Consider the following 56,870-nt stretch of genomic DNA (forward strand, 5'->3'; position numbering starts at 1 on the left):
ATTTCCTGATCTTTCCCGAAATATTCATGCCACCGGGACACCCAAAGGCGAAACTGTTTGATGAGACCATGGTGTGCGTCGGCTGCCGCTCGAACCGGCAACTGTCGCGCAAGCTGACATTTGAGAAATACATGTCGATGGGGCACGTGATGGCGCAGTTCGGCAAGACGCGAAAACCCTCAATCGAGGAATGGTTGCTGCTCGAGCACGGCGTCAAGCGTCGAATCGAGGTAACGGTGCAAAGCTTTTCCATGATCCCCCACCTTCTGTTTGGAACAGAACGCATCGCAACAATGCACCGTCGCCTGGCAAAGCATTTCGCAAAGACAATGCCATTGCGCATCATTGAGCTGCCCGTGCCGATTCCTCGCTTTACCGAGGCGATCCAGTGGCCAGCTCTGCATAACAGCGACCCAGCCAGCATGTGGTTGCGCGGCATTGTCCTAGAAGAGGCCAAAGGTATGCAAATTTCGCGCATAGTCCAAGGCGGACCAACTTAAGCGAGTCAAGCGAGGCGATCCGCGAAACGACGGACACAGAGCGGTGGCCGATGGAGGCTACGCGATTTCGGCGGCGTTCGGCATCGCATCGGATGCGGGCGGGCTGATGCTGGGGGCGGATCTGGCGATCGGGATAGTTGCTCGGCTGTCATGATCCCTTCGAGCGGCGATGCCGGGCCAACGTCGAGCATTCAGTGATGACGCTGATGAGGTAACGGATACCCCGTTGTGACCCGCAGTTGGGTTCAAGTGATCCCGATCGAGGTCACAACACGCCCAGTCACCTTCAGCTCGATTGCCACCAACTCTTCCAGAGGACCAGCAGTGGCGTCCGAAAGCACCGACGTTCTCTTCAACGCCGGCTTACGGTGTCGCCAACGTGGTATATCGCCTGATCCGCTCGCGTCGGGAATCCGTTTCGCCAGGAACTGGCTCTCGCGCGCGAAGAGAGCGCTAGGAGCGCACGTGATCCTCGTCAAATCTCGTCCTTGCCGTGCAAACTGCTGCGTGGTTGCGCTCGGCCCACTGAATTAGCCCCAGCAAAGGCACGAACATGGAGTGGCCGAAATCAGTCAGGCTGTATTCGACGCTTGGTGGCGTCGTCGGTAAGACCTCGCGATGAACATAGCCGTCGCGTTGCAGATCTCGAAGCGTCTGCGTCAGCATACGTTGCGAGATGTCAGGCACAAGCCGGCGCAAATCCCCAAAGCGATGTGGCCGTTCGGCCAACACCAGTACAAGGAGCGAGGCCCATTTTCCGCTGAGATTGGCAATCACATCGCGTACGGGGCAATTGTCAATGTTGCCTCCCGCGGCGGCGCGACAGGCCTGAAACTTGGCACTCATGATAGTCGTCGGCTTGTCCATGATGGTTCCTTCGGAGTAACCAGGTCTCGAATTACTGCCTACTTTTATCGCTGCTCTCTTTTCTATACTACCTCGCCGTTGTCGAAGGCACAGAAAGAACGGGACATGAGCGAGACCATTCTGATCACCGGAGCAGCGGGCCAACTCGGCCGAGGCGTCGCCCATCATCTTCTGTCGACCAGAGCCGTTCGCCCGGACCATCTGCTTCTTACCAGCCGCGACCCGGCTAAGCTCGAAGACTTCGCAAACAAGGGCGTCATGGTGCGCCCGGCGAATTTCGACGACGAGGCTTCGCTCGTCACCGCCTTTCAAGGTGCAGACCGCGCGCTCCTCATCTCCACGAACGAGCTCATGGAAGCAGGCAAGCGGCTGCGCCAGCACAAGGCGGCTGTTGCCGGAGCCCTAAAAGCCGGCGTCTGCCATATCGCCTATACGTCAATGCCGAAGCCTGAGCCCGGCAATCCAGTCCTCTTCGCGCCGGACCACTATGGTACGGAGCAAGCGATTAAAGAGACCGGGCTTCCCTACACCATCTTCCGCAACGGCTGGTACCAGGAAAATCTCTTTATGGTCCTGCCGCAAGTGCTCAAGACAGGTAAGTGGTACAGCTCGGCTGGAGAGGGCCGTACCGCCTATATCTCGCGCGGCGATATCGCCTGCGCCATCGCGGCCTCCCTTGCATCCGCCGCCAAAGACAGCGCAACCTACACGTTGACGGGAGCCGAGGCTCTGACCAACAGTGAGATCGCCGTTATTGCCAGCCGCGCAACCGGCAGGCCAATTGAGGTCATCAACTTACCCGACGACGCATTGGCCGAAGGCATGAAGGCAGCGGGCATGCCGGCAGGCTTGGTGCCACTGCTCATCTCCTTCGAGAGGAACGCTCGCATCGGCGGCCTTTCAGACGTGACCTTGGACGCGGAGAAGCTCTCCGGCAAAACACTGCAGTCACTTACCGCCTTCATGGAGGCGAACAAGGCTACCCTGCTCGCATAAGGCGGTGGCTGTAGCCGATCTGACCGTTCGCCTGCTTTCTTGGCCGCCGATTCGAGCGTGCAAACAATCGATGAACCCAGATGGACCCTGGATGGACGTGTTCAGAAACGCCGTTCGCCACGAAAGGCGCAGACTACTGAAGCTTCCACTCCTTGGCGCTCTCGCCGCCGCATTGCCGGCCTCGGCCAAGGCGGAAGATATGGGCACGCCTCCGACGGTGCGGCCCATGCCGCTGGTTGACGCTCGTTTTCCCGCTGAGATGGCGCCGGGCATCTTCATCGTGCCGGACAGGCGGATCCCGCTCGTGCCCAACATCGGCATAATCGTCGGACGAGATGCGGTTCTCGTCATTGATTGCGGCTTGGGCCTTGAAAATACGGATGGCGTGTCGAAGCTCGCACGACAGCTAGCACCCGGACGGCAGGTGCTCCTGACGATCACCCATACTCACCCGGAGCATGGCTCTGGCGCACAGGTATTTAAGCCGGACGCGCGTATCTTGTACAATCGCGACCAGCGCGATTACCTGTTGCGAACAGGAGCGAACCAGATCGATGCCTTTCGTCACGGCTTTCTCCCATCCGATCAAGCTCACTTGCTGGACGGCATCGTTATCACGCCGCCGGACGAGACGTACGAGGGGAGTAAGACGATTGACTTGGGTGGACGCAAAGTCGAGTTCAGGACCCGGGGTACTGCCCACAGTCCTGGGGATCAGATCATCATCCTGCCCGAAGAGAAAATCGTATTTGCCGGCGATCTTATCGAAGAGCGAATGTTCCCAATCATCCCGTTCTTCCCACCCATGGTCACCCAAGCCGATATCGATGTTGAACGATGGGAGTCGATACTGATCGAGATGCGAGCCCTGAAGCCGCGGTTCATCGTGCCTGGCCACGGCAATCTGGGTGGACCGGAAATCATTGATGACGTGTTGAACTACTTCAAGGACCTGAAATTGCTAGCCCATAATCGTTCGGCAGACGAACTGAGGAACGCAATTCGCGCCAAATATCCGACTTGGGAGAACGATCAATTCATCTCGCCGGCGGTGCAATACTTTTTGAAGCGCTCCTAAGCCCAGCCCGCCTTTAAGAGCACGTACTCGTTGAAGGGTCGACCGGCGGATGTTTGGTCGTTGACCGAAAGCGGCGGAGGAGTGGAGGTTGTGCTGGGTAAGTGCCCTTAAGATACTTGGCGATCGAATCCCAAATTTCGATTCGTAGCATCTGGCTCGATAACGCATAGTTCGGCCCTACGATGTCCTCGAACTTTAGGCGGCTCCTTGGGCGGTCCTAGAATCCCCTGCATGCCTCCAACGATGAAAGTTTTTATGATGGGACCTAAACAATCGAGGTCGCCAGAAGCGTAAGTAGCCTCAGGGTGTTCCCCTATCTTGACCATGTCAGCAAGGAGCTGGTCCTTGAGACCGTGCGTCTCAACGATAGGATACTCCCCTATGGATCGTTGACCTCTGGAAGCAGGCCATGGCCGCTCGCGCCGAGCAGCTATTGGCCGGGAAGGGCTGGCCGCCATCCCTGCTCAGACCGGCCGCGACAGAAGCGATGTGGTTTGACGGATGGGAGAGCCGCCTTCGGCTCTCCATATTGCGTTTACCGGTCCCCGGCGCAGATACAGTGGAAAGACCCGCCAAGCCGCTGATGTCGCGTTACTCCGCTCGATGTTCTTCTGCGTACAACGAAATTTAGGCTCGAATGCAGTCAAAATTCAAATCCGCGCTTCCTTCTGCAGCGCCTTGTTCCCCAGCTATCGCGTTACCTTCGCCAGAACATTCCTCAGCGCGCGACGAGGAGCTACACCAAGTGCCGCATTGATGCACTCGATATTGGAGAGCCACGATTGTCCTAAACGTCATTGATGCGCGTACTCAGCGACCTAAACTCCTCACATCTTGTACAGGTTGTACAAATTGGCCTCGAAGCTTGCCTCCGCCACCCTGAACCACGTCACGATGTCCTCGCGGAATTTGCGCCATTCGCCATAGACCTTGCGGAAGTCGGGGTTCTTTTCCACTTCTTCGTCGTAGAGCGCAAATGCAGCGCGGTATCCGGCCTCCATGATCTCGCGGGAGAACGGCCTGAGCTCGACTCCATTTGCGATCAGCCGCCGCAGCGGCGCCATGTTGCTGGCATCGTAATGCGACAGCATGTCCCATGACGCCTCGGCGGCCGCCACTTCGAATGCGCGCTGGTAGCGCGGCGGCAACGCCGACCATGCCTTCGCCCCGGCATAGAAGGCCAGTTGGCCCGTGCAGTCCCACCAGCCCGGGTAGTAGTAATATTTGGCGACCTTGTTGAAGCCGAGCTTCTCGTCGTCATAGGGGCCGACCCATTCGACCGCGTCGATCGTTCCCCGTTCGAGCGCGGCATAGGTATCGCCGCCGGCAATGTTCTGGGGAACGACGCCGAGCCTCGCGACGACGTCGCCGGAGATGCCGGGGATGCGCATCTTGAGGCCCTTCAGGTCATTGAGCGTGTTTACCTCGCGGCGAAACCACCCGCCCATCTGCACGCCCGTGCTGCCGCCGGGGAAGTTCACGACGCCGTACGTCTTGAAGAACTCCCGGAACAGTTCGAGCCCGCCGCCCCGATACATCCAGGACAGGTGCTGACGTGGCGTCATTCCGAACGGCAGCCCGGTGTCGATCGCAAACGTTTTGTTCTTTCCACTGTAATAGACTGACGCGGTGTGACCTAGCTCAACGGTCTCGCTCTGCACGGCATCGAGCACCTGCAGGCCCGGTACGATTTCCCCGGGGCCGAACACCTGGATCTGGAAGCCGCCATCCGTCATCTCCGCGACGTTTCTGGCGAGGCGAACGGCGATGCCGTGGATCGTGTCGAGGGTCTTGGGATAGCTGGACGCGAGGCGCCAGCGGATCGTGGCTCGTTGCGCCCGGGCGACTGACGGAGCGGTCAGTGGCAACAGACCGGCCGCAGCGGCCCCAACGATGGCTCGACGAGTCTTCATGGTTTCCATCCCGGTTGTTTATGATTGTCGTCTGGCTGGATCGGCGGACGGCGCGGCCGGCTCTCCGGCGCGCCGCCCGCGAACCTAGAGCTTGCGTTCCATCACCGCGTCGAAATTCGTGACGGGTGGAAAGGCTTCCTTGTCGATCACGACGTCGATCACGAACGGATCGGAGGCCTTCATGGCGAGGGTCATGGCCGCTGCGAACTCCTCGCGATTGGTCGCGCGCGCCCCTCTTGAACCGAGGGCGATGCCTGCCGCTGCGAAGTCGACCCTGCCGAAATCGTTGGCTTCCGCGACGACATTGCCGTTCCAGCGGTATTTCTGCTCGTGGTATTCGAAGGCGAGCGCGCTATTGTTCATGACGATGATGACGACCGGCAGCCTGTAGCGAACCGCCGTCTCGATGTCGGCCAGATGATAGCCCGCCCCGCCGTCGCCGGTCACGCACACGGTCTTCTCTGCCCGCGCGATCTGGATACCAAGAGAGGCAGGAAGGGCCCAGCCGAGCGAGCCGACCGCCCGGAAGAACGCATCGTAGCGTAGCGTCGGAAACAGCACGCCGGTCCAGGCCGCCATGTAGCCGGTGTCCGCGACGAGGGTGATCTCGCTGCCATGGCGGGACAGCTCGTCGAGCACCGTCAGCGGGGAGAGGGCGGCGTTGCCGGAAGCGGCCGCGAGCTGCTCGCGATGACGTGCGGTCCATCTGATGGCGTCGCCGCGGCAACGCTCGAGCCAGTCGGACGATGTCCGTAGGCGCTGCTGCTTCACGAGTTCGAGCAGGTCCGTGAGAAAGACCCTGATGTCGGCGCGGACCGCGAGGCGGGGCGCATAGGTGTTGATGAGGGACGCCGGGTCGTGGTCGATCTGGATCACGGTCGCTCGGCGGCTCGGCAGCGTGTAGCCGTTGGTCGCAAGACCGCCCAGGCGGGTCCCGAGCGCCAGCACGCAGTCGGCGTCCGCCACCAGCTTGTTCGCGCTCACCGAGGAATAGCGGCCCACGACGCCGCAGAAGTTCGGATGCGACGTCAGAACGGCTGGCTTGCCGCCAGCCGTGGCCACGATCGGGATGCCCGTGAGCTCCGACAGCAGCGCAAGCTCGGTCCACGCGCCGGCCAGCCTGACGCCTTCGCCGATGAACAGCACAGGACGCTGCGCGCTCTTGAGCAAGTCCAGGGCCGAGGCGAGCTCGGCGTCGAGTGGCTTTGCCTTGCTGGCCGTCCGTGCAGACGAAGGTGCCGGCAAGTTCGTGCTTTGTGAGGCGCCGGGCAGGGCGAAGAAATTCTTCGGCACGTCGAGATGGGTGGGGCCGCAGGTCGGTGTCGCCGCGAGACGAAGCGCCTGGACGACGAGACTCCCGGTCACCTCGGGGGCGGCGGCCGCGCCATTCCACTTCGTGACCGGCTGGAAGATGACGTGCTGGTCGAGATCCTGGTACTCGTTCATGTGCACGGCATTCGTCGCGGTCGCGCCCGTCAGTGCGAAGACCGGCGATTGCGCCCAGACCGCATCCGCCAGCGCGGCCGCGACGTTGGCGGCGCCGGGCCCGGCCTGCCCATAGGCGGGCGCGACGCGGCCGCTCGCCCGTGCGTAGCCGTCGGCCATGTAGACCGCGCTGGGCTCGCTGCGCGCGACCACCATCCGGATTCCGGCGTCTCGAAGCGCGATCCACAGCGGCTGGTCGCCACCGGTGAGGAGGAAGAAGTTCTCGACGCCTTCGTTCTTGAGCGCCATGGCGATGTCGGCGGCCACGTTGTTCGTCATTCTGATCCTCCCGCGCGGCCTCGACGATCCGCTGTTAATAATTTATATAGTACCGTATTACGACGTAAGTTATTTTGTCAAACGCGCTTACTCGGGCCTCATTGCGGCTTGACGTCGTCCGAAAATCAATAATACGATAATACGATTAAGATAATTTGCTCCCGCGAGGAGGTGCTCCGTGAAGAAGTATCAGATGTATATCGGGGGGAAGTGGGAGGATCCGGCCTCGGGCGAGTGGTTCGAGACCATGAACCCCTATACTGCGGAGCCCTGGGCACTGATCCCGCGCGGCAACTCCGAGGATGCGGCGCGCGCCGTCCAAGCGGCGCATCGCGCGATGAACGTCGGGCCATGGCCCAAGCTGAACGCCACGCAGCGCGGCGCCTTGATGCGTAGGCTGGGTGACCTGATCGCAGCGAATGCCGAGCGGCTCGCCGAGATCGAGGTGCGGGACAACGGCAAGCTGATCAGCGAGATGCGCGGCCAGCTCAACTACATTCCGCAATGGTACTATTACTTCGGCGGCCTCGCCGACAAAATTCAGGGCTCGGTCATCCCGATCGACAAGCCCAATATGTTCACCTACACCAAGCACGAGCCGGTCGGCGTCGTCGTCGGCATCATTCCCTGGAACTCGCCGCTGATGCTGGTGGCCTGGAAGCTCGCTCCGGCGCTGGCTGCCGGAAATACCGTGGTGCTCAAGCCCTCGGAATTCACTTCCGCATCGCTGCTCGAGATGATGGCGCTGGTCGAGGAAGCGGGCTTCCCGCCGGGTGTCATCAACGTCGTCACCGGCTTCGGCAACGAGGTCGGGCCGGCGCTGGTCGAGCATCCCCAGGTCGCCAAGGTCGCCTTCACCGGCTCCGATGCCACCGGCCAGAAGATCTACGAGGGCGCGGCGCGCGGCCTGAAGCGCGTCAGCCTCGAACTCGGCGGCAAGTCGCCCAACATCGTGTTCGACGACGCCAATCTCGACAACGCCGTCAACGGCGCCATCGCCGGCATCTTCGCGGCGGTCGGGCAGGCCTGCATCGCCGGATCGCGGATGCTGGTGCAGGAATCGGTGCACGACGCCTTCGTCGAAAAGCTGCTGAAGGCGGCGGCCACGATCAAGATGGGCGATCCCATGCAGAACGAGACCCAGGTCGGGCCCGTCGCCAACCTGCCCCAGTTCGACAAGGTGCTCGCCTACATGGAGATCGGCAAGAAGGACGGCGCGCATCTGGCGCTCGGCGGCGACCGCGCCCGCCGGCCGGAATGCGGTAAGGGCCTCTTCGTCGAGCCCACCGTCTTCACCGGCGTCAAGAACAGCATGCGGATCGCACAGGAGGAGGTGTTCGGCCCGATCCTCTCCGTGATCCCGTTCCGCGACGAGGAGGAAGCCGTCGAGATCGGCAACGACATCCTCTTCGGTCTCGCCGCCGGCGTCTGGACGCAGAACATGAAGCGCGCTTACGTGATGGCCGACCGGCTGAAGGCCGGCATGGTCTGGGTCAACACCTACCGCATGGTGAGCTACATGGCGCCGTTCGGCGGCTATAAGCGCAGCGGCCTCGGCCGCGAGAACGGCATCGAGGCCATCAACGAGTACATGCAGACCAAGACGGTCTGGATGAGCAGCGGCGACGAGCCTTATCCTTTCGTGCTCCGATAGGCCGATCGACACGGGCGATCCCGGGGCGTGAGCCCCAGGATCAATTGCCAGTGGATCGTAATATAGTAGCATAATATTTAAAGAGCCGCAGGACCAACCTGCGGACATCGAGAACGAGGAAACAGGGAGGAGCTCCGCATGAGAGCAGCATCGGTCGTCGCCTTGGCTATCGCGGGCCTGTGTCTGTCGGGCCTGCCAGGACTGGCGCAAGTGAAGGACGCTTCGAAGGCGGTGGTCCTGAAGGGAGCCACGCTGATCGACGGGGCAGGGGGAAAGCCGGTTGCCGATTCCGTCCTCGTCATTCGCGACGGACGCATCGCGGCCGCCGGGCCCGCGGCAGCGGTGAAGGTGCCGTCCGGCGCCGAGGTGGTCGACCTCAAGGGCAAGACCATCATGCCCGGCATGATCTCGGATCATTCCCATGTCGGCATCGTCAGGGGCCTCAAGGCAAGCCCGGACAACTACAATCGCGACTACATCCTGTCCCAGCTACGGCAATGGGAGGCCTTCGGCGTCACCACGATCGCGTCGCTGGGTCTGAACGCGCCCGAGTTCTACGATCTGCGCGCGGAGCTGCATGCGGGCAAGGCGCCGGGGGCGGACATCTTCGGCGCGGACCGCGGCATCGGTGTCGCCATGGGCGCGCCGCCGGTGGCGATCGTACCGGTCGGGCCCAGCCAGATCTATCGCCCGGACACGCCGGACGCCGCGCGCGAAGCCGTCAGGGAAATGGCCCGACGCAAGACCGACCTGGTCAAAATCTGGCTCGACGATTTCGGCAAGCTGCTGCCGGTGAAGGTGAAGCCGGAGGTCTACGCCGCCGCGGTGGAGGAGGCCCACAAGAACAAGCTTCGCGTCGCCTTCCACATCAACGATCTCGAAGACGCCCAGGCTGCTCTGAAGGCGGGTGCGGACATCCTGGCGCACGGCATTCGCGACAAGGAGGTTGATCCGCCGACGATCGCGCTGATGAAGAGGAATGCGGCCTGGTACGTTCCGACGCTGGCGCTCGACGATTCCAACTTCATCTTCGCCGACAAGCCGCAGGTGTCGGCCGATCCGTTCGTGAACAGGGCGCTCGATCCCGCCGTGAAGACGCAATTGGAGGATCCGGCATGGCAGCAGAAGGTCCATGACGCTCCCGGCTCGGAACGCGCCCGCAAGGCGCTGGCGATGAACCAGAAGAATCTGATGACGCTCTACAAGGCCGGCATCGGCATCGGGTTCGGATCGGATTCCGGCGTCGGACTGCGGTTCCCCGGCGTTGCCGAACATCGCGAGCTCGACCTCATGGTCGAGGCCGGCCTGACGCCGATGCAGGCCTTGACGATCGCGACCAGTAGCGCGGCCAAGCTGCTCAAGCTAAACGATCGCGGGGTGCTGCAGGCCGGCAAGCTCGCCGACCTGATCGTGCTCGACGCCGATCCCTCGGCCGACATCGCCAACGTTCACAAGATCTCGGCGGTCTGGCATCGCGGCAAGCCCGTCGCGGGGCCGATCGCGACGTTCGCGCAGCGCTGACGAGGACGGGCGGCGACGGCGCGCCCTGCGCCGCCGCTGTTTCCGGCTCCGCGTCTCTATCGTCTCGGGAGAAAACCATGGGAAACCTCACTCGACGCGCCGTGATTGCCGGTGCACTCGCCATGCCGTTCGTTGCCAGGGCCGAGGAATGGCCCGCGGGCCAGATGAAGCTGATCGTCCCGTTCCCCGCCGGCGGAACGCTGGACGCCATCGCGCGTCTGGTCCAGCCGGGCCTGCAGCAGCGGCTTGGCGCGACGATCATCATCGAGAACCGTCCCGGTGCTGCGGGCAGCATCGGCGCGGCGGCGGTGGCAAAGTCGCCGCCGGACGGCCGGACCTGGCTGTTCGTCTTCGACACGCACGCCACCAATCCGGTGATGCAGCCAGGCCTTCCATTCAACTCCGAGACCGATCTCGATCCGGTGATGCTGGTGGGAACGGCTCCGAACATCATCGCGTGCCAGCCGTCACGACCGTATCAGACGCTGGCCGAGCTGATCGCTGCCTCGAAAGCGAAGACCGGCGGCTTTACATACGCCTCGGCCGGCACGGCCAGCCTGGGGCATCTGACCATGCTGGCCCTTGCCAAACGCTCCGGCGCGCAGTGGACGCACGTGGCCTACAAGGGGGGCGCTCCCGCCGTCAACGATGCGATCGCCGGGCATGTCGACATGATCATCGCCTCGAGCGCGGTGATCAACAGCCAGATCGAGGCCAGGATGCTGCGTCCCCTGGCCCAGACCGGAGCGACGCGGCACCCGACTCTGCCCGATGTGCCGACGCTCGTTGAAAGCGGCTATCCCGATCTGGCGGCGACACCCTGGTGGGCACTGTACGCGCCGGGAAAAACCCCAAAGCCGATGATCGAGCGTTTTCACGCCGAGATGAGCGCTATGCTGAGGGAGCAAAACGTCGCGGACAAGATCAAGGCCATGGGGCTGACGATTGTCGCCAGCGACCCGGACTACATGCGGAACTTCTACACCGAGCAAGCCCAGACCTGGGGGCAGGTCGTCCGCGACAACGGCCTTCGCGAAGGCGGATGAGCAGTCCGGCATTCCGGCCGGACGAGGCGGCCGCTACACCGTCACGCGTCCGACCGGATTATTGGGGGCCACGTCGCGGCGCGGCCGTCCCCGGGGGCGTTTCGCCCGAAGCGCGGCCTCGGCGTCCAGCGCGGCCTGGTGTGCCGCGGCCGCTTCGAGCTGCTCAAGCATCTTGAGCGTCGCCTTCGCACCCATGTTGACGTGGTTGACCGCCGCCTGCCACGCCGCCTGCGGCTTCCCGGCAATGATCGCATCGATGATCGCATGGACCTCGACGGCATTCTCTTTCAGCCGCTCCGGTTGCGACAGGACGATCGGACGCAGATAGCTCAATCGGGCGCGGATGACGCTCACGAAGCCCTTGACGACGCTGTTCGAGGACACGCTCATCAGGAATTCGTCGAGCACGTTCTTGCATTCCAGCACCTTGGCGATGCTGCCCGACTTGAAGGCACGGTCCAGGTCCCGCTTCACTTTTTGCAGTTCCCTGGTCTGAGCTTCCGTAATCTTCTCGGCGGCGCTCCTCGCGGTCAGGCCTTCCAGCATGGCCCTGACCTCGTAGTGCTGCCGCGCTTCGTCGGGCGACACGCGGGCTACGACGGGCCCCTGGTTGGGGATGTTGTCGACAATGCCCTCGGCCTCGAGCTGCCGCAGAGCTTCGCGCACCGCCGTCCTGCTGACCCCCGTCCATGCGCAGAGCTCGCCTTCTTTCAACCGCTCGCCCGGTTGGAAGCGGCCGTCGATGATCGCGGTCCGCAGATTGCTCGCAACCTGTTGCCTGAGCGGTGCAGCCGTGACCGGCACACGCTGAACTTTGGAGCTCGTCACCCAGTACCCCTTGTGGCTAGGCAAAATTCAATCGCACGATGGAAAATTGTTGTCCGACGAGCTCGCCAAAAGAGACGAGCGTTCGGCACCTGCACGCACGGCATAGTACCGTAATATGGTCGATACGTGCAATCTGTCGAGGGGAGCGTCAAGCAGCGGATGTGTACTACTCAGTGCTATTTACTTTCCGCGCCGTCTTCGCTACGTGCTTTGCAGGCACAACTCCTTCTCCCATGACGCCGGTCCGGCGAACGTAACCGAGGTGCACGAATGGAGAGGTGATGAGGGCGAAGGCTCTCCGGCGCGCCGTTCGCACCGGCCGTCCCCCTAAGGAGTTTGCCGCCGAAGTCGACGAGCGGATCTTCAATGCTGCGCGCGAACTGGTCCTGGCGCACGGCCTCGCCGGCGCTAGCGTCGCGGAGATCGCCAGTTTTGCTCATGCGAGCAAGGGAACGATCTACGCGCGGTTTCCCACAAAGGAAGCTCTGTTCGCTGCGATTGCGATCCGTAACTCGGAAAAAGTGCGCCTGGGATACGAGAACGCGCCATCGCTGGGCGCTACGATCGAGGAGCGGCTCACGGCCCCGGCAATGAGATCCTCAAGCACGTGCTGGCTGCGGACAGCATCAATTTCCTGCGTTGGCAGTTGCAGAAGCGCCATTTCCCTGGCCTCGCCAAGGTCGGACGCTTGATGCGCGAACGCGGCCCCCATCATGCCGCCACCATCTTGCGGGATGTGTCCCGGTCGAAGCGGGACGGTCTACATGCAGCCTTCGCTCCGGAACGTCTGACCAAGACCGCCCAGTTCTTCCTCGAGCTTGTGGTCGCGCCGCTGCTGCTGCGGGCGTGATGGGGAAGATCCGAAGTCGCTGAGAGCGTGGATCCGCACGCATGTGGCGGAGAGCGTTGCGTTTCCTGGCAGCCTGCCGCAGCGGCGAGGCCGGTTGAGAGCGAGCGACCGCTTGTCGTCATCCAACGCGGCAGGCCTCGATTGTCGGGCGGCGGAATCATTTTCCCGCGCCGATGCGGGCAGGCCGTGGTCAGCCGCGTCGTTGCAGGCCTCTCATGTTTCTGCCCAGCAACGAGCTGCGCGCGGAGGGAAAGAACCGCAGCAAGGCCATCATCGAGGCGGTGACGATTAGGCTTCGGCCGATTCTGATGACGACGGCGGCGATGGTTCTGGGGTCCTGCCGCTGGTCACTGCGAGCGGCGCGGGCGTGGTGTCCCGCTACAATATGGGGCTCCTGATCGCCACGGGCCTGTCGATCGGAACGCTGTTCCCGCTGTTCGGTCGTGCCCGTCCCCTACGTCCTCATCGCCCATCGGGGCGAGGCCGGTGCCGCCGGGGAGATGAGCTGAGCTTACAGCGCAGGCGCTGAGCGTCGTGCCGTAGTCTGATCCCACGTGATTGGTGAGCTTTCCAATGACGGGACGAACGGCGACCCAATAACAACTCAGAAGTCCTCATGGCAGAGGACGCCCCAAATCAGGCGATTGATCGCCCGTTTTCGCGAAGACATTTCTTTTCGATCGGTCTGGCGCCGGACTGCCGCGAGATGGATCGCTGTTAGGCGCAGAACCATATCGACCTAATCGTGCTCGACATCATGCTTCCGTGGAGAGGGCGGGGGGTAGTCGACCGAATCGCCGCCCGCGAGCATGAGGCGATGCGCAGATTCGTCGATTGCGGCGATGCCGTCCCAGAAGGGATGTTGCACGGGCTGCTGGCTTCTCCTCTAGGTGAGAAAGCCGACTGCATAAAGTGCGTATGTCAAGCGACAGTTTTCGAGCGAGTTCTATATGAGCAGCGCACTCCGTCCCAGCCCGGACAGTTCGGGCTGCCAACTCCAGGGGCGCTCAATGCCAGCCTTGTGGCTCGCATTCGACAGCTGCGACCGCCTCGAACTCCGACCCTCCACGTAAAGGTAGCTTCTTGACTATAGTTGTCATGTCAACTATAGCACTGATTAGTTGCCGACCAGTGACAATACGACTGAGAGGACGGCCAGCGCGCTCTGTTTCCGCCGCCGAGCCCTGTTTCGCTGCGCCAAAATTTATCCTGAGGGAGGACGCCGTGGACACCGCTTCGAGCAACTCGACAGTAAGGCTTCAGGCCATCTCAAGAATGGTCGAGGATCGTCCCGAGGAGAATGTCTTCCGTGTCAGTCGCAGCATTTTCGTCGATCCGGAGGTGTTCGATGCGGAACTGCGCTATATCTTCGAATCGACATGGAATTTCATCGGGCTTGAATCGCAGATTGCCCGCCCTAATGATTTCATCACGACGCATATCGGGCGGCATCCCATTCTCCTGATGCGTAGCGCTGAAGGCAAGATAGGCGCATTCCTCAACACTTGCAGGCATCGCGGCACTATCGTGTGCCCCTTCAAGCAGGGCCGGCAGAGATTCCACGTCTGCCGCTATCACGGCTGGGCTTTCGATTCCGGCGGCCGAAACGTATCGATCACGGAAGAGGCGAACGGACAGTACCCGCCCTTTTTCGCCCTCGAGAACCACGACTTGCTTCCTGTCGCACGGCTGGAATCGTATCGCGGCTTTCTTTTCGCCAGCCTGTCCCCCGACGTTCTCTCGATCGGCGAGTATCTTGGCGATGCACGCGCGTTCCTGGACCTGGTCATCGACCAGAGCGAGACGGGGGAGGTGGAGTTCATACCGGGGGGAAGCACGTATACTTTCGACGGCAACTGGAAACTCCAGTTCGAGAACGGTCTCGATTATTACCACTTTGCATCCACGCATAGCTCCTACGCCGACATCCTCAGGAAACGCTGTGAGATCGCCGGTCCGGAGGCGGGCTTCACGACCGAACCGGACGGCGAACAGGAAGGACAAGGCAGCTTCAGCTTCGATCATGGACACGCGGTCAACTGGTCCATCAAGCGCAGGCAGCTCTACGGACGGCCGCTCGGAATTGATGCCGATCGCCTCGATGCGTTGCGCCGGCGAGTGGGTGACGCGCGCGCGAAATGGATGCTGCGCCAACGGAACCTGACCATCTTTCCGAACCTGCAGGTGATCGATATCTCGTCCGCGCAAGTGCGCACTTGGCGCCCGCTAGCGCCCGACAGGACCGAGTTGGTGTCGCATTGCCTTGCCCCTGTCGGTGAGAGCGCCGCGGCGCGAACCCTGCGGATCCGCAACTACGAGGAATTCTTCAACGCTTCGGGGCTGGCCAGCTCCGACGACAACGTGATGTATGAGTTCTGCCAGACCGGCTACGAGGCGCGGAGCGGAGGTGCGACCCAAGGTTATCTGCGCGGTGCCGCAGCCATCGGCTCGACCAACAGCCCCCATGCGCGCGAACTCGGCATCAATCCGAGAGAGTGGTCGTTTGGCGCGCCGGCCTTCGGCGGCGAAACCAACTTCTATCCCGGTTATCGAGAATGGCGGCGGCTTCTGCAACGCGCCGCGCAGGAAGTCGCATGATGATCCAGCAGAGCACGGCCGACGCCGAAACCCACCAGATCGCTTCGGTAGTTCTGTTTCGCGAAGCCCGCCTTCTCGACAACGGCGAATGGAACGATTGGGTCGCGATGTACCAAGAAGACGCCCTGTACTGGCTACCGGCTTGGCTCAATGAATACGAGACCACGCGCGATCCGAGTACGGAAGCCTCTCTCGTCTATCATGATAAACGACGATGTCTTGAGGAGCGGATCGCGCGCATCGAGTCGCGCAAGTCGATCACCGCACTGCCCCTGCCTCGCACCGTGCATCAGATCTCGAACCTCGAAGCATCCAGGACGGCATCAGACGAGATAATGTGCCGATCGGTATTTTCGGTCTGCGTCTATGATCCGCGTGTCGGCAAGGAGCAGGTCCGCCACGGCCGGTACGAACATACGCTGAGGCTCACCGGCGACGAGTGGAAGATCGCGCGCAAGATCATCACGCTCGCAAACGATAAGATCGCTACCGTACTCGACTTCTACAGCATCTGAGACCTCCGATGAATGCGAAGTTCACCTGGCACGTTGCAGCCGCGCTTGCCGACATCAAGCAGGGGGAGGCGATAGGCCTCGAGATCGCCGGTCACCACGTCGCGCTTTATCGCGTCGGAGACCAGTTCTATGCCACCGGCAACATCTGTACCCATGCGGACGCGCTTCTTTCCGACGGCATGCTGGATGAATGCGAGATCGAGTGTCCCCTGCACATGGGACGGTTCGATATTCGGACGGGCGAGGCACTGACCAGCCCGGTCGAGATCGACATTCCGACCTATCAGGTTCGGATACGAGACGACCAACTCGAAGTGTGTTTGCCGAACTAAGCTACTGGTCGATCCGACACAAGAACGAATGGGGGAGAGGAAATGACGGAAATAGCCATGAACAAGGTGGACGGCGCGACCGCCGAGTCCCACCTTGGACGGACCACGGTCCGAAAGGTCGCAACACGGCTGATGTGGTTCGTCATGACCTTGTACTTCCTTGCGATCCTCGACCGCGGCAACATCTCCTTTGCTGCGCTTCAGATGAATAAGGACCTGGGCCTCAATGCCGAGATGTTCGGCATCGCCGTCGGGATCATGTACTTAACTTACTCAATGTTTGAGATTCCAAGCAATCTCATTCTTCACCGTTACGGCGCGCGCGTAACTCTGACCCGAATCGCCATGCTCTGGGGCCTCGCCACCGTTCTGATGGCATTCACTCAAGGGCCCCTGAGCCTGTACATGTTCCGCGGGTTTCTCGGCTTTGCCGAGTCCGGACTCTTTCCGGGTGTCATGCTACTGCTCAGCCTGTGGTTTCCCTTCAGTTACCGCGCGCGCTACAATGCCATGTTCAATTACGCAGTTCCGATCTCATACATCTTTGCGTCGCTAATCTCGGGGGCGATCCTCGAGCTCAACGGCACGTTCGGCCTCGCCGGTTGGAAGTGGCTGTTCATCCTAGAAGGCATCCCTCCCATCCTCCTGGGATTGATCGGCGCTTTCTATCTCACCGACCGACCGCACCAGGCGACCTGGCTCACCGTCGAAGAGCGTGACTGGCTGGTCGGGGCCCTGGAACGGGACGCGAGCGCAACCGGTGTCGTCCATGGCGAAGGCGTCTTGAAGACGATCCTGAACCCGATGGTCCTTCTATTCGGGTTATGCAATTTCGGCTTGTTTTGTGGATTGGCCTCGTTGTTCCCCTGGCTGCCGCAGATCATCAAGACCTTCGGTCTACCCGCCTCCCAGGTGGGCGTGGTGACCGCGATCCCCCCAATCGCCGGACTGATCGGCATGATCGCACTGTCGCGGCACTCCGATCATCTAGGCGAGCGCTTCTACTATGCTAGTATGACATTCATCATTGCTGCATCCGGCTTCGCGATCGCGGCGTTCGCAACCACCCCAACTTGGATTATCGCGGGATTCATGGTAGCCAACGTCGGCGTGTACGGCACTCAGGCGATATTTTGGACGATTCCGCAATCCTATCTGTCGCGACAAAGCGCGCCCGGCGCGATCGGGCTCGTAGGCACGCTTGGCAGCATCGGCGGGGCCACGATTCCCGTCATCATCGGGCGCGCCAAGGACAACTCGGACGGGTACACGATCGGCTTCCTCGTCGTTTCGGCCGCGCTTCTCTTCGCGGCAATTCTCGTCCAGGTCGCGCGAGTTCGGTTGGTAGAGAATGAGCGGTCGGGCGAAAGCACGAGGCATAAAGTCGTCTAAGGCCCGAAGCAACGTCGAGCTCGTCGCCCGCGACGAGCTCGTGATCGACTTCAGCCGCTACGTTCCGACCGTCTTGTCCAGCCTCGTCGCGAAATTTCGTGCCAACGCGAACACATTCTTTCCCAAGGCCTACGGCGTTTCACTCACGGAGTGGCGAATTCTATCCTTCCTGAGAGAGCATGAACCGACAAGCGCCTACGACATCTGGACTCGCTCGGACCTAGACAAAGCGGTGGTCAGCCGCGACACTAATTCCCTGAGGGACAAGGGCCTCATCAAGCTGACACCAGTCAAAAGCAGCTCGCGAAATCGAAGCGAGATCAGGCTCACCTCTGCTGGGAAGACACTCCTTGACCGCAGTATAGATGAAGTCCTGCGCCGGCACGACAACCTCACGGCCGGGCTCGATGGGGAGTCGATGCGCAGCTTCTTTCGCGTGATGGAACATCTCGAGCGCCGGATCGCCCATATGGCCGACGACTCTGCGGCCCATAGCCGGTCGCCTCACTCGCCCATCAAGCGTGTCACCAGCAAGCCCCGAGATTGATGGACGGGAGGCGGCCGCCGCGCGCCTGCTATCGGCTCAGAACCAGCTCTCGAAGGCATCGCTGCCCAAACGAGTCGCCAGATTTGTCTCGATGGTGCTGCATGCGTCGTGCCCTCGTGACCTGAGCAGACGACGAAGGCAGAGGTCGCGAATTGCCGTAGGAGAGATCGCCTACATCCCGCATCTTCGCTCATTTCGATCATCGTGCAGGGAGACGTCGGCGCGGTGAAAGCGGCGGTGGATGCCGGGGCGGCGGCGGCCAATCAAGTCGGCACTGTCGTTTCGTTACATATTATTCCGCGGCCGTTCGATGGAATGAAAGAGATTTTCAAAAGCCCGCCGGTAGAGCTTCGGAGTTGCGAACAGGAGGGTCGGTGGCCGCCTCTCAGATGCCGGCAATTCGGCATAGCTCGATCGACGGGACCGCCGGACCGAAGGCGGCTTGCACGAAAGCTCTCCTGACAAGTGGATGTGGATCGACACAATCGTCTGCAGGATGCAATCCGGCAGGGACGGCAAAGTAAGTAGGCCTCCATGCCAAGGCCTTGGTATCAACCCGGCCCTGTCAAGCGATGGCCTTAGGCGAGCTTTCCGAGCGCCTTATTCGCTGCGGACCACCGCCGCTCGATTTCCTTCACCGCCGCCCGCATGCTAGGCAGATACTTCTTGGCCGCCACCTCGGGTGTCATCGAGGACGAGAAGAAGATCAAATTGAGACTGCCGAGAACCGGGCCCCCGCCCGGAATGGCAAGGGCAATCGCACTGATGCCCACCTCAGATCCACCAACGGACGACGCGTAGCCGTCCTTCCGTGTTTGCGAGAGAATATCGTCGATGAAACGGCGGTCTTTCGCCAACGCTGCGTCTTCCTCCACCAGCGATGCCGTCAGATCCAGCATCTCTCGCCTCAACGCGGGCGCGGATGCAGTCAGGATAGCCTTCCCAAGCGCGCTGCGTACCAATGATCTTCTCCGTCCGACCATAGAACGATGAACGGAGAACGGACTAAAGGGATGTGTGCTCTCGCGGATGAGCACAGAGCCGAGCTCAAAGACCCCGAAGTCGCTTGGCCACGAAACATCATCCAGGAGGCCGAACATCGCCGGCAGCGCCGCCTGGCTTGATAGGTCGCGTGAAGAAACGCCTTCGCTGAGGGTGCGCACTTGGGGCGTCAAACCGAACGACGCGTTCGTTTCGTCGAACGTTACATAGCCGTCTTGGCGCAGCGTATCCAGTAAACGGTAGCAGGTTGTCCGGTTGAGGCCGGTCCTTTTCGCGAGCTGCACGACGTTCGATGGCCCGCTCGCGTTGAGCTCATTGATCAGGGCCAACCCTCGGGAAAGTGCCCTGACGTTGCGGTGCATGATCGCCTCCAGACGTGTTCGCAATGCGAACATTCCACAGACTCAGATGGAATCATAGTTCAATCGGCGGCATTCCATCCTCCGCACGCCCAAATAGGCGGCGACGGGAGGAAACGATGGTTCATTCAAGCTTTTATTTGTCCGCGGCTGTGTGTCTGGCCTTGGCGGCGCCAGCGGCAGCGCAAACTGCCGGTAGCATACTCAGCGATGGCAAGGTCAAGATCGGCGTTCTGACCGACATCGCCGGTCCGACATCCATGGCGAACGGCAAGGGCTCTGTCGTCGCGGCCCAAATGGCTGCTGAAGACTTCGGCGCAGGCCTCAACGTCGAAGTGATTTCGGCCGACCATTCCGGGAAGCCCGACATCGGATCCCAGATCGCTGGCCGCTGGTTTGACGTGGAAGGCGTCGATGCCGTTGCGGACATGCAGGGCTCGCCGATCGGCTTCGCCGTGCAGAACATGGCCGCTCAAAAGAGCAAGATCATGCTGCTCTCGGGATCGACCTCGTCGGACTTCAACGGCAAGGCCTGCTCGCCGCTCACGGTCCAGTGGACGGTCGATACCTACAATCTCGCAAAGGGCGCAGCCAAGTCCGTGATCGATGCAGGTGGAACCAAGTGGTACTTCCTGACTGTCGATCAGGCGTACGGCAATGCCTTGACGCGCGATACGTCAGAGCAGGTCAAGCTCAGCGGCGGCCAAGTGGTGGGCAACTCTGTGTTTCCGCCGAACACGTCCGACTTTGCATCCTTTCTCCTGACCGCCTCCAGCGCCGGCGCCAACGTCATCGCGATCGCGGCTTCCAGCGGCGATACCGTGACGGCGATGAAGCAGGCCGATGAATTTGGGCTGAGCGCGAAAGCCAAGATCGTGCCGCTCCAGTCCGTCCTGACGGACATGCAGGCGGTCGGCCTGAAGATCGCACACGACGCCTACGAAGTGTCCCCGTTCTATTGGGACCGGACCTCCGAAACGCGCGCCTGGGCCGAGAAATTCTTCGCGAAGGCCAAGCAAATGCCGACCAGCTTCCACGCCGGCGTCTATTCGTCCGTGGCGCACTACCTGAAGGCGGTCAAGGCGACCGGCACCGACGATGCACCGACGGTGATGAAGCAGATGGAAAAGGAGCGGGTGCATGATTTCTTCGCGGCTGACGGCTACATCCGTGAAGATCGCAAGATGATCCACGACATGTACCTGCTTCAGGTGAAGAAGCCCGGAGATAACAAGGGCGATTGGGATCTCTACAACGTCGTGCAGACGCTGCCCGGCGAGTCTGTCAACCGCCCGCTTTCTGAAAGCCCATGCCCGCTGGTGAAGAAGTAGGCCGCCGGGGCTATCGTTCGACAGATCAACTCCGCGCTCGAAGGAATTCACCCATGTCAGTCGCAATCGTCTGCGCTTCTCATACTCCTCTGATGTACAAGGGGCCCGCCAGCAATGAGACCGAGCAACGCGTCCGAACCGCGTTCGGACGTCTCGGAGACTTCGTGAAAGAGTTCGCGCCTGATTACATCATCCAGTTCGCACCCGATCACTTCAACGGCTTCTTCTACGATCTGATGCCCTCTTTCTGCGTCGGGGCCGGAGCAGTTTCCCTGGGCGACTGGGGAGGCGGGACGGGCCCGCTGGATGTTCCGGAGCAGACGGCACTCGAGCTCATCGACCACGTGCGGGCCGAGGACTTCGACGTCGCGATGTCCTACCGTATGCCGGTCGATCACGGCTTCGTCCAGCTTTGGGAGGCGATGCTCGGCGACTTCAAGTCCATCCCGATCTTGCCGATCTTCGTGAACGCCGCCGCGCCGCCGGTCCCGACTTATCGCCGGACCCGCCAGCTCGGTGAATCCGTTGGCCGTTTCGCGGTACGGTCCGGCAAGCGGGTCCTGTTTGCCGCGTCCGGCGGCCTCTCGCACGATCCACCGCTTCCGTCGATCAAGGATGCGCCGCCCGAAATCCGCGAACGGCTGATCAACGGCCGGAATCCGACAGCCGAGGCCAAGGAAGCCCGCGAGAAGCGCGTGCTCGAGGCAGGTGTTCTCGCCGAGGCGGGCAAGGGGCCGTGCCAGCCGCTCAATCCCGAGTGGGACGCGGAGCTCATGGACACTCTCCGCAGCGGCCAGATCTGGCGCGCCGACGCGCTCGATACCCGCAAGGTCCGCGAAGTCGCGGGGCGCGGTGCCAACGAGGTGCTCGCATGGGTCGCCGCCTTCGGGGCCTTTTCCACGGGCGGCCACTTCAAGATGGAGCAGGAATTCTACGAAGCGATTCCGGGCTGGATCGCCGGCATGGCGATGATGGCCGCGAGGCAGGCCGACTGCGTTCATTGATCGACTAACCCGCGCGAATGCGGGCATCGCGGAGCAAGCAAATGGCATACGAAACGGAAGTGCTCATCATCGGCGCCGGCCCCACGGGATCGACGACCGCCCTGGCGCTCGCCAATTGCGGCGTTCGCAGTCACATCGTATCGCGCGGCAACTGGATGGCCGACAGCCCGCGCGCCCACATCACGAACCAGCGCGCCAACGAAGTCTTCCGCGATCTCGGGATCGCGGAAGACGTGGCCCGGTACGCGAGTCCGTGGGAGCTCATGGGCGACACGACCTTCACGACCAGCCTGGCCGGCTCCGAGTTGATCCGGATGCGGACGTGGGGGACCGGCGACGATCGCCGCGGCGATTATCTGCGTGCAAGCCCCTGCGGCATGGTCGACATCATCCAACCATTGCTCGAGCCAATTCTGTTCCAAAAGGCGGCCGAGAAGGGCGCGACCTTCGCGTTTAACACCGAGTACGTCCGTCATGAGCAGGACGCGGACGGCGTGACGGCCACGCTGCGCGATCGCCTCGACGGGCGAGAGCACACCGTCCGCGCGCGCTATATGGTCGGCGCGGACGGCGCGCGCTCGACGGTGGTGGATCATCTAGACCTGCCGATCGAAGGCCAAATGGCGCGCGCCGGCACCGTCTACACCGTCTTCAACTGTGACCTGACCAAATACAGCAAACATCGACCGAGCATCCTGAACTGGATCGTGACGCCGGATGCGAGCTTCGGCGAGATCGGCATGGGTCTGCTGCGGGCCGTGCATCCCTGGACCCAGTGGATCGCCGGTTGGGGTTTCGACATCAGCAAGGGCGAGCCGGACTTATCTCCGGAAGCGATCATTCCGAAGATCAAGGTGCTGATAGGAGATCAATCGGTCGACATCGACATCGTGCGCACATCGATCTGGTACGTGAACCAGGCCTACGTGACCCAGTATTCGAAAGGCAGGGTGCACTGCGGCGGCGATGCGGTCCACCGGCACCCGCCGTCAAGCGGATTGGGCAACAACACCTGCGTCCAGGACGCCCACAACCTCGGTTGGAAGCTCGCCTATTCGGTGAAGGGCTGGGCCGGTCCGAAGCTCTTGGAAAGCTACTCCCAGGAGCGGGCGCCGGTCGGAAAGCAGATCGTGCTGCGGGCGAACCAGTCCCGGCTCGACTACGCCCCGCTGAATGCGTGCTTCAGGGTGCCGGGCGCGGAGAACCCGGTCGCTGCAGGGATCGCGCGCTTCCGCGATCCGGGTCCAGATGGCGTAGCCGCCCGGAAAGCGGCCCAGGCGGCGCTAGACCTTAAGCAGACGGAGTTCAATGCCCAGGGCACCGAGATGAACCAACGTTACGAATCCTCGGCCGTGATTCCCGACGTCGATGCCAAGCCGGAGGAGTGGCGGCGAGATCGCGGCCTCTACAATCAACGGACGTCGCGTCCCGGTGCCAAGATCCCGCATGCATGGCTCGTCGGTCGTGACGGCTTGCGCGTGTCGACGCTCGACGTGACCGGAAAAGGCCTCTTCACCGTCGTGACCGGCCTCGCCGGCGGGGCGTGGAAGCAAGCGGCGCTGCGCCTCGATCTGCCGTTCCTCCGGGTCGTGATCACGGGCTCGCCGGAGGCGCAGGACCTCTATTGCGAGTGGCAGCGCATCCGCGAGATCCAGGAAGCCGGAGTTCTGCTTGTTCGCCCGGATGGCGTGGTCGCCTGGCGCGACATAGAGGGAACCTCCGACGCAAGCGCGGCGCTCGACCGGCTCAGTGCAGCCATCCGGACGGTCCTGGATCTTCCGGACCTCTCGGCGATCCCGCGGCAGAAACCGTCTTCTCCGTCTAAACCCAGCGGTAAGCCGCTTTTCGCCTGACCCTCCCACGAACGAGATTTACCCATGAGCGACACAAGACCAGAAAACTTTTCCAGCGTATGGGCTGATCTGAGGGGCGTTTCCCTCAAACAGCACTACATCGACGCCGGCGGAATTCGGACCCGCTGCATCGAGTCCGGCGACCCGTCCAAGCCGCTCGTCCTGGCGCTGCACGGCGTCGGCGGCCATGCAGAGGCATACTCCAGAAACTTCGGTCCGCATGCCGATCATTTCTGGTTTCTCGCCATCGACATGCTCGGCCACGGATGGACCGACAAGCCGGCCATCAACTATCAGGTGGGGGATTACGCCAATCATGTCCTCGCCGTCCTCAAGACGCTCGGCAGGGGCAAGGCGATGATCAGCGGTGAATCGCTGGGCGGATGGGTCGCGACCTATATGGCCGTGCATCGTCCCGCGGTAGTCGAGAAGCTTGTCCTCAACACCGCCGGCGGCTGGACGGCCCACCCCCAGGTGATGGAGCGGCTGAAAAAGCTGTCCAACGAGGCTGCATCCGATCCCTCCTGGGAGCGGATCAAGGCTCGCCTCGAATTCCTCATGTGCGACAAGAGCATGGTTTCGGACGATCTGATCGAGACCCGCCGCGCGATTTACGCGCAGCCGGGTTTCGCCGACACCATGAGGCGAATCATGTGCCTGCAGGAGATGGAAATCCGCCGGCCCAACATGATCACCGCCGATCAATACCGGTCGATCAAGGCGCCAACGATGGTCGTGTGGACCTCGCATGATCCGACGGCGACGCCCGAGGAGGGGAAGCAGATCGCGGACATGATTCCGGGCTCGAAGTTCGTGGTCATGAACCGCTGCGGCCACTGGCCCCAGTTCGAGGATGCCGACGTGTTCAATCGGATCCACATCGACTTTCTGCGAGGAAAGAATTGAAATGACGAAATTCCCGGAAGACATCGCCGGTATCGCCGCCGCTATTCGTGCGGCCTACGTTACGGCGCCCATCTCGCCGATCCGGACTCGATTGGCTTTCCATGAAGTCGATATGGCGTACGATATACAGGAAGCGAACACGTCGTACTGGCTGGCGGCGGGACGGCGCATCGTCGGCTGCAAGATCGGACTGACATCGCCCGCCGTTCAGAAGCAGTTGGGTGTCGATCGGCCCGACTTCGGAATACTTTTCGCAGATATGCAGGTCCCCGAAGATGAAAAGATCCAGCTCGTCAGGGTTCTGCAGCCCCGGATCGAAGCGGAAGTCGCTTTCGAGATCGGCAGCGACATCGACGCGACCGATCCTGCTGCCGACGACATCATCCGCGCCACCGCCTTCGTCATGCCGGCCCTGGAGATCGTCGGCAGCCGCATCAAGAACTGGGACATCTCCATCATCGACACGATCGCTGATAACGCGTCATCGGCCTTGTTCGTGATCGGAAAGGATAAACGGAAGCTCGAAGGGCTCGATCTCTCAGAGGTCACTATGCGAATGACGAGGCGAGGAGAAGTCGTTTCGCAGGGCAAGGGTTCAGCGTGTCTCGACAATCCGCTGAATGCGGTCGCTTGGCTCGCCGGCGAGCTTGGACGGCGAGGGCGCCCGCTGCGCGCCGGCGACATCGTGCTGTCGGGAGCTCTCGGCCCAATGGTGTCGGTGAACTCGGGAGACGAGTTCGAGGCCAGCATCAGCGGTCTGGGAACCGTTTCGGCGCATTTCGTGTAACAAAGAAGGAGCGCTCGATGAAGCTTGTCCGCTTCGGCAATCCTGGCGCCGAAAAGCCGGCAATCATCGATGATCAGGGATGCCTGCGCGACCTTTCGAACGTCGTGGCCGACCTCACCCCCACCAATCTGTCGCGTTCAGCGCTCCAGAAGGTCGCGGCGATCGCTCCATCCACGCTGCCGCTCGTCGCCGGCGAGCCGCGGCTCGGCGTACCGATCGCGGGCGCCAGCAAGTTCATCGCGGCTTGAACTACGCCGATCACGCGGCCGAGGCAAATCTTCCGCTACCGTCCGAGCCCATCCTGTTCCAGAAGGCGATCACCTCGCTCAGCGGCGGCCCGAACGACGATGTCCTACCGAAGGGCTCGAAGAAGTCGGACTGGGAAGTGGAGCTCGGGATGGTGATCGGTACCCGCGCCTCCTATGTCGAGCGCGGCGACGCGCTGACGTTGCCGGCTACTGCATCGTGAACGACGTCAGCGAGCGCGAGTACCAGATGGAACGTGGCGGCACGTGGGACAAGGGGAAGGGCTGCGACACTTTCGGGCCGGTCGGTCCATGGCTGGTGACGGCGGACGAGAACGCCGACCCGCAGGCGTTAGACGTCTGGCTCGACGTCAACGGCCAGCGCATGCAAGCCGGCAACACCCGGACAATGATCTTCGAATGCGCCGAGATCGTCAGCTACGTTAGCCGCTTCATGACCTTGATGCCGGGCGACGTCATGACGCTCGGCATCGAGGGGCTCGGAGAGCAACGCCAGCAAACCCGCGAATGGTCGCCCGCTGCGGGGCAGCGGTCGTGACCGTCTATAGCGGAAGATTCGAAGGACGAACGGCCGTCGTCACTGGCGCGGCGTCCGGCATCGGCCGCGACGTGGCGCGTCGACTGACCCCGAGGGAGCTCGCGTCTCGATGTGGGATGTGAACGTCTCCGCCCTCGAGGCCGCGGCGACGGAGATCAGCGCTGCGCATACTCAAGACATCGACATCGCGTCGGAGGACGCGGTCGATATGGCCATGCGCGGCAGCATCGAGGACCTTGGCGGCCGGCTCGACATTTTGGTCGCCAGCGCCGGCATAACGGGGCCAAACGCGGGCGTGAAGGAGTATGCGGGAAGCGACTGGCGAAAGGTCTTCGATGTCAACGTCAACGGGGCCTTCTACTGCAACCGCGCCGCGGTTCGCGCGATGGAGAAGAGCGGCTACGGCCGCATCGTCAACGTCGCCTCCGTGGCCGGCAAGGAACGCAATCCGAACGCATCGGCTTACAGCGCATCCAAGGCGGCCGTGATCGCGCTCACCAAATCGCTGGGCAAGGAAACAGGCTCGACCGATATCCGCGTCAACTGCACCACCCCGGCGGCGATCAAGACGCCGCTCTTCAATCAAATGACTGCCGAACACATCGAGTTCATGCTGTTCAAAATTCCGCTCGGCCGGTTCGGCGCGATCGAAGAGGCGACGTCGCTCTGCTGGCTCGCGAGCGAGGAGTGCTCGTTCAGCACGGGGTCCGTGTTTGATCTCTCGGGCGGGCGAGCGACCTACTAGCCGGCGTTTAGGTGTGTTCGCACCGCGAACAGATTGCGTGAATCCATTGTAGCCTGGACCGCCTCGTTCGATAGTCATGGCAACCAAAACAAGAGCGCCGCAGAGCGCAAAGAGGAAACGATGACCAGCAGCAGAACTGAAACCGGTTGACAAGGTTGCTATCGGCACAGCCGCCAGCGCGCCCGAGCTTCGCACCCCGAAGGACGATCCAAGGCGACGGCCACACGCTCGGAGCGTGGAACCCTGTTGCGCTTTCCGTCAAAGAGCATCAAGGAAGGAGACCACATGTCCACGATGAAGGCGGCTCGGCTACACCAAATCGGCACAACTTTTTCGATCGATGAGATCGCAATGCCGAGCCCTAACAACGTTCTAGTCAAGGTGAAGGCGTGCGGCATTCCCGAACATGAGGAATGTCATGGCGCACTACGCGGAGTGGTTCCCCTTCCTTCCGCTTCCACCATTGCCGGCCATCTACGGTTTGGACCCATTCGGAGAGGTCGTCGAGATCGGCACTCAGGTGAAGTCCATCAAGGTCGGAGACCGGGTGTACGTCAATCCAGGCACGTGCTGCGGGTCTTGCCACTCTTGCCGCTGCGGGCAACCTATCAACTGCGACGCCTACACGTTCCTCGGCTATTTCGGCTTCGGTCCGCGCTCGAAACAAGTATTCGTCGACTACCCCTATGCAGGTTTCCCCGAGTTCATGACGGCGCCGGCCTCGTCGCTGGTAAAACTTCCTGCATCGGTTTCATATAAGGCCGCGGCCCGCCTGGGATACTTGGGAGCGGCGTACTCCGCGCTGCGTAAGGCTGGCGCTCGGGCTGGAATGAGCGTCATCGTTAGTGGCGCGACTGGTGTGGGTCACGAAGATCTTTGGCGTTGCGAGACAAGAAACTGCTCGAACGCTTGCGTAAGCTCGCCCCCTCGCGGATTCACGTGCTGTCGGCCGGCGATCGCCCGCTGGATGAATGGGTGCGCGGGCACACCGACGGCTTGGAAGCCGACATATTCATCGATGCAGTAGGGCCGGGCACTCCAAGCTCCAGATCGCTCGCAGGCATCAGCGCACTCAGACGCGGGGGCCGAATGGTGGATATTGGTGGCATGCCGAACCCCTGCCCTTGGAGAGGTTCAGGCTGATGTGCTTCCAAATCAGCGTCATCGGTTCGCTCTGGCTCGACGTCGCGGAAGGCCAAGACATGGTCGAGATGGCAGCGGCTTGAACGTTGGATCTCTCGGTCTTCGAACAAGAACGGTACCTGCTGAAGGACATCTCGAAGGCGCTCGAAGCAGTCGATCGTAGGACTGGCGACTTCAGCAGCGCGCAATCCTGGGACCAACCAGCCATCCTGATCTTCGGGCGACGGTACCTGGTATGAGTTCAGATTGGAGCGCTGCCAGACTATAGTCGAGCGACAGGGATAGTCTTGAGATATTTGCCGTCGGGTTTGCCGTTCTGGACGAGCATGCGCTCTCCCGTGCCGAGATTGACTTTCGACTTCTCGATCTGTTTGAGCCAGTTCATGGCGGGCCCTACAAGAGTGGGCCCGGCATGATCAGCATGCGGGATCTCGGCCAACAGCACAGCATTGGCGGTTGCCCCGCCGCACACCGGCCGCTCGCGCCAGGCATGATAGCCGGCTGGCGAGATCTCAAGTACCGCACACATCCGCGGCACCGGATAGCTGTCGCGGTGCGCTCGGTGATAAGCTTTGAGCCGCATGGCGAGCGCACGCTTCGTCATGATCCGGAAGAGCATTAGGCGTGCTGCTCAAACGATCTGCGATCAGAGTCAGGGTGGCGCAGACTTTCCCATCAAAAACGGTGATTTTGGCGAACCCGGGTAGCCTGCCGCACACGACGCGGGCGGGCCCAGACGGCGCAAAGGTGCTGGATATTTTCGGCCGCCGTCAGCCGAATACAAGAAGCCGGGTTCGGGCTTTGGTGCTGATTGACTCAGGTCAGGCGGCACAAGATTTGCCTGCTTTTCGCCCTGGATCAATCGCCTATTTGGAAGCGATCCACTTTCGCAAGCCATCTATGGAGTGGAAGCCGTCCGCTGAGTAGCACGGCATGGACGGCCGAAAAGCCTGCATCATTTCGGCGAGTGCGTGCCCTGGGCCTAGGTCTAGCACCTCAGTCACGCCCAGCTCTGCGAGCGCCTCCAGGGTTGCCGACCAGTCGACCGGACGCGCCACCTGTTTTGCCAATTTCGTCGTGGCAGCCGCGACCGAGAAGATGCGTTCGCCGTCACCGCCGGCAAGCAGGAGGCGCTGGCTTACGACGGTCCCAAGCCTGCTGGCTGCGAGAGCCCGCTGCAAGGGCTTGCAGGCCGGCGCGAGCCTTGTCGTATGGGATGCGATTCTGACGGCGAGAAGGCCCGTGCGGGCTCCTTCTCTGGCAGCCTCATCGCAGAGATTGGTCACATCTTGCTCTGCGCCTCCGATCACGACAAGACCGTCGGGATTCCTTATTGCGACCTCGCAGTGGTATCTTTCAAGCAAGCGTTCGACTGTGCTAAGGTCGAGCCCGCGGACGTAACCGAAGCGGCCATCGGGACCCGCCGCATCTTGCATCAGCCCGGCGCGAACATCGGTGAGCCGCAGCGCTTCGTCGGCTGTCCAGACGCCAGCGATGCTCCAAGCAGCCATCTTGCCGACGCTGTAACCGGTGACGGGGGTTTGCTCGGTCAGCAGGTCGGCGATGCAAGCGTGGGTCGCGAGTGTCGAGGTCACCGTCAGGATCTAGCTGGAACGATCGACGGAGAGTTCATCCGCGCTCCGAGCCCTGACGAACTCCCGCGGATCCGCGCCGAGCAAAGCGGTGGCCGCAATGAAAACCGGTTCGGCAGCGGGCTGGTCCGCGACGAGATCGAACACCGTATCCGAGGGCGTACCTTGTCCGCCGCAGAGCAGGGCCAGCATCAGACGTCCAGCCGATCGATGAACACGGCCATCGCGAACAGGTCCGCGGAGCCGCCGGGGCTGAGATTGCGGGCCACGAAGGCGTGATGAATGTCGGCCGCACGCCTGCGCCATCCCAAAGACCCGACGCCGCCGGCGGCAAGGAAGGCAGCGGCGCCAGCTTGCGCAAAGCGTAATCCATCGGCGCCGCCCCGATGCAGGAGGTTGATGTCGGTGACGTCGGCGATCAACCGTATGCAGGTCTGCACGCGCACGGCTTCCTCGTCATCGGGCGCAGGCTCGCGCGCCGCATGCAGCGCGGGCAGGGCGATTTCGTAATCCGACGGAAAGCCACAGGCGGCTTCCGCCCTGGCGCCGCGGGCGCCGTAGCGGCGCGCGGCCACCGCGCCATGGCTGCGCAGCGAGATCGGGCCCGACAGGATATCGTCGCCCCAGCGCTGGGAGACCAGACGGCCAAGTGACTTGCGAAGGCCGACGGCGTTTCGATATCCGGCGGCGGCGCAGAGCAAACCAAGTCCGAAGATCGCAACGCGATGCGTGTTGACGCCCCGCGTTGCGGCCAGCATCGCGCGCTCGGCGGCCACGCCGATGGCGCGCAGCCGGTTCATGCCGGCTCCCTCGGCGCCCGCGGCGGCGAACTCGCCGAAGAACGGCATCAGGATTTCGGCGCTCAGGCACAACAGCGCACCGTCCATGTCGCGGTGCGCGCCGTTGTCGATATGGCTGACGAGACCGGGCTTCGGGTATGTCTCGACTTCAAGCTTCAGGCAAAGCGAGGCGAGATGGCCGAGCTGCGCCGCATCGAGCGCGCGGTTCTGCCGAGATTGCCATCTGAGCGCCGGGGTCATGACACCAGACCTGCGAGGAAAGCCGCGCGCGTCGTCGTGGTGACGCCAGCCTCGCCCTTCACAAGGACTTCGTCGTCGTCAATTCCGGTTAGCTCGCGCCATTGAACGCCGCCGGCGGGACCTGTGATCTCGCCGTCCAGCCGCGACGAGCGGGCGCCCGGTGTGGACCCAGCCTGCGACGATCGGCTCGTGCGCGAGCTCGGGATAGCGGTTCATCACCGCGGCCCATCCCGCTGCAGAGGCCTTCACCGTGTGATGGCGCGCCAGGGCTTCAGCCATGTCGCGCCCCCTGAGGTGAGGCGGCGCCAGCGCGTTCGCGTCTACCCCGAACCTCGGTGAAGAAGCAAATTGGCTGCAATTCGAAATGCTCGGCGGGCAGCCCGCGAGACGTTCTATCGCGCCGCGCTTGACCGGCCAGGCAGCCAATCGATGCAGATCGCAGAAGTTGGCCGTGAATACACGCCTGATTTCGACGGCGATGTTGGCTCAGTAAGTTTTCTCAAGCGGCAATCTCTCCGCTGTCCGTACATCAGGCCCGAGCCTCGGTCGAAGGGTTTAGAAGCAACAGTCTCTCAGGCGACCGCGGCGTGAACCCGAGTGAGCCAAACGGTTCATCCAACGCGAAGTTTGGTTGCAGGGGTTCGCTGCCCTGCAAGAGTCGCATGTGAGACAACATCTGGCAGCTTTCAAATTGCATTTGGCTGACTCAGCTGGATGACGCTATCGTTGGACACGGCATATCGCTCCTTCGGTGGAGAAGTGGAGGCGTCAAGCACCCCACGATATGCCGCCTTTCCGATTCCCGCGTCCCCAACTTTCAGCGATAGCTCGGACAACGCTCTTACCGATGTTTCTGCTGATACCATTCGGCGGTATCCTTCTCGGATTCGGATATGCACTGGGATACATTCGAAATCATTTGCATAATCGCGAGATCGGTGGGAGCAATTTTGGTGGTGGAACCGATTCTCACGCTTCTGCTGTTTCGAGACGGGCCAACGTTAGGTTCGCCGATATCGGATTGCGCTCAGTGTGCTTGGCGGCTCACTGCGCTATTATTCTAAGTGCGCTTAACTGGGCAGCATCCTCGGCGAGGTCCTATTCTGAAAAAGACTTGCGCAACGTAGGTTCTGCTCTTCGAGCGCGAGAAGAAGAGGTTGTCTTGACGGAACGTTCCACATCGAGCCAGATCTACGCAATTGTTGATCCGACACTCTTTGGTCGAACAATAGCATCTCCTCCGGTTAGTAAGAGCTTTGCTGCTGCCGAAAGTCTGACAATCGACCCTGCGGTTCGCCATGCTGACGGCTTTCGGTATTCGGGAATGACTTTGAGAGGGCTATTTCTGGCAGCGCACATTTCCATACTGGTCAAGGCGAGGCAACGGAATGCGGACAGGCGCTACAATCGACCATCCCGCACCTTATGGGCCATCCATATTGCTGCCTCAGCGCCACAACAGCTTCCATGAAATTGGAACTCGGACGGCGGGATTGTGCATCCGGAGAGCATCCTTCGTCAGCCAACCGTCAGCCAGGCGGCCTATCCAGGGACGCTGCGCATTGCTGACCGTATGGGGGATGGAACATGACCGGCATTTGCCGACCTGGCGAACCGCACGTTGGGGCTGCAGGAGCCGACAGCACGTCGGGATCGAGCAGTGCGCATTCGGAGCGAAATGTTGTCCCTGCGGAAGGCCACCGAGTTTTCAACTCCGTCTTGGAGCGGATGTGCTTAGCGCCTGAAGATAGAATGGCGACGCTCGCGAGCGTGCCCTCAGGTTCAGGTGTGGCTGTCCCCATTTCCTCCAGCGGTGAGGGGATCAACGCAGCGAAACACAATATGGACGGCCTGCTTGAGGAATTTGATGCTTGCCACAGTGCTGCCATGGGCGCTCAGAGCTCGTCTGAGGCGCAAGAGCTGATCGATCAGGTTGTCAAAGCAGGCGCAGCAGTTCTGGACTACCACGCGAGCCTGTCTCCAGATGTGGCGCGCAGCATTCTGTCCGAAGAGCAGGCTCGCCGAGTTCGTGACCGGACTCTGGATGCGGGGAACGAATGCAACGCGCTGGCCGCACCCACTATCTACGCCTTGGAGCAGCGTAGGGCGAATGCGGGAAAGATACTCGAGCGGATGCGCCAATCCAATGCTCCGCCCGACCAACTGATCCGAGCGGCTTCCAGTGCGGCGAAACACTATTTGGCCTGCACGGAGTGGTGGGAAAAGAAGGCATTGCGCTCTGAACGGATGCAGTCCGTCTGCGCAGCCACTGCCAACTTGCCGAGTGCAACGGCCAAAATGCGACAGGCCGAACAGGCGACACTACGGCTCCATACCGGCTGGGCACTGAATACGAGGTGCGTGCATCTGCAATCGCAAGTCCTTCTCGCGCGGGTCATGATTGAGTCGCAAGCGAGCACGCTCGACCCGGCCGTCAGGCAAATCCTCTTGGATGAGAACGGTCGGACACGTCTACTCGGAACCTTCATGGGCGATGTTGTTCCGGCATTCCTCTCAACACGCGACGCTGTTCTGCACAGCAAAGGACAAGCCCTCGACGCAGAGCACTGCGCCGTTCTGGAAGGGGTCATGGAGCGGCTATCGGAATTTGCGTCGGCGCTGCCGAACATGGTTGCCGAGCTAAGGCATAGGGGAGCAAGTCCCGAGCTTCCGTTGGATCTGTTGGATCAGATCGTGGAAGGAGCGTGGGTCACTGCCCATGAGGTCATGCGCCTCCTAGCAGTGCAGCCGAAGACGCCAGCCATCATTGCACCGCCGACGGAGGCTGGTCTTGCGTTACCGGCCGACGCTGCCGGCAACGACCCGGCGGCCGAAGGCAGTCCAGCGCGCAGGAAAGGGAAGGGCAAGCGCAGGCAGGCCGGAGGTGTGGGGAGTTCGGCAGCCGGGCAGCACGAGCCGCAGCTCGCTAGGCGCGACGCCGACACGGCGCAAACCACTAACGTTGTTGTGCTCTCGGATCTGGGCACGAAGAAACTCGCGAGCGCGGACGAGGCGCATACGAGGATGTCTTCGTCGGCGAGGGAACACTTGGCGATATGGCAGGCTCCGCCGTCGAAGGAGACACTGACACGCCTGCTCGCGCGATTGGACGAACTCTTGCAATTCGATCTGCGCCGTGAGCAAAGAGCCATTTCGCAAGCGCGCCACATGAAGGCCGAAGATGCCGACCACGTCGTGGACACTGTGGTTGAGCGGCTGCAGAGCCAATCTGCGGAGAGTGAGGCCTGTGTAGCCGCGCTGGACGAACCTCGCCGACGCGGCCTACTCACGCCTATGCAAGTGCCCGAAGTGCACGACAAAATAGTCCGCCTCAAGGCGATGTTGTCGGAGGTTCAGGGGCAGGCACATGCTTTGAAGGCGCGAAGGGCTTCAATCGAGATCGATTGCATGAAGACCTATGCGTTTCCCTCGCAGAAGTACCTCGAACGGTTGCAGGCGGCCGAGGAGTTGGATCCCTTGGAGTCACCGCGCGCGTTGAAGGGTGAGCCAGGAACGCTGTTCGAGATCAAGCTGCAGCCTAGGCCACTGCGCAATGGTACGGTGAATCCGATGTGGGTGCACATCCATACGAAGCGGCCGGTCTATGCGTGGCAGTTAACGACATTAGATGACGCCGAGTTCGCCGCTTGCCACGTGAAATCCAATGAACAGCGCGGCTACAATCGCCTCTGGCAGAACGCTCGAGCTGCGAAGGGTCACGAAGACGTCGTGATCCATCGCGGCAAGCTCACGCCTGCGTTCTGCAAGTCCCTGTTAGGTTCCGCTTTTAGCGGCTATCCAGGGTATCCTTTTGCCGGAACGGAGCGCGGGGCGCGCAGCTGAATGGATACACTAGCCTAGGGTAGACTCAATCGATCGAAGCCAAATTCGCACGGAAAATATTGCAGACGAATTGCGGTCAGCGCTCATGGCACGAAAAGCTCCATTAGAATCGAGCTCTCGCAATCAACCGATTCGGAGAACCTGTCATGAAGCAATATGTCGGACTCGATGTCTCGCAAAAAGAAACTTCGGTGTGCGTGGTCAATGAAGCGGGCGAGGTCTTGTTCGAAGGGAAGGCCAAGTCCGACCCGGGGGCGCTCGCGGCACTGCTTTGCAAGCGGGCGCCACAGGCGGAACGCATCGGCTTTGAGACCGGCGCGATGGCGAGTTGGCTGTGGCATGAACTTCGCAGGGTCGATCTTCCGGTGGTTTGCATCGACGCTCGGCATGCCCACGCGGCCTTGTCGGTACGCATGAGCAAGAGCGATCAGAATGATGCTCGAGGTCTGGCCGAACTGGTGCGAGTTGGCTGGTATCGAGAAGTCAAAGTCAAGAGCGAGGAAAGTCAGAAGATTCGCGCGATACTCGTCGCGAGATCCCGGCTCGTGGCCATTCGTCGAGATATCGAAAACCAGGTCCGCAGCCTGATCAAAGAATCCGGGCTGCTGTTTCCACGCGCGATAGGCCTGCAATTCCGCAATCTGGTCCGTGACCTGTTGGCTGACGGTCATCAGCTCCTCGGTGTGATCGCGCCGCTTCTGTCGATCCATGAGCAGATCTGCAAGCAGCAAAGCAAGTTCGACGATGAAGTCCGACAGCTTGCGAGGTCGGATGAGACGACGCGTCGCTTAATGACGGTTCCTGGGGTTGGTGTGGTGACTGCCTTGACGTTCCGACATACGATCGATGACCCATCGCGATTCCGATCAGCATCGAGCGTCGGCGCCTATCTGGGTCTTACACCGCGGCGCAGTCAGTCTGGCGAAACGGATATCAATGGAAAGATATCCCGATGGGGCGACCGTCTTCTCCGAACTTACCTGTTCGAAGCGGCGACAGTTCTGCTTTATCGGACGAAGAAATGGTCTTCTCTCAAGGCTTGGGGAATTAAGCTTGCCAAGCGGATTGGCATGAGAAAGGCAAAGGTTGCTATCGCGCGGAAGATCGCCCTAGTTCTTCACTGTATCTGGGTAGACGGCACATCGTTCGACTGGGGCCAGGCGAAGGAAGCCTGATACGATTTTGTGAAGTTCCTGGTCCGGTCCGCCGGACTGGCGATGTCCCGCTGGGACGGTGTTGTGGCGACCTCGTTCATTCGGCTGGTGGCGGCTTGACCGTACTCCGCTGCAGACGTTGAGGCACCCGACCCGGACGTCATCATGAGGCGCTGCGCGACCTCGGAAAGGACCATGACCCCAGCGACGACGTCAACCGGTCCGAGCGATCCCATGCCTGGCCAGCAAACCATGTATCACCCGCGCCCGAGCCGTCTCCGCAACCCCGACCAGCTGCGACGGCACGAGCGCTACCACCTTGCTGTTGGAGAGTTCAAAAATGTGAGCTTGACAACAAACCGCAATTAAAGGGCCGAATGACAGGAATGTTGGGGATCGCACCTTGATCGCGGATGTGGGCACGAACACGATCTGCGTCGTAGCCTTTGTCGGCGATGACGACGGCGCAGCCAGCGCGTACCAGTTCGGCCAGACCTCGAGCGTCGTTCTGACCGCTTTGTCATACGAACTGAGAAAGCCGCGCGAGCACGTCGGGCGTCGATACAAACCACTGGAAGAGTCGAACCTACGAAGCTCCTGCCACAGTCAACTCGCCATTACCCAGGCCTCAAAACCAATGCGCTCGGCGTGCGGAGCTCGCTTGCGAAGGGGTGTCGTGAGCGCCCCGGGGTCGCACTTGGCCTTTACCTTGAACAAGACCTGACCAACTTACTCGACCACACATACCGAGGCTTCTTTTTGCGAGACATCCAGTCGAACATACTACTCCATAGTCCCTCCAATTCGTGAGATTGTCGGAAGGCTAGAAGGTAGAGCATCTTTCATGCCGAAGGCACGGAGCTCAATTACATCATCGCCTCTGGCGGGAGCAACTCGACTTGGAATGGTCGGTTGACCGGTCGAACCTGAGGGCTTCGCAAGCCTTGCGGATCGGGACCAGCCACTCACCGCGAAACCTCGTCGACCAATTGCGCTTGCGGCCAGGCTTCATAGCTTTCGGCGGATCAGATCCTCCAGCATCTCCTTCTCGAGGGACAAATCCGCCACCAGCTTCTTCAGCTTGGCGTTCTCGTCCTCGAGCTGTTTCAGCCGGCGCATTCGGCGGGCAGTAGCCCGTCGTCCTTGTTCTTCCACTTGAAATAGGTTGCCTGGCTGATCCCGGGCGTGCGGCAGATGTCGGCAACCGGGACACCGTCATTATCCAGCGTCAGGATAAGCATATCCAGGGCGTCCGACATATTCGAGACCTTCATCGTCGTCCGTTCCTCCCAGTCCACTGGATTCGGCAGCTAATAAGCTCTTAGCTCATATTTGCTGTCAATGGACTGGGTCAAGCGGAGCCACTTCCGGTTGAGCGCCCGGACGCTGGGCTTGGAGGGTGCCCAGGGGTAGGAGGCAGGGCCAAAGACGACGGTTGATCAAGCTCTCATGCGCGGGTTGGCTACCGCATGACCGTGGTTTCGTCCGGGGGCCGCCTCGGTCTAGGGGCGAGCGTCGGCAATGGGCCCGCGCAGCAGCGTGTGGCTTGTTGAGGTAAGTGGCTCGATGATGGTGCTTGATCCCACCCCGGTGGATTGGCCGAAATGCGGCGGACTGACGGCACAACGAATATATCGCGCGATAGCGGCGCACGTTTTCCATAACGGTCGGTCCGCTCATGTGAGGAGAAACTCGATGGCGCCGAATTCAGGAAGGCGAGTATATCCGGCGAATCCATGGCGATGCGCGTAGTACCGGTCATCAGTCGTGCTCGTTCTCATTTCATCGGCCTCGGGATAAATTGCTGGTGCGCTGAAACAAGAGACCTTCCATTTGTATCGGCGAGGTCGCGGCGGCTGCCGCCGATTGAGTGTTCCGCGTTGATGGTAAGCCTAGCTGTTGGCATGCTGACAGCTCAGCATCAAGACGTCACCATTCCGATCCGCTCCCGCATGGGCTCGTTCGAGATAGCGCCGCGAAGTGCGGGCCGTCCGCCTGCGGTGCTGGGTTGGCGCCGCCGGTCTCCGTCTTACCTTCAAGGGCGAGGGACAGTTTGAAGTTATTGCGCAGCATTGGGTTTGCGGGTTCAGCTGCGAGAGCTTGGCGGTAGAGTTCTTGGGCCTCCCGATGTCGGCCCTCGTGATCGAGAACAACTGCTTTGGCATTCAATGCGCGCAGGTCGCCAGGGGCTGCCAATAAGATCCCGTCGAGCACCTCAAGCGCATCATTCGGGCATTTGCGTTCCAGCAAAGCCCGCGCAAGAGGAATCGCGGCATCAACATCGTCCGGTCGTTGCTTCAGCGCATCGCGCAAAGCCCTCTCGTCAGCATCCCGACCGAGGGCGAGAGCGATGCGCTCGCGCATAGCTGGATCGACCTCCTTGGCCCCGACCAGCTCTGCTGCAGACGTCGGCTGCTGTGAAAAGCCCGACTTGTGCGAGTTGACGCAACCTGCGAGCAGCACGGTGGCAAGCATGGGGAGAATTGCCGAGCACGAATGGCGACGAAAGTTAGGCCAGCGCCGCAGAAAGTTAATCTTACATAAATTCATAAGTGACCTCACGACCCCAGATCTGTGCTCGTCAGCCGGCCGCAGGAAGGAGGTCACGATACCCGCCTGTAGGAGTCTTGTCCTTCCCAGGCGCAAGTTTGACGGAGCCAATCGGCTGGACGGTGAAATCCGAGGCGAGATCCTGATAGGAGAGAACAGGTAGGTCTATTCCATTGCGGGTGAGGAAGCCGCGGACGAAGCGCCGGATATCCATCGAGCCCAGGATAACTGGCTGGTTCTGACTACGTGCGATGCTCGAATGGATCTGGCGAAATTGTGAAAGCAGCATCTCGCTTTGCCGATCCTCCAAAACCAGGTAGGGACCGACAGCGGTCTCGCGCACCCCACTGCGCACGATATCCTCAGTCTCGCGCTCGACGATAAAAGCCGCCACAACACGATGGGCGTTGGCGTAGCGGTGACAGATCTGCCGCTTCAGAGCGGAGCGCACATATTCGGTGAGCAGTACGGCATTTTGTTCCCGTTCGCTCCATTCTGCAAGCGCCTCCAAAACCAAACGGGTGTTCCGGATCGGGATGCCCTCGTCCAGCAAGCGACGTAGGACATCGGCGATGCGAGGGATCGGTGTCGTGCGCAGCACCTCTTTCACCAGATCGGCATATTCCTGCTCCATCCGGCCAAGCAACTGACGCGTTTCCTGAATGCCCACCAGGCGCTGTGCATAGCGTGTCAACGTTGACTGGACGCGCAAGGCGATGATTTCGCTCGGACGGTGGTGCCCTATTCCGGCTGCTTTGAGAGCAGGCGCATGGACTTGTTCGATCCAGATCCGATTCGTGTCTGGGTCGTGCCAAAAGGGGATCCCGCTCAAATCGATGTTCGCCACGTCGTCATTAAGTAAGAGTTGTGCAGGGTCAATGGCGCCCTCTTCTACGGGCACTCCTTCGACATCCACCCGGAATTGCGATTGGGGCAGGTGCTTTGCACTTTGGGCGGGAATGCGTGGAATTGTGATGCCAAGATCAGCTGAAACCAGTCCCGAAACCCGAGCGACGCACTGCTCGAGTTCCCCTACGTCGATTGCCTGCATCAGGTTCGGCGCTAGCAACAGCGCAATTGGAAGTGCCTCCGCGGGCACGGCTTGCTTCTGACCCTGTGCGGAAGCGGGAGCCGAACCGGTGGGACCGGCGCCGGCTTTGGGAGCGGTCTTGCCCTCTTGCACGCCAACCTTGAGGAAGCTGGCGGCGGAGAAGAGCGCGGCCAGTATGACAAAGGGGAGCAAAGGGAAGCCAGGAACGAGCCCCATCACAAGCAAGACACAGGAGGCCAAGCGTAGGGCTTGTGTGCTGGCCGTAAGTTGGTTGACGATATCGGCGCCGAGATTGAGTTTGGAAGGACCGTTGACACGAGTAACAATGGTTGCTGCGGTAATTGACAGCAGCAGGGCCGGAATCTGCGAAATGAGCGCATCACCGATCGTCAGGATGGTGTATTGATGCATCGCCTCCTCGAGGGACATGCCCTTGGAGAGTGATCCGATCGTGATGCCGCCCAGCATGTTGATGCAGATGACTATAAGTCCGGCTATGGCGTCGCCCTTCACGAATTTCATAGCGCCGTCCATCGCGCCGTGCAGTTGGCTTTCTCGCTCCAGCGCGGCGCGCCGGCTGCGGGCTTCGTGCTGATCGATATGGCCGTTGCGCAGCTCCGCGTCGATCGCCATCTGCTTGCCCGGCAGCGCATCGAGCGTGAAGCGCGCCGATACCTCCGCCACCCGCTCGGCGCCCTTGGCGAGAACCATGAACTGCACCATGGTCACGATCAGGAATATGACAATGCCGACGGCGATGTTGCCGGATATGACGAAATCGCCGAACGTATGGATGATGCTGCCGGCATCGCCCTCGGCCAGGATCAGTCGCGTCGTTGCAACGGTAAGAGCGAGACGAAAGACGGTGGAGATCAGGATGACGCCCGGTAGGGACGAAAAGTCGAGCGGCGTGTTGAGATACAAGGCTACCATCAACAGCAATATGGCCAACCCTAGATTGAATCCGATCAACATATCGATCACGATGATCGGGATCGGCATGATCATCATTCCGATCGCTAGAAGAAGCATCAACGCGACCATCAAATCGGGGTGAGCCGGCGCGCGCGTGATGAGATTTCGTACAAAGTTGGCCATGAGAAGCCTTAATGTTGTTCGATTGCAGCTGTGCTGCCCCGCAACGAAACATAGCGTTTGAAGACGGCTTGCGCTTCGGTCATGCGGCCAGCGTGACGCAGCGCGTGGCTGCGCATCAGCATCAAGGGTAGACGCGAAGACGGCTCGTCATCCAGCTTGTCAAGCTTGTCCAATACCGACAATGCTTCGTCACCGCGACGCTCCGAGATGAGAGCGTAGGCCAGGAGACGGAGCAGGCCGATATCGTGGGACTGTTCGTGAGCGACCAGCCGCAACAGAGCCAGGCTTTTGGCGCCCTGTCCGCACGCAAGGTAGACGTAAGAATGCACGCAGAGCAGATCTCGTTCCGGCCCGGAGATCAGCTCGACAGCAACGGCTTCGGAACCACGCTGTGTAGACGTGAAGTGTTGCACTTTGTCTGGCCCGGCCATCGCTAGCCTTTGATCAAGCCGTTGTGACTCTGCCGGAGCAGGATTAATCGCTGCAGCTCCAGTTGCAGAAGCGCGGCCCCTTCACGTGACACCAAATCGTCTGGCGCGGCTGATAGCGTATCAGCCAAACGCTCGAGAAGAAGGCCGTGTTGCTCTGGACGCAGAACAGAATGACGTAAGCGCGGTGTCACGAAGGTGAGCAGACTATGCACGAGATTTGGCTCATTAAGCCAAGCGAGTTCCGAACCTGGCTCGATCTGACCTGGCGGGGCGCGCGCCTCGTCGAGATTGACGCGCGAAACTGCATCGATCGAACTGAGCTTGAGCGCGCTCTCGATCGTGGCGTCCACCAACGGATCCAGCACGTCGCTGTGACGAGAAATTGAGGTGTGGCTCTTATTATCATTGCCACGCGTCCGATCAATCCCGATGGACTTGCCTCGAGAACTAACGGGCGTGATGGCAGATGCATGATGATCGACGTTTGGCTCCTGAAAAGAGGTGCCAGGCATGACGGGATTCGGGGGCAGCCTAGTCATGGTACTTTGCTTCCTTACCTGCGGCCTAAAACGCTAATAGGGTAGGGTGGCAAGCCGACCATCCCGGCTCAGCAAAACACGCCCTTCCTCAATCCCGCAGACGGTCCATCCATTGCCCAAGAGCGCGCCGACAAAATACTTTTGACCAGCAACGACAATATAGGGTTCGCTCCCGCGCCAAACAGCTTGGACCTCAATTGCTGGGGGCATCTTCTCAACCTTGATGGCGACCGCATTGACAAGCGTATAAGCGCCATTGCTATTTTGATCAAACCGCTGCTGGACGTCTCGCCATGTGGCGAGCGAGGCGGGCGTAACGGTGCCGTCGGCGGTGACAACGCCCGCCCCAGAGCCGACCTTGATGCCGACAAGGCCCGCTCTGTCAACTTCCTCTTGCAGCCGCTCGGCAGCTGCATTGGTGGCCAACGCATCAGTAGCGTTGAGCGCCAGCGTGGGTGCAATGGTCGTAGCAGGGGACGACCGACTTGACGCCACGGTGGTGTCGGCCTGGACAAAACTGGATGAGACTGCGCCAACCGCGGCAGAGCTGATCAGGACAAAAGTGAGAACGGCGAGCGATATACGCCGGCGGTCGATGGAGCCAGCTTGTTTGTAGTCCTCCATCGTCCAGCGAATGGACATCACCCCGGCATGCAACACGACAGGAAGAGGGACAACAATGGGCTCATTCGCTAAAACAGTCTCGTGCCCCTCGATCCTGACGTCCCTCGCGAGGGCCTCGATCTCGATTGAATTGGAATGCGGGGTGACACGGAGATGCTGCGGTTCAAGGCCTTGTTCGACGAAGATTAGGTCTGCATCGAGGCTGCTGCCAATCAGACACGATCCGATCCCCACTTTACTTGTCAGCCCAGAATAACCCCCCGACAGCACTTCGAAATGCAGGAACTTTGGTTCACTCACGGTCAGCTTCCTGAACAGCGAACGGGACCGTACGGCAAAACCGTACGGCCCGTTGCGACTTCACAGACTAAGCAGCCAGGGAAGTGGGGCGGCGATGTCGCCCCTCATCCCTTACTGCACCCGCTCATCGGCCGCTTTTTTGACAGTCGACAGCTCGGTCGAGACGACGCGAAGTTCCACATCCCTCTCAGCAGCCTTTGTGCTGGTCAAAGTCAGAGCGGCGATTTGCCGTTGGAATGCAGCCTCTCCAGCAGCTTCAGCAGCCGCGGAACCTGCTGCAGCAGCAGCGGTGCCAGCTGCCCCACCTGCAGTTGAGGTATGAGACGCACCAACATTCTTAGACATACTATTCTCCTGTGTGCTCAATTTCGCCGCCACATGCGGCTCCTATTTCCTAACGTCGCAACATGCGGGCGTCAGGAATCCTCCTCTGTCTCGGCCATGACATCGTCGAAATGGCTCATTGCACTATTCGCAAATTGGAGAGCAACGGCTCCCAAAGCGACGTTGAACGCTTGCTGCATAGCGGCTTCATGCGAGTTACCGCCCGGAGTGGACGCGCCGCCGTTTGCGGGAATGTTTGCATCAGGCGATCGGCCATGATCCTCGCGCTCGCCAGGCTTGTGAGATCCATTTTTGCCGCCGCTGTTGCCGCCACCCGCATGGAGGTCAGCATCACCGTGCCTAGCGGCGCTAGAACTCGTAACGCGCATCGGGTTCTCCTATGTCAATGCGATGTGTCAATGGAGGCAGTATCCACCTTCCACTCTGCAAGTATTAGCTTTCGACAAGCTGACGAGTCGTAGAAACAATGAGCCGATGGCGGATCGTCATTGAACTTTTTCACCAGCAGACCGCATTTGAAAGGTTCCCGGCGAAAGCGGGAGATTAGATGGTTAAGACAAACAATTGTTTGTGGAGCTTGATCGGGTGAGCACGTTGCTCATCGCTTCGAAAGCGTTCAATTGCTGAAATACCAAAGCCGGAACTAAGAAAGTCGCTTTGGGCTCGACGTGTTGCAATCTCGGGCTTCTTGCGATGCCTCCGAGCTCTTTCGACAATTTGCTTCCGGTCGGGTAATACGGCGCGGAGCTTGAACTCGTCGGGAGCGAGGCCGAAAGCCAGAGTGACTGCCGATTCGCGCCCAGAGCGGTCCATCGGACCTGGCGGGCCCATGGCAGATCCGTCAATCGCGGCCCACTTTCACGGAGACCGAGCAGGAGCCTGTTGCTCGAGAAAGAGCCCTTTGGCTCCTACCGCTCTGGACCAATAGACCAATGTGCTCTCGATCCTTGCGCAACCGGCAGGCTCGGCGGCTGTCGCCGGTCTGTCGGGTATTGTTACTGCATCGCGGTGTTGACAGGCGCCGCATGCAGTCAATGGAACTTCACAGCGGTAGACTGGGGTTTGAGGTCGGAGTCGAACGACCGAGTGCGGCCAACATCGTTTGTGCGCAATGAAGAGCCGAAATAAGTTCCTCGGATTCGGGGCAGTCTCAAGAATGCTGGTGGAGCTTGCGCGACCTACTGCTCGGCAGAGAGGCCCAACCGCGCGGAGGTCGCGCAAGCTCAGTTTCCAGCGTGATCCTGAGAGGAACGCGTCGCTCCTCCTAGGCGTCAGCACCTGCAGCTTGTAAGCGCTCGGACTCGATGCGGGCCTTCAGGTTATTCAAATAATCCTCCGCGTAGGACTCGGCCACCGAAACCGGCAGGTTGATGCCGGCCGTCGCTGCTTCTTGAATTGCCTGCTTCACCAAGCCTTCTCGCATTGCTAATTTGATCTCAGGACCGGCGATGCAACCCACCGCCTGTGCCGCAAGACTCAGCCCGCCTTCTTCCAGCGCTTGCTTTAGGTTGCCGCCACTGATGGCAGTGTGAAGAAGATTTGCAGCTTGCGCCTCGGCTTCGAGCACCATTGACGCCAGATCGGCCAATTCACCCAAACCTGGAATGAAGCCAAGCACACCGACTGCTGTCGCGGCCCAGTCCAATACTTTAGAGCCAACTTTGAGCACGTCATTAAGTGCGTGCATGAAGGCGCCTCCGTTCTTTTTGGGAGACTTGATGTCGGGTTGGTCTGCCACGCCCATCGTCATGTCCGCGACCGCGTCCTGCTCGGCAGGCGTTCGGACGGCATGCGTCTTCACTTGGTGGACGGTGCGGTTCGCACCCGACATGTTGTTGAAGAACTGGTTGAAGTCGCTGTTGCTGATGTTGCCGGAATCGACCGTATGCCCGCCGCCGAAGTCGAAGAACTTATGGTGCGTTTTGTAGCCCGTAATCGCGTTGTTCATCAACCCGAACAACACAGGATCGGAGAGCAGCTGGGAGGCCGCCTTTCGCACCTCAGGCGTGAGGCTCTTATCATCGACCATGCTCGCCAGCTTTTGCCGGGTCAGATCGCCGTTCCCGAAGAACGCGCTTTGCCTTTTATTGATCGTATTGAGCGTATCGAGCTCGGCGTGCGTGAGACTCATCGATGATGAAGCAATCTGCAGGAAGTCCTCTTTGTGGACCTTGTCTATCGAGCCACCATACAACTGCTTCCATTCATCCGGGTGATTGAGGAAGTATTGAGCGGCCGCGAGGACCTGTGGCGGGCATTTGCCGGTTTCGGCTTCGCCATCGACGATCCGCTTGAAATCCGCAAGGCTCAGGTTCTTAGGCAGGTTGTCGGAATACCGATAGAGCTCGCGCAATGCATCGGTCTGGGTCATAACCGATGGCTCGCCATTGCCGGTGCCGTCGGAAGGGATGTAGTTTTGCGTATAGCTCTTTGCCCGCTGCTCCTGGAACGCACCAACCTGAGGGTGGTGATCGGAGAAGCCGGAGAGATCACCTGCTTTAATCTTCCCGCCGCAGCAGCCGTCACCTTGCGAGCCTATCGCATAGAAGAGCTCTGGGTCCTGTTGCAGAGCCTCGATCGCGGCTTTTAGATCCGGTGGTGTGGAGGGATCGTTGGCCAACTCTCCAAGAGATTTCCAATCCAGCGGGCATTTGTCTTTGTGTCGGTTCAGCACCGACACAATCTGCAGCTCGGCGTCAGTCAACGTGCCGCTGTTCCACGTGATCCTGGAGCTTTGTACGGGTGCCTCTGCAATCTTCGGTGCGCTCGCAGCGGAGGAGGACTCCATGGAGGATGGCTCTGGCGCCTGCTGACATGCGTCCAGTGCGGCCTTGATCTCCGGCGGGAGGATGTTCCGCACCTCCTGCGAGAGTTCCTCCGTCAGCTGCTTCGCTGAGTCTGCAGCCGCCGGATCCTGCGGTGTGGAATGGTCATCGACCTTGTCTTTCAACGAGAAACTAGCCAGCATCGCCTCGAAATTTGAAAGATCCCGCGCCGATGAGGGCTCCGGCGCCAACCCGGACAAAGTGGAGCTGGCGGTTAGCGACAGGTTGTTGACTGACATTATACGTCCTCTGATTTGAGATCGCACCACAAGCCGGTCATGTGGCGCAGCCCGAGAATCGCGACGAACAACGAGCAATAAATATTGATAGGATTTGATGGCTCCTACCACTTGCTTCCGATTGCTCAGTGCGCCCCAGCGCTCAGTTCCGCTACAATCTATAGGCACATCGCCGTCTAGATATTCACGCCGTATGGTAGGTTCGATTAGCTTTCCAAAAGCTGACGGCACTCAGAGGTTTCATAACGAGGCGCGAAATGAAAGTGTGAAAGGCGATGATGGTTCTTGATATCGGAATCGGCTTGCCTGTTTGGTTTCGATCGCTCACCTCCACGCCAACTAGCTCAAATCAATGCATCCGAGTCTGCCGCTCTGCGAATGGTCCCGTGCGCTGATTCCTGCAACAACGTCGCAGGTCTCGCAGCATCTGATGGTGAAATCACTCACACTTAGCGACCTCGCGCCTGTCCAACGAGAGTGTTGGCGCCTGCCCCGATGAGCCCAGAATGATCGTATGAGATTGACTGGCGTGGATGCTCGAAAGAGTCCCGCGGTATTGTGCGGACCATGTTGCCCCGAGCGGATCGAAGCTCAGCTGCGCCTGGCATTCTTTATGTCATCGTGCTTATCCGCTTGGCGAGTGTTAGGATGGGTTGAGACGAATAAAACCTTCTTCTTGCCATTCCACCCTGCGAGGCACACCCAGGTTGGAGGACGTGGTTGTCCGGGCAGCCCTAGTCGGTATGAGGTCGCGGCCTCTTAGCAGTTCGATCTGAGCAGGCGTAGCGGTTTGGCCTGTGAAGACCCACTCGTCCCTGGCGCGACGGCCGTTCGCCATGGCAGCCTCCTCAAGTTCCGGCGGAGCAACCCCTGCGGGCAACGCGAGCTCCGCTGGAGACCGCCCAGCGTGAGGTGACCCGGATCTTGCCAAACAAGGCATTGCCGAAATCGGAGGCGCCCACGCGGTGCTGAGCGATCGGCTGTTGCGAACTGGTCCGCTCGCCGCCGCTCAATGATGGCTCGACAACCGATGATCTGCCTCCGAGGTCCTGCCAAATTCGTCCCGGCTGTATTCGGATAATTTTATGCAATGCGGCTCTCTCGGACTGGCGGGCGACGAGGACGAGTGGGACGCTGGGCTGTTGTCCGCCGGGCTTAGCGCGTTGAAGTCCATCCTGTTCCTCCCTTTGGACAACGGAAGGACTTTCATTCTTATGCGACGAACCTCATTTACATAGCAGAGTTCGTCGAGTTGTTCAAAAGCTCGCACGAGGCGTTAAAGCGGCAAAGCACGGTCACCGATGCTGCTGGCCAGGACTCTGGTTCGCATCCGTGGCTCCGGCCGGAACGCTTATTGCGCCGCCGTGCGGCATCGGCCATCTACATATCCGCGCGCTGACAATGGCAGCAGTCGCTTTCGAAAAGCTGACAGAGGGCATAAACAGACGCATTGCACTTCTTCGTAGGCGATCTGTTGTCATCAGGTCATTTCTTACCTGCATCGGGTATGTGGACCATGCCATCTTGATGTGGTGCCTCCGGCGAAGGAGCGTCATTCGGTCGTCCTTCGCGAACGACCACGCTGGAGGATCCCCGAAACAGCATCAAAACCGACTCGTGCGGTGGCTTTTCGTCACCGCTCGAGTTTCGCCGTGCCTGTGCCTCCGCCGCAAGTCCTTTGAGTGTTTGCTCCACAAGCGCGACAAAACGGGGTGGACCAGAGGCGAAGACGAGGCCATCTCCCGGTACGGCTCTTACGATGTAACGCTCGTCGGAGATTTTGAGCGCATCGAGCGCCGCCTTGAACGCATCAAAGCTGATTGGACTTAAGACCAAAATGCGGCTTTGCGCCTCATGCGCGTCGGATACATAGAGCACCAGCCCATCGTAATACCATTGAAGATTGTGGAGATTGATCAACCGTTCGAGGAACTCTCGCGGTGGGAGATCGGACATTCGCCCGCGAATCCGCCCCTTCACCCCGGTGCTGACATTGACTCTGATATTTAGGTTGTTGCCGAATTCCTGCAGTGCGGCCGCGAGGTCCTGATCCAAAACCGTGTAACTATAAGGCGTCGACGGCAGCGCCAGGGGAGCGCCGAGCGCCTCGACGGCGGCCAAGCAAATGAAAACACCAGCATGGACAAGTTTCTTCAAGATGTGCCGCCTTGTAGATGGAATGAGCATTCCTGCTATTTTTACGACTTGAGAACAAGCACTGGAATTCGTCCCAAAATTTGGAAGCCGCGGCCTCGTCGAAAATTGGAAGCTGACCGTGATCATTAGATGACAGCTGCTCGTCAGTTTTTGGTCAGCTTGTTTCTCTAAGGTGCCGGCCCGTTCGTGTGAACTGATGGCTCACCTCACTACATGACAGAAATGATTTCCTCCATGTTGTTTGGCATTACGTCGACCCCTGGCAACTACGTCGAGTGTGCCTCCAACGGCTGTTCGCCGGCACCCGCCCAGTTTGATGAGAGTCTTGCGCAGGCGGCCTCGAACCAAGGTGCCGCCGCTTCTGTAACCGATCGCGCGCCACCTCCATTGCTGCCGGAAGTGCAGCGTGCAGTCATGTCGCCTAGCCCGCTCGGCGATCGTGTCCTTCAGAGCATTTCTGCTATCCATCAGGGCAGACCATTTCCGTCGGGTGCAGGAGAGCCTGACCCTACCAAGGATCTCCAGCTTGGGCCGGCAGCGCAACCGGTCTTGCGTGTACAGCAAGTCGAGGTACATCCAGCGGGCCAACCGGAAGGTGTGGATTCCTTCGATTCGGCGCTGGCGAATCTGCGGGATGTTTACAACGGCGTCATCCAAGTTTCGCTCCTCTCGAAGGGGACAGGTGCTGCCAGTTCATCTCTGAACAAGCTTCTATCGGCGGGCTGAGCGGGCCGTTGGTTGTCTTTACGAAAGACAAGATCGGTAACGGCCGTCCCGCAAGAAGGCGGCTTCATGCTCTCGTCCTGTTGCCGCTTTTGCTGACCCTCGCCGGTTGCAAAGCTGATCTGTATACCAAAGTTCAAGAGCGCGAAGCCAACGAGATGCTCGGGCTGCTCCTAAGCAAGGGCGTCGATGCCATCCGTGTTGTCGGTAAGGATGGAACCAGCACAATTCAGGTGGAAGAAAAGCAGCTCGCCTACTCAATCCAGCTTCTGAATGACCAGGGCTTGCCGCGCCAACCCTTCAAGAGCCTTGGTGAGGTGTTCAAGGGGGCGGGCCTCGTTGCCTCTCCGGTTGAGGAGCGAGCCCGCTACGTCTATGCTCTCAGTGAAGAATTGTCGCGCACGATCAACGATATCGATGGGGTTCTCTCCGCTCGTGTTCATGTCGTTCTGCCGAAGAATGATCTTTTGCGACAGGATGCAACCCCGTCTTCGGCGTCGGTGTTCATTCGATACGCCTCGAACGCGAAGCTCTCAGCCTTGCTGCCGCAGATCAAGATGCTCGTCGCGAACAGCATCGAAGGTCTATCATACGACAAGGTGGCGGTCGTGTTCGTACCGGTTGAGCGGGCTCAGCATGAGGTCTCCGTTGTGCCAGCGGCAGCTTCCACCGAACCAACCAAGTTCATTGCAACCCACATTGCGATCGGTGCAGGAGGTGGGCTCGCCGCGTTGGGCATGCTATCTTACGTGCTGCTGAGCACACGTGGGCGACAGCTTCGTCAATCCTGGCTCAAAGTGACAAGTTTCGGCAGAGATGCCAGCAAGCCAGCGGTCCACTCCGCCGGCAAAAAGCTCTCCTCCGATCCGAAATAGCGGCAGCAGGTCCGTATCGATGGCATCCACTAACCCGAGTTATTCACTCAACCCGCATTCCGATCGCCTGCGCGAGCTTGCGGCTTTGATCCATCCTAGCCGGTTTGCCGGCCATCTTGATGAGCTCCTGTCGGCCACCACAGTGCTGCAGTTGCAGAGGTCTCCGAGACTGCAGCAAAGACTGGTCGAATTGCTGCTAGGTAGTGAGCTGGTTTCGAATGGAACCGACTGGGGTAGGGACGTTCTGCTCGGGCATGATCCGCGTCGGGCGGCGCTGCTCGCTGGCAGTATCTGGCATGCCCGTTCGGTGCTGAAGCTTGTGTCAAGGCATGATGTAGCGATTCTGATTGAAATTATTGGTGCCGAATCACATGCTTTCGCAATCCGAAACTTATCCAGCGCCGTCGCAACCACATCGATTGACGATCCGCAGAAGCTAGCGAGCCAGATTGAACATGACGGATTTGCCTGCCTTGGCGCTTGGCTGAAGGACGCATCAGAGCTTGACCGTGTGCGCGTTCTTTTCCGCTTACCTGTGGGGACCACCGCCGACTCTCCAGCAGCCGAACACCACAACTCAGCGGCTCAGTTACTGTCTTTGGTGGTGGCCCACTTGGCCACGGAGGAGCCAGCGGCATGACGGCCAATGAAACAGTCTTGCCATATAGCCCGCGGATACGGCCGCTCGGTCCGCTCATACCAGCCGCGGAACTTAGCATCTGGTACGACGCGGTGCAGACGCGCGCGCTAGCCGAGCGCTACCTGCGGCAGGTTCGCAGTTGGGCAAGGAAGGCCTATCAGCAGGAGCGGGAGCGCGGGCACTGCGAGGGTCTAAGGTCAGGCTCGGACGAAATGGCACAGCTGATTGCCCGAGCTGCTTCCGACGTGGCCGCGCGAAAAGCCGTTCTGCACCAGGAGTTACCTCAGCTCGTCATTGAGATATTGACCGATTTGTTGGGCTCCTTTGATCCGGGTGAGGTGTTAGTAAGGACCGTTCGTCACGCTGTCGAGAAAAGATATGGCAGCGCAGAAGTATGCCTTCACGTGTCTCCTGTGAACGCTGATGCACTAAGACATGAATTCCTGGCGTTCGATGGAACGAATGGCCGGCCGAAAGTCAGAATTGATCCGGACCCTGCCGTGAGGCCGGACCAGTGCGTTCTGTGGAGTGAGTTCGGCAGTGTCGATTTAGGACTCGCCGCGCAGCTCCGCACATTGCGTCTCGGCCTTAATCGATCTTCTCAGGAAAGCTATCCGTGACGACGCAACAATCAGGCCATAATCAAGCCGGCGGAGAAGGAGATGTGCATGCGGCGATAGCATCTCTGAGATTCGCAGCAAAGGATGTCGATACGCGTGCCGTGCGGGGACGGATCACGCGTGCGATCGGCACCTTGCTCCATGCCGTGTTGCCAGGGGCCCGTGTTGGAGAACTTTGCCTATTGCAGGATCACGCTTCCGGATGGTCACTTGAGGCGGAAGTCATCGGTTTGCTGCCGGACGGGGTGTTGCTGACGCCCATTGGCGATATGGTAGGCTTGTCCCACCGCGCGGAAGTGCTCCCGACCGGGCGCATGCAGGAAGTGTCAGTCGGGCCCGACCTGCTCGGTCGCGTGATCGATAGCTTCGGCCGTCCACTCGATGGTAAGGGGCCGATAAGGACGGTTCACACTTGTCCGCTCCGCGGCAAGGCGCCCAACCCGATGAGGCGGCGTGGCATCGAGCAGCCGTTTCCGCTCGGCGTTCGCGTTCTGGATGGACTTCTGACGTGTGGCGAAGGTCAGCGGATCGGAATCTATGGAGATGCCGGTTGCGGTAAGTCGACGCTGATGTCGCAAATTGTAAAAGGTGCGGCCGCCGACGTCACCGTGGTTGCGCTCATAGGGGAGCGTGGACGCGAGGTGCGTGAATTCATCGAACGTCATATTGGAGATGCCCTCGCTCGCACGATCGTTGTCGTTGAGACGTCCGACCGATCGCCAATGGAGCGCGCGCAATGCGCTCATATGGCGACCGCACTCGCCGAGTATTTTCGTGATCAAGGGCTGCAGGTCGTTCTGATGATGGATTCGCTGACGCGCTTTAGCCGTGCGATGCGCGAAATCGGCCTTGCCGCCGGAGAACCTCCCACCCGGCGCGGCTTTCCTCCTTCCGTCTTTGCGCTGCTTCCTGGTCTGTTGGAGCGAGCCGGTATGGGCGAGCGGGGCTCGATCACGGCATTCTATACCGTGCTTGTCGAAGGTGACGGCACGGGCGATCCGATCGCCGAAGAGTCGCGCGGCATTCTCGATGGTCATATCATTCTTTCGCGCGCGCTGGCCTCGCGAGAGCATTTTCCGGCCATCGACGTGCTGTCGAGCCGAAGTCGCGTCATGGATGCGGTCGCCTCTGGTCTACATCGCAAGGCGGCATCCGCATTCCGCGATCTGCTCTCGCGCTACAATGAGGCTGAGTTCCTGATCAAGGTCGGTGAATACAAGCCGGGTAACGATCCTCTGACCGATCGGGCAATCGAGTCAATTGAGGAACTGCGCGCATTCTTGCGCCAGGGACAGGACGAGCCGTCTAGCTTTGAGGAGACCGTTTCATGGATGTCGCGTCTGACGGCCTGAATCTCGCGCAAGCGTCAAAATTGCGGCTGGTTAAAGACATGAGAGAGCGAAGCGCGCTTCGTGAATTGTCGAACATGGAAGCCAGGCGCCAAATTGCGGTCGCAGCGCTGCAGCGAGCGTCCGAAATTCTTAAAGGCGCGGACAATCGTCGCGCCAAGGCCGAAGCTGAACTTTATCAGGAGCTGGCGTCGCTCGAGATGATGTCCGTGACGGAGCTCGATCGTCGCTGTCAACTCGTCCTTGGGCGACTGGCAGCAGAGATCGAATCGGCACGCCTAGCGCGTGAGCAGGCGCGCGTCGCGCATGAGCAGGCCCAGCGGGCGGTAAATGAGGCGCGGACCATATGGGCCGAGCGTTCGGCGGCGAGCCAGAAATGGCAGGAGATTGAAGGCGATGTCCAGCGCACTACCGCTGCCCGTTCGGAGTTTGCAGCCGAAATCGATGCCGACGATGAGGTTTTGCTCCGATATCAGGGTGGTTCGCGCAGCCAGACGGTCGATGGATCGAATTAATGGCTGGTTCTGTTATCACGTTCCGAGCTGCGCCCGCGGAACCGATCGATAAATGCCATGGGTGAACCCGCACTATTTCAGCCAGCGGCAAAGCTGTCGCATGAAGTGGTCTCCTGGCTCAACGAGACCGCCGCACCGCGCACGGTTCTGCAGAGCCGCATTGGCGATAAGCCGCTATCGATCCGTATGAGCCGGCTTGTTTGGCAGGCCGAGCCATATGCCACGTCGGTGCTCGACTGCGTATTTTGCGCCGAAGGCGAGACCGCTGTGTTGTCCTTGCCCCGCCTTCTCGTCGAGGCACTTATTTCAACGGCCCAGTATGGCCTTACTTTACCTTCCGACCCAACCCGCTCGCTCCTTCTCGAACTTGCATTGGAACCGTGGCTCGCTGCATTAGAGATCGTGCTCGCGCGGAATTTGCAGCTGATCCGGGTCGAAGACGCAACGGCCAACGACCCCTATTTGGAGTTCGACGTTACTTTCGGGCCGCTGGCGGCCAAGGCTCGCCTGTTCTTGTTCGCGCCTCTTGACGGTCTGGTTCCGTCTGCGTTTCGTGTCTTAGGCGAGTTGATCGGCCAATCACCGCGAGAGTTAGGTGAGATTTCTTCGGAATTGCCGGTCGTAATTGCGGGAGAGATCGGCTCGCTGCGCGCGCCCATCAAGCTTCTTCGCCAAGCACAGCCCGGCGACGCACTGCTGCCCGAGGTCATTCCCTTTGCCCATGGCCAGCTCATCCTCGCCGCGGACAAGTTGTGGGCGCCGGCGCAGGTCGCGGGCGACAGACTTATCCTTCGGGGACCATTCCGCCTGCAGTCCCATCCTCTAAGGTATGCAAATATGACGATAAGCCCCCAAGCTGAACAAGCAATCTCGCCCTCAGAAGCCGACATCGACAGTGTTGAAATCACGCTTGTGTTCGAATGCGGCCGCTGGCCCATCCCGCTGGGTACGTTGAGGAGCATCAACGAGGGGCACGTGTTCGAGCTTGGCCGCCAGGTGGACGGTCCGGTCGACATTGTTGCCAATGGTCAATTGATCGGCCGCGGCGACATCGTACGTGTCGGTGAAGCGTTGGGCATCCGGTTACTTAGCAAGTTGGCGGTCAATGGTTGACATTCAACCGAGCATCCTTGCGCTTGTTGCGGCGACCGCCGGTCTTGGCCTGCTGGCGTTCGCAGTTGTTACAACAACGGCCTTCATCAAGGTTTCCGTCGTTCTCTTCCTGATCCGCAACGCGCTCGGCACTCAGTCCATACCACCGAACATCGTTCTGTATGGTGCTGCATTGATCCTTACCGTGTTCATAGGCGCCCCAGTATTCGAGCAAACCTACAACCGCGTGACCGATACGCAACTTCGTTACCAAACCGCCGATGACTGGTTGACCGCCGCCAAGGAAGGCAGCGAGCCGCTGCGCGCCCATCTCAAAAAGTTTACCACTGAGGAGCAGCGCACGTTCTTCCTCTCGTCGACGGAACATATCTGGTCGGAGGAGATGCGCGCCAACGCAACAGCCGATGATTTTGCGATCCTCGTGCCGTCTTTTTTGATATCGGAGCTTAAGCGTGCGTTTGAAATCGGTTTCCTTCTCTATCTTCCGTTCATCACGATCGACCTGATTGTGACGACAATTCTGATGGCCATGGGCATGTCAATGGTATCACCGACAATGATATCCATTCCTTTCAAGCTCTTTCTGTTCGTCACAATTGACGGCTGGTCGCGGCTCATGCACGGATTGGTCTTAAGCTACGCATCCCCGGGGGGCTGAGATGGACGAGGCCAGCATCCTCACCCACCTGAGCCGATCATTGGTCCTGTTCATGATCTGGGTTCTACCGCCGCTCCTGGCAGCCCTCGTGGCCGGATTGGGTATTGGCATCGTGCAGGCAGCAACCCAGCTCCAGGACCAAACCTTGCCGCTTACCGTGAAGCTCCTCGTGGTCGTCGCCGTGCTCGTTCTGTTTGCTCCGGTGCTGAGCGCGCCGCTGATCGAGCAAGCCCAGCATATCTTCACTGAGTTCCCCGCGCTCACAGCGAGGTATTAGTGCGCGCGGAACGCAAGCCTGTCTAAGTTTCAGCTATAGCGTCGCCTTTGTTGGCCTTCGTTGCGAACCACAAAAGGTTGAGTTCGTCAGCTTATCGAAAGCTCGCCTCACCATTATGGGACGGATAAACATCCGAACTGTCCTGTTCGGCTCTATGAGCCTGCCGTATTCGGAGGAAGAATGACGGCTTTGGAATTTCTACCCGTTCGATTGAGGTTTGCTTACGATGTGAGGGAATTACTTGCTCAGACCTGGTCCTCGATGCACAGTCCGGCGAGTTGTCGACGCAAGTCAACGGGCAACGGCTTTGATTGCAAGCGGCCCCACGATTCTGGCATTCTGGTGAATGAGCCTGCGAATGAAGGTGCCGCTCGAGACCGATCTCCAAACCGCGCTGCGGCCGGTGAGAGCGGAAGAAGCGTGGCTTGTAGGCCGCCCGCGATTTCGCCGGTGCCCTCATCGAATGGTCATACCTCTGCCGGATGGCTGTAGTCATATGAATAGTTTGAAGCCGAATCATCTGCCTTGGGAGGCCTGTCGCTGTGCAACCGCAGGGACACGAGATCTGCAGGGTTCTTGACGTCTCAGATCATGGCGACGTGAGTGCGACGGTTGCATTGGCTGAAGGGACCACGAGCTGAACTCAAAATGGATGCCTTGTCGCCCCCCGAGACGCAAGCTCTGATTCAGACTGCTGTCGAGTTCGTCGTTGCGGCCAGTCTTGGCGCGGCCCGGGCCCTCGGCATTATGCTCGTTCTTCCGGTATTCACGCGACCGCACATTGGCGGGATTATCCGCGCAAGCGCGACGGTTGTGATTGGATTGCCTTGCTTGATGCAGATCAGGAACGGCTTGCAGACACTAGATCCGGGCACCCGTATGGTTGCGGTCTCGCTCCTCGGTTTGAAGGAGATATTTATCGGCCTGCTGTTCGGGTTTCTGCTTAGTATACCACTTTGGAGCATCCAGGCCGTTGGTGACATCATTGATACCCAGCGTGGCATCTCCAGCCAGGTGGACGATCCTGCGACACACAGTCAAACCGCCCCGATGGGGCTCTTTCTCGGGACTGCCGCGGTTACGATCTTCGTTGTATCAGGAGGTCTGCAGACCATGGTCAGATGCCTCTATGGAAGTTATCTGATCTGGCCCGTGTATCGGCTGCTACCGCCCCTGACCCACCACGGGGCAATGGAGTTTATTGGGCTTCTCGACCATATCATGCATGCGACCCTCGTGGTCGCCGGGCCCGTGCTGGCTCTGCTGCTTCTGATCGACGTATCCCTCATGCTGCTCGGGCGCTTTGCGCCGCAAATCAAGCTGAACGATCTCTCGCCGACCATTAAGAATGCCGCTTTTGGCATCATTATGGTCAGCTACGCCGTCTTCCTGATCGAATATATGGGAGCAGAGATCATTCGGTTCAACGGCGTGCTGGAGTGGCTCGAAACGTTCTTGAAATGAGCGACACGAGCGAAGAGAAAAACCTTCCACCAAGTCACAAGAAGCTGAGGGAGGCGCGTAAGAAAGGGCAGAGCCCGCGCAGCGCCGACTTTGTGACCGCGGCAGGCCTTTGCGCTGGTTTCGGCTGCCTGTGCTTCAGGGCTGGCGCGATCGAAGACGGATGGGACGAAGCCGTGCGGCTCATCGACAAGCTGCAGGAACAGCCCTTCAGCAATGCGGTCCGGCAGGCGTTGGTCGGATTGATGGACCTTTTTATAGGAGCCGCGGCCCCCATCCTAGGTGCGGCGGTGGTTGCGGCGATTCTGGCCGGTGTCTTGGCCGGCGGCGGGCTGACGATTTCGGTTGAGCCGCTTAAACCCAGCTTTGAGAAATTGGATCCCGTCAAAGGGCTGAAGCGGATTGTCTCCCGGCGGTCGGCTGTCGAGCTTGGAAAGTCTATCGTCAAAATTTTGGTTCTCGGCGCTACGCTCGTCTTGACTGTGCTCGCAAGTTGGAGGGCACTGGTATACTTGC

At 60.3% G+C, this 56,870-nt stretch carries 52 protein-coding genes and 5 pseudogenes (2 of these 57 only partly in view); 36 read left to right on the top strand and 21 right to left on the bottom strand.

Annotated features, from left to right (window positions below):
* Window positions 1-500, top strand: partial view of a LysR family transcriptional regulator gene (locus BDOA9_RS36065; protein ID WP_025038776.1) — the 3' portion only. 439 nt of this gene lie to the left of the window's left edge; only the last 500 of its 939 coding nucleotides appear in the window; its start codon lies beyond the left edge, outside the window; the stop codon is at window positions 498-500.
* Window positions 501-953: 453 nt separating this feature from the next.
* On the opposite strand, the gene BDOA9_RS36070 is transcribed toward BDOA9_RS36065, so the two are convergent.
* A complete protein-coding gene (locus tag BDOA9_RS36070; RefSeq protein ID WP_025038777.1) occupies window positions 954-1,367 on the bottom strand; it encodes a winged helix-turn-helix transcriptional regulator in 414 nt (137 codons plus the stop codon).
* A 105-nt stretch (window positions 1,368-1,472) separates the two neighbouring features.
* Here BDOA9_RS36070 and BDOA9_RS36075 point away from each other — a divergent pair, with 105 nt between their 5' ends.
* Both BDOA9_RS36075 and BDOA9_RS36080 read left to right on the top strand, forming a co-directional pair.
* A complete protein-coding gene (locus BDOA9_RS36075; RefSeq protein ID WP_025038778.1) occupies window positions 1,473-2,363 on the top strand; it encodes an SDR family oxidoreductase in 891 nt (296 codons plus the stop codon).
* 91 nt (window positions 2,364-2,454) lie between these two features.
* Window positions 2,455-3,441, top strand: a complete 987-nt coding sequence (locus BDOA9_RS36080; RefSeq protein WP_025038779.1) for an MBL fold metallo-hydrolase — start codon at window positions 2,455-2,457, stop codon at window positions 3,439-3,441.
* Window positions 3,442-4,268: 827 nt separating this feature from the next.
* Here BDOA9_RS36080 and BDOA9_RS36085 read toward each other — a convergent pair.
* Both BDOA9_RS36085 and BDOA9_RS36090 read right to left on the bottom strand, forming a co-directional pair.
* On the bottom strand, window positions 4,269-5,363 hold the full coding sequence (locus tag BDOA9_RS36085; RefSeq protein WP_210183865.1) for a TRAP transporter substrate-binding protein: 1,095 nt from the start codon (window positions 5,361-5,363) through the stop codon (window positions 4,269-4,271).
* Window positions 5,364-5,438: 75 nt separating this feature from the next.
* Window positions 5,439-7,118, bottom strand: a complete 1,680-nt coding sequence (locus BDOA9_RS36090) for a thiamine pyrophosphate-binding protein (protein WP_025038781.1) — start codon at window positions 7,116-7,118, stop codon at window positions 5,439-5,441.
* Between the two features lie 178 nt (window positions 7,119-7,296).
* Between BDOA9_RS36090 and BDOA9_RS36095 the strand changes: the two genes are divergently transcribed.
* From BDOA9_RS36095 to BDOA9_RS36105, 3 genes are all read left to right on the top strand, one after another.
* The gene (locus BDOA9_RS36095; protein WP_025038782.1) at window positions 7,297-8,772 is read left to right on the top strand and encodes an aldehyde dehydrogenase; all 1,476 of its coding nucleotides are present in this window, start codon (window positions 7,297-7,299) and stop codon (window positions 8,770-8,772) included.
* A 138-nt stretch (window positions 8,773-8,910) separates the two neighbouring features.
* Window positions 8,911-10,293: an amidohydrolase family protein gene (locus BDOA9_RS36100; RefSeq protein WP_025038783.1), complete on the top strand. Its 1,383-nt coding sequence runs from the start codon at window positions 8,911-8,913 to the stop codon at window positions 10,291-10,293.
* Window positions 10,294-10,370: 77 nt separating this feature from the next.
* Window positions 10,371-11,339, top strand: a complete 969-nt coding sequence (locus BDOA9_RS36105; protein ID WP_063921191.1) for a Bug family tripartite tricarboxylate transporter substrate binding protein — start codon at window positions 10,371-10,373, stop codon at window positions 11,337-11,339.
* A gap of 33 nt (window positions 11,340-11,372) precedes the next feature.
* Here the strand turns inward: BDOA9_RS36105 and BDOA9_RS36110 are convergent, their stop codons facing one another.
* Window positions 11,373-12,143 (bottom strand): GntR family transcriptional regulator, encoded by a 771-nt coding sequence (locus BDOA9_RS36110; protein WP_152033756.1) that lies wholly within the window; start codon window positions 12,141-12,143, stop codon window positions 11,373-11,375.
* 305 nt (window positions 12,144-12,448) lie between these two features.
* On the opposite strand from BDOA9_RS36110, the gene BDOA9_RS37455 reads away from it, so the two are divergent.
* From BDOA9_RS37455 to BDOA9_RS39995, 9 genes and pseudogenes are all read left to right on the top strand, one after another.
* Window positions 12,449-12,859, top strand: a complete 411-nt coding sequence (locus BDOA9_RS37455) for a TetR/AcrR family transcriptional regulator (RefSeq protein WP_082848015.1) — start codon at window positions 12,449-12,451, stop codon at window positions 12,857-12,859.
* Window positions 12,775-13,017: a hypothetical protein gene (locus BDOA9_RS39225; RefSeq protein ID WP_025038786.1), complete on the top strand. Its 243-nt coding sequence runs from the start codon at window positions 12,775-12,777 to the stop codon at window positions 13,015-13,017. The genes BDOA9_RS37455 and BDOA9_RS39225 overlap by 85 nt, the downstream gene beginning before the upstream one ends.
* Window positions 13,018-13,229: 212 nt before the next feature.
* Window positions 13,230-13,526 (top strand): annotated as a pseudogene (locus tag BDOA9_RS37460) (efflux RND transporter permease subunit); the annotation flags it as partial.
* Between the two features lie 715 nt (window positions 13,527-14,241).
* Window positions 14,242-15,615 (top strand): aromatic ring-hydroxylating oxygenase subunit alpha, encoded by a 1,374-nt coding sequence (locus BDOA9_RS36125; protein WP_052363172.1) that lies wholly within the window; start codon window positions 14,242-14,244, stop codon window positions 15,613-15,615.
* Window positions 15,612-16,130, top strand: a complete 519-nt coding sequence (locus BDOA9_RS36130) for an aromatic-ring-hydroxylating dioxygenase subunit beta (protein WP_025038789.1) — start codon at window positions 15,612-15,614, stop codon at window positions 16,128-16,130. The genes BDOA9_RS36125 and BDOA9_RS36130 overlap by 4 nt, the downstream gene beginning before the upstream one ends.
* 8 nt (window positions 16,131-16,138) lie before the next feature.
* The gene (locus tag BDOA9_RS36135; RefSeq protein WP_025038790.1) at window positions 16,139-16,462 is read left to right on the top strand and encodes a non-heme iron oxygenase ferredoxin subunit; all 324 of its coding nucleotides are present in this window, start codon (window positions 16,139-16,141) and stop codon (window positions 16,460-16,462) included.
* 57 nt (window positions 16,463-16,519) lie between these two features.
* Entirely contained in the window at window positions 16,520-17,854 is a 1,335-nt protein-coding gene (locus BDOA9_RS36140) for an MFS transporter (RefSeq protein ID WP_042337215.1), read from the top strand.
* Window positions 17,855-17,894: 40 nt separating this feature from the next.
* On the top strand, window positions 17,895-18,401 hold the full coding sequence (locus tag BDOA9_RS36145; RefSeq protein WP_192859689.1) for a MarR family winged helix-turn-helix transcriptional regulator: 507 nt from the start codon (window positions 17,895-17,897) through the stop codon (window positions 18,399-18,401).
* A gap of 198 nt (window positions 18,402-18,599) precedes the next feature.
* Window positions 18,600-18,863: a BMC domain-containing protein gene (locus BDOA9_RS39995; protein WP_445291845.1), complete on the top strand. Its 264-nt coding sequence runs from the start codon at window positions 18,600-18,602 to the stop codon at window positions 18,861-18,863.
* A gap of 116 nt (window positions 18,864-18,979) precedes the next feature.
* Here BDOA9_RS39995 and BDOA9_RS36150 read toward each other — a convergent pair whose 3' ends face one another.
* Entirely contained in the window at window positions 18,980-19,765 is a 786-nt protein-coding gene (locus tag BDOA9_RS36150; RefSeq protein ID WP_042337217.1) for a helix-turn-helix domain-containing protein, read from the bottom strand.
* A gap of 23 nt (window positions 19,766-19,788) precedes the next feature.
* On the opposite strand from BDOA9_RS36150, the gene BDOA9_RS36155 reads away from it, so the two are divergent.
* The 8 genes and pseudogenes from BDOA9_RS36155 to BDOA9_RS40315 all read left to right on the top strand — a co-directional run bounded on the left by BDOA9_RS36155 (window position 19,789) and on the right by BDOA9_RS40315 (window position 28,219).
* Window positions 19,789-21,093 carry an ABC transporter substrate-binding protein gene (locus tag BDOA9_RS36155; protein ID WP_082848017.1) on the top strand — a complete coding sequence of 435 codons (1,305 nt, stop codon included), beginning with the start codon at window positions 19,789-19,791 and terminating at the stop codon, window positions 21,091-21,093.
* Window positions 21,094-21,146: 53 nt separating this feature from the next.
* The gene (locus tag BDOA9_RS36160; protein WP_025038795.1) at window positions 21,147-22,097 is read left to right on the top strand and encodes a 3-carboxyethylcatechol 2,3-dioxygenase; all 951 of its coding nucleotides are present in this window, start codon (window positions 21,147-21,149) and stop codon (window positions 22,095-22,097) included.
* Between the two features lie 41 nt (window positions 22,098-22,138).
* Window positions 22,139-23,950, top strand: coding sequence for an FAD-dependent monooxygenase (locus BDOA9_RS36165; RefSeq protein ID WP_025038796.1), 1,812 nt, complete (start codon window positions 22,139-22,141; stop codon window positions 23,948-23,950).
* Between the two features lie 24 nt (window positions 23,951-23,974).
* Window positions 23,975-24,856: an alpha/beta fold hydrolase gene (locus BDOA9_RS36170; RefSeq protein WP_025038797.1), complete on the top strand. Its 882-nt coding sequence runs from the start codon at window positions 23,975-23,977 to the stop codon at window positions 24,854-24,856.
* Window position 24,857: 1 nt separating this feature from the next.
* On the top strand, window positions 24,858-25,643 hold the full coding sequence (locus BDOA9_RS36175) for a 2-keto-4-pentenoate hydratase (protein WP_025038798.1): 786 nt from the start codon (window positions 24,858-24,860) through the stop codon (window positions 25,641-25,643).
* A 17-nt stretch (window positions 25,644-25,660) separates the two neighbouring features.
* A pseudogene (locus BDOA9_RS38595) lies at window positions 25,661-26,447 on the top strand (fumarylacetoacetate hydrolase family protein).
* Window positions 26,417-27,192, top strand: a pseudogene (locus BDOA9_RS36190) (SDR family NAD(P)-dependent oxidoreductase). Before BDOA9_RS38595 ends, BDOA9_RS36190 begins: the two co-directional pseudogenes overlap by 31 nt.
* Window positions 27,193-27,610: 418 nt before the next feature.
* Window positions 27,611-28,219, top strand: coding sequence for an alcohol dehydrogenase catalytic domain-containing protein (locus BDOA9_RS40315; RefSeq protein WP_210183866.1), 609 nt, complete (start codon window positions 27,611-27,613; stop codon window positions 28,217-28,219).
* Between the two features lie 378 nt (window positions 28,220-28,597).
* On the opposite strand, the gene BDOA9_RS36200 is transcribed toward BDOA9_RS40315, so the two are convergent.
* The 5 genes from BDOA9_RS36200 to BDOA9_RS40095 form a co-directional block, all read right to left on the bottom strand.
* The gene (locus BDOA9_RS36200; protein ID WP_025038799.1) at window positions 28,598-28,954 is read right to left on the bottom strand and encodes a hypothetical protein; all 357 of its coding nucleotides are present in this window, start codon (window positions 28,952-28,954) and stop codon (window positions 28,598-28,600) included.
* 247 nt (window positions 28,955-29,201) lie between these two features.
* Complete coding sequence (locus BDOA9_RS36205) at window positions 29,202-29,930, bottom strand: acyltransferase domain-containing protein (protein ID WP_244521635.1); 729 nt, start codon at window positions 29,928-29,930, stop codon at window positions 29,202-29,204.
* A 9-nt stretch (window positions 29,931-29,939) separates the two neighbouring features.
* A complete protein-coding gene (locus BDOA9_RS39835; protein ID WP_244521636.1) occupies window positions 29,940-30,119 on the bottom strand; it encodes a hypothetical protein in 180 nt (59 codons plus the stop codon).
* Window positions 30,119-30,967, bottom strand: coding sequence for a triphosphoribosyl-dephospho-CoA synthase MdcB (gene mdcB / locus BDOA9_RS36210; protein ID WP_025038800.1), 849 nt, complete (start codon window positions 30,965-30,967; stop codon window positions 30,119-30,121). The genes BDOA9_RS39835 and mdcB overlap by 1 nt, the downstream gene beginning before the upstream one ends.
* Window positions 30,964-31,173: a phosphoribosyl-dephospho-CoA transferase MdcG domain-containing protein gene (locus tag BDOA9_RS40095; protein ID WP_340162420.1), complete on the bottom strand. Its 210-nt coding sequence runs from the start codon at window positions 31,171-31,173 to the stop codon at window positions 30,964-30,966. The genes mdcB and BDOA9_RS40095 overlap by 4 nt, the downstream gene beginning before the upstream one ends.
* Window positions 31,174-32,554: 1,381 nt before the next feature.
* Between BDOA9_RS40095 and BDOA9_RS36215 the strand changes: the two genes are divergently transcribed.
* The gene (locus BDOA9_RS36215) at window positions 32,555-34,810 is read left to right on the top strand and encodes a hypothetical protein (protein ID WP_025038801.1); all 2,256 of its coding nucleotides are present in this window, start codon (window positions 32,555-32,557) and stop codon (window positions 34,808-34,810) included.
* A gap of 146 nt (window positions 34,811-34,956) precedes the next feature.
* Window positions 34,957-35,985, top strand: coding sequence for an IS110 family transposase (locus BDOA9_RS37480; protein ID WP_082848018.1), 1,029 nt, complete (start codon window positions 34,957-34,959; stop codon window positions 35,983-35,985).
* A gap of 397 nt (window positions 35,986-36,382) precedes the next feature.
* Here the strand turns inward: BDOA9_RS37480 and BDOA9_RS40320 are convergent.
* The 11 genes and pseudogenes from BDOA9_RS40320 to BDOA9_RS36275 all read right to left on the bottom strand — a co-directional run.
* Window positions 36,383-36,738 (bottom strand): annotated as a pseudogene (locus tag BDOA9_RS40320) (IS110 family transposase); the annotation flags it as partial.
* A 121-nt stretch (window positions 36,739-36,859) separates the two neighbouring features.
* Window positions 36,860-37,238: pseudogene (locus BDOA9_RS39845) on the bottom strand (transposase); the annotation flags it as partial.
* Between the two features lie 655 nt (window positions 37,239-37,893).
* Window positions 37,894-38,439, bottom strand: a complete 546-nt coding sequence (locus BDOA9_RS36240) for a tetratricopeptide repeat protein (RefSeq protein WP_042337076.1) — start codon at window positions 38,437-38,439, stop codon at window positions 37,894-37,896.
* A 106-nt stretch (window positions 38,440-38,545) separates the two neighbouring features.
* A complete protein-coding gene (gene sctV / locus BDOA9_RS36245) occupies window positions 38,546-40,663 on the bottom strand; it encodes a type III secretion system export apparatus subunit SctV (RefSeq protein ID WP_025038806.1) in 2,118 nt (705 codons plus the stop codon).
* An 8-nt stretch (window positions 40,664-40,671) separates the two neighbouring features.
* Complete coding sequence (locus BDOA9_RS36250; protein ID WP_025038807.1) at window positions 40,672-41,094, bottom strand: tetratricopeptide repeat protein; 423 nt, start codon at window positions 41,092-41,094, stop codon at window positions 40,672-40,674.
* A gap of 2 nt (window positions 41,095-41,096) precedes the next feature.
* A complete protein-coding gene (locus tag BDOA9_RS36255; protein WP_025038808.1) occupies window positions 41,097-41,633 on the bottom strand; it encodes a hypothetical protein in 537 nt (178 codons plus the stop codon).
* A gap of 33 nt (window positions 41,634-41,666) precedes the next feature.
* On the bottom strand, window positions 41,667-42,557 hold the full coding sequence (locus BDOA9_RS36260; RefSeq protein WP_025038809.1) for a SctD/MshK family protein: 891 nt from the start codon (window positions 42,555-42,557) through the stop codon (window positions 41,667-41,669).
* 111 nt (window positions 42,558-42,668) lie between these two features.
* Window positions 42,669-42,902: a nodulation protein NopA gene (locus BDOA9_RS37490; RefSeq protein WP_082848019.1), complete on the bottom strand. Its 234-nt coding sequence runs from the start codon at window positions 42,900-42,902 to the stop codon at window positions 42,669-42,671.
* Between the two features lie 71 nt (window positions 42,903-42,973).
* Window positions 42,974-43,270 (bottom strand): hypothetical protein, encoded by a 297-nt coding sequence (locus BDOA9_RS38610; RefSeq protein ID WP_042337078.1) that lies wholly within the window; start codon window positions 43,268-43,270, stop codon window positions 42,974-42,976.
* Between the two features lie 896 nt (window positions 43,271-44,166).
* Window positions 44,167-45,966 (bottom strand): HrpF/NolX family T3SS translocon protein, encoded by a 1,800-nt coding sequence (locus tag BDOA9_RS36270; protein ID WP_025038811.1) that lies wholly within the window; start codon window positions 45,964-45,966, stop codon window positions 44,167-44,169.
* A gap of 1,485 nt (window positions 45,967-47,451) precedes the next feature.
* Entirely contained in the window at window positions 47,452-48,153 is a 702-nt protein-coding gene (locus tag BDOA9_RS36275; protein ID WP_025038812.1) for a secretin N-terminal domain-containing protein, read from the bottom strand.
* 183 nt (window positions 48,154-48,336) lie between these two features.
* Here BDOA9_RS36275 and BDOA9_RS39230 point away from each other — a divergent pair, with 183 nt between their 5' ends.
* The 11 genes from BDOA9_RS39230 to BDOA9_RS36325 form a co-directional block, all read left to right on the top strand.
* Complete coding sequence (locus BDOA9_RS39230; RefSeq protein ID WP_244521637.1) at window positions 48,337-48,849, top strand: nodulation protein NolB; 513 nt, start codon at window positions 48,337-48,339, stop codon at window positions 48,847-48,849.
* 8 nt (window positions 48,850-48,857) lie between these two features.
* The gene (gene sctJ / locus BDOA9_RS36280) at window positions 48,858-49,721 is read left to right on the top strand and encodes a type III secretion system inner membrane ring lipoprotein SctJ (RefSeq protein ID WP_025038813.1); all 864 of its coding nucleotides are present in this window, start codon (window positions 48,858-48,860) and stop codon (window positions 49,719-49,721) included.
* Between the two features lie 19 nt (window positions 49,722-49,740).
* The gene (locus BDOA9_RS36285) at window positions 49,741-50,361 is read left to right on the top strand and encodes a hypothetical protein (protein WP_025038814.1); all 621 of its coding nucleotides are present in this window, start codon (window positions 49,741-49,743) and stop codon (window positions 50,359-50,361) included.
* Window positions 50,358-50,981 carry a type III secretion system stator protein SctL gene (gene sctL / locus BDOA9_RS36290; RefSeq protein ID WP_025038815.1) on the top strand — a complete coding sequence of 208 codons (624 nt, stop codon included), beginning with the start codon at window positions 50,358-50,360 and terminating at the stop codon, window positions 50,979-50,981. Before BDOA9_RS36285 ends, sctL begins: the two co-directional genes overlap by 4 nt.
* Window positions 50,978-52,333 carry a type III secretion system ATPase SctN gene (gene sctN / locus BDOA9_RS36295; RefSeq protein ID WP_025038845.1) on the top strand — a complete coding sequence of 452 codons (1,356 nt, stop codon included), beginning with the start codon at window positions 50,978-50,980 and terminating at the stop codon, window positions 52,331-52,333. The genes sctL and sctN overlap by 4 nt, the downstream gene beginning before the upstream one ends.
* Window positions 52,309-52,845: a hypothetical protein gene (locus BDOA9_RS36300; RefSeq protein WP_025038816.1), complete on the top strand. Its 537-nt coding sequence runs from the start codon at window positions 52,309-52,311 to the stop codon at window positions 52,843-52,845. Before sctN ends, BDOA9_RS36300 begins: the two co-directional genes overlap by 25 nt.
* A gap of 57 nt (window positions 52,846-52,902) precedes the next feature.
* A complete protein-coding gene (sctQ, locus tag BDOA9_RS36305; protein ID WP_042337080.1) occupies window positions 52,903-53,958 on the top strand; it encodes a type III secretion system cytoplasmic ring protein SctQ in 1,056 nt (351 codons plus the stop codon).
* Window positions 53,951-54,616: a type III secretion system export apparatus subunit SctR gene (gene sctR, locus BDOA9_RS36310; protein ID WP_025038818.1), complete on the top strand. Its 666-nt coding sequence runs from the start codon at window positions 53,951-53,953 to the stop codon at window positions 54,614-54,616. The genes sctQ and sctR overlap by 8 nt, the downstream gene beginning before the upstream one ends.
* 1 nt (window position 54,617) lies before the next feature.
* Window positions 54,618-54,893 carry an EscS/YscS/HrcS family type III secretion system export apparatus protein gene (locus BDOA9_RS36315; protein WP_025038819.1) on the top strand — a complete coding sequence of 92 codons (276 nt, stop codon included), beginning with the start codon at window positions 54,618-54,620 and terminating at the stop codon, window positions 54,891-54,893.
* Window positions 54,894-55,541: 648 nt separating this feature from the next.
* Window positions 55,542-56,357 (top strand): type III secretion system export apparatus subunit SctT, encoded by an 816-nt coding sequence (sctT, locus tag BDOA9_RS36320; RefSeq protein WP_025038820.1) that lies wholly within the window; start codon window positions 55,542-55,544, stop codon window positions 56,355-56,357.
* Window positions 56,354-56,870 carry the beginning of an EscU/YscU/HrcU family type III secretion system export apparatus switch protein gene (locus tag BDOA9_RS36325; RefSeq protein WP_025038821.1) on the top strand. The gene runs 521 nt beyond the window's last position, so the window shows 517 of its 1,038 coding nt (coding positions 1-517); the start codon lies at window positions 56,354-56,356; its stop codon lies beyond the right edge, outside the window. The genes sctT and BDOA9_RS36325 overlap by 4 nt, the downstream gene beginning before the upstream one ends.

The organism is Bradyrhizobium sp. DOA9 (genome assembly GCF_000617845.2).
Taxonomy (GTDB): Bacteria; Pseudomonadota; Alphaproteobacteria; order Rhizobiales; family Xanthobacteraceae; genus Bradyrhizobium.

Excerpts from the sequence above, each read along its gene's own strand:
- BDOA9_RS36090 (WP_025038781.1), bottom strand. The coding sequence starts at position 7,118 with ATGACGAACAACGTGGCCGCCGACATCGCCATGGCGCTCAAGAACGAA.
- BDOA9_RS36070 (WP_025038777.1), bottom strand. The coding sequence starts at position 1,367 with ATGGACAAGCCGACGACTATCATGAGTGCCAAGTTTCAGGCCTGTCGC.
- BDOA9_RS36255 (WP_025038808.1), bottom strand. The coding sequence starts at position 41,633 with ATGACTAGGCTGCCCCCGAATCCCGTCATGCCTGGCACCTCTTTTCAG.
- sctV (WP_025038806.1), bottom strand. The coding sequence starts at position 40,663 with ATGGCCAACTTTGTACGAAATCTCATCACGCGCGCGCCGGCTCACCCC.
- BDOA9_RS36080 (WP_025038779.1), top strand. The coding sequence starts at position 2,455 with ATGGACGTGTTCAGAAACGCCGTTCGCCACGAAAGGCGCAGACTACTG.
- sctR (WP_025038818.1), top strand. The coding sequence starts at position 53,951 with ATGGTTGACATTCAACCGAGCATCCTTGCGCTTGTTGCGGCGACCGCC.
- BDOA9_RS36085 (WP_210183865.1), bottom strand. The coding sequence starts at position 5,363 with ATGGAAACCATGAAGACTCGTCGAGCCATCGTTGGGGCCGCTGCGGCC.
- BDOA9_RS36270 (WP_025038811.1), bottom strand. The coding sequence starts at position 45,966 with ATGTCAGTCAACAACCTGTCGCTAACCGCCAGCTCCACTTTGTCCGGG.
- BDOA9_RS36165 (WP_025038796.1), top strand. The coding sequence starts at position 22,139 with ATGGCATACGAAACGGAAGTGCTCATCATCGGCGCCGGCCCCACGGGA.
- BDOA9_RS36275 (WP_025038812.1), bottom strand. The coding sequence starts at position 48,153 with ATGCTCATTCCATCTACAAGGCGGCACATCTTGAAGAAACTTGTCCAT.
- BDOA9_RS36250 (WP_025038807.1), bottom strand. The coding sequence starts at position 41,094 with ATGGCCGGGCCAGACAAAGTGCAACACTTCACGTCTACACAGCGTGGT.
- BDOA9_RS40315 (WP_210183866.1), top strand. The coding sequence starts at position 27,611 with ATGGCGCACTACGCGGAGTGGTTCCCCTTCCTTCCGCTTCCACCATTG.
- sctQ (WP_042337080.1), top strand. The coding sequence starts at position 52,903 with ATGGGTGAACCCGCACTATTTCAGCCAGCGGCAAAGCTGTCGCATGAA.
- BDOA9_RS36175 (WP_025038798.1), top strand. The coding sequence starts at position 24,858 with ATGACGAAATTCCCGGAAGACATCGCCGGTATCGCCGCCGCTATTCGT.
- BDOA9_RS37455 (WP_082848015.1), top strand. The coding sequence starts at position 12,449 with ATGAGGGCGAAGGCTCTCCGGCGCGCCGTTCGCACCGGCCGTCCCCCT.
- sctL (WP_025038815.1), top strand. The coding sequence starts at position 50,358 with ATGACGGCCAATGAAACAGTCTTGCCATATAGCCCGCGGATACGGCCG.
- BDOA9_RS36075 (WP_025038778.1), top strand. The coding sequence starts at position 1,473 with ATGAGCGAGACCATTCTGATCACCGGAGCAGCGGGCCAACTCGGCCGA.
- sctT (WP_025038820.1), top strand. The coding sequence starts at position 55,542 with ATGGATGCCTTGTCGCCCCCCGAGACGCAAGCTCTGATTCAGACTGCT.
- BDOA9_RS36140 (WP_042337215.1), top strand. The coding sequence starts at position 16,520 with ATGAACAAGGTGGACGGCGCGACCGCCGAGTCCCACCTTGGACGGACC.
- BDOA9_RS36135 (WP_025038790.1), top strand. The coding sequence starts at position 16,139 with ATGAATGCGAAGTTCACCTGGCACGTTGCAGCCGCGCTTGCCGACATC.
- BDOA9_RS36240 (WP_042337076.1), bottom strand. The coding sequence starts at position 38,439 with ATGCTTGCCACCGTGCTGCTCGCAGGTTGCGTCAACTCGCACAAGTCG.
- BDOA9_RS36105 (WP_063921191.1), top strand. The coding sequence starts at position 10,371 with ATGGGAAACCTCACTCGACGCGCCGTGATTGCCGGTGCACTCGCCATG.
- BDOA9_RS38610 (WP_042337078.1), bottom strand. The coding sequence starts at position 43,270 with ATGCGCGTTACGAGTTCTAGCGCCGCTAGGCACGGTGATGCTGACCTC.
- BDOA9_RS36160 (WP_025038795.1), top strand. The coding sequence starts at position 21,147 with ATGTCAGTCGCAATCGTCTGCGCTTCTCATACTCCTCTGATGTACAAG.
- BDOA9_RS37490 (WP_082848019.1), bottom strand. The coding sequence starts at position 42,902 with ATGTCTAAGAATGTTGGTGCGTCTCATACCTCAACTGCAGGTGGGGCA.
- BDOA9_RS36285 (WP_025038814.1), top strand. The coding sequence starts at position 49,741 with ATGGCATCCACTAACCCGAGTTATTCACTCAACCCGCATTCCGATCGC.
- BDOA9_RS39230 (WP_244521637.1), top strand. The coding sequence starts at position 48,337 with ATGACAGAAATGATTTCCTCCATGTTGTTTGGCATTACGTCGACCCCT.
- BDOA9_RS36100 (WP_025038783.1), top strand. The coding sequence starts at position 8,911 with ATGAGAGCAGCATCGGTCGTCGCCTTGGCTATCGCGGGCCTGTGTCTG.
- BDOA9_RS39835 (WP_244521636.1), bottom strand. The coding sequence starts at position 30,119 with ATGCTGGCCCTGCTCTGCGGCGGACAAGGTACGCCCTCGGATACGGTG.
- BDOA9_RS36200 (WP_025038799.1), bottom strand. The coding sequence starts at position 28,954 with ATGCTCTTCCGGATCATGACGAAGCGTGCGCTCGCCATGCGGCTCAAA.
- BDOA9_RS36150 (WP_042337217.1), bottom strand. The coding sequence starts at position 19,765 with ATGCACCGCAACGTCAGGGCACTTTCCCGAGGGTTGGCCCTGATCAAT.
- BDOA9_RS36315 (WP_025038819.1), top strand. The coding sequence starts at position 54,618 with ATGGACGAGGCCAGCATCCTCACCCACCTGAGCCGATCATTGGTCCTG.
- BDOA9_RS36130 (WP_025038789.1), top strand. The coding sequence starts at position 15,612 with ATGATGATCCAGCAGAGCACGGCCGACGCCGAAACCCACCAGATCGCT.
- BDOA9_RS37480 (WP_082848018.1), top strand. The coding sequence starts at position 34,957 with ATGAAGCAATATGTCGGACTCGATGTCTCGCAAAAAGAAACTTCGGTG.
- mdcB (WP_025038800.1), bottom strand. The coding sequence starts at position 30,967 with ATGACCCCGGCGCTCAGATGGCAATCTCGGCAGAACCGCGCGCTCGAT.
- BDOA9_RS36300 (WP_025038816.1), top strand. The coding sequence starts at position 52,309 with ATGGATGTCGCGTCTGACGGCCTGAATCTCGCGCAAGCGTCAAAATTG.
- BDOA9_RS36155 (WP_082848017.1), top strand. The coding sequence starts at position 19,789 with ATGCGAACATTCCACAGACTCAGATGGAATCATAGTTCAATCGGCGGC.
- BDOA9_RS36170 (WP_025038797.1), top strand. The coding sequence starts at position 23,975 with ATGAGCGACACAAGACCAGAAAACTTTTCCAGCGTATGGGCTGATCTG.
- BDOA9_RS36215 (WP_025038801.1), top strand. The coding sequence starts at position 32,555 with ATGACCGGCATTTGCCGACCTGGCGAACCGCACGTTGGGGCTGCAGGA.